Raw genomic sequence first — 55,788 nt, 5'->3', positions numbered from 1 at the left:
CCCGCTGCAGCTGAAGCTCCGGCAGCTGAGGCAGCACCCGCTGCTGCAGAAGGAGGACAGGCTTAAATGCTTATCCCACGTCGAGTCAAGCACCGCAAGCAGCACCACCCGGGTCGTTCGGGCGCTGCAACCGGCGGCACCAAGGTCACTTTCGGTGAGTTCGGTATCCAGGCCCTCAGCCCGGCATACGTGACGAACCGTCAGATCGAGTCTGCCCGTATCGCGATGACCCGCCACATCAAGCGTGGCGGCAAGGTCTGGATCAACATCTACCCGGACCGTCCGCTGACGAAGAAGCCTGCCGAAACCCGAATGGGTTCCGGTAAGGGTTCTCCGGAATGGTGGGTCGCAAACGTCAAGCCGGGCCGGGTTCTCTTCGAACTCTCCGGTGTCAATGAAGAGGTAGCTCGCGAGGCACTGCGCCTGGCAATCCACAAGCTCCCGTTGAAGGCACGCATTGTGCGTCGCGAAGGTGGTGAATAGAAATGGCAGTAGGGTCGAAGGATCTCGCACCCGCACAGCTGGACGGTTTCGACAACGAGCGTCTCGTTGAAGAACTCCGCAAGTCCAAGGAAGAGCTGTTCAACCTGCGTTTCCAGTCCGCCACCGGACAGCTGGAGAACCACGGTCGTCTGCGCGCGGTAAAGAAGGACATCGCACGCATCTACACCGTTCTCCGTGAGCGCGAACTGGGCATTCGTGCCGAGGTTGCCGCACCGGTTGTGGAAGCCAAGGAAGAAAAGAAGTCCAAGAAGGCAGAAGCCAAGGCTGAAGCTGGAGAGGACTCCAAGTGAGCGAGAAGGAAACTGTGACGGAAGCAGCAGCCAGCGCTGAACAGCGCGGTTACCGTAAGACGCGTCGCGGCTACGTTGTCTCTGACAAGATGGAAAAGACCATCGTTGTTCAGGTTGAAGACCGCGTGAAGCACGCTCTGTACGGCAAGGTTATTCGCCGCACCTCGAAGATCAAGGCTCACGACGAAGAGAACACCGCCGGCATCGGCGACCTCGTTCTCATCGCCGAGACCCGCCCGCTGTCCGCTACCAAGCGGTGGCGTCTGGTCGAGATCCTCGAAAAGGCCAAGTAAATCCCTGCCGGGCGTGCCCGGCCTGGATTGACTGGAAAGGCCCGCGTTCCGCATGGAACGCGGGCCTTTCCCCGTTTCGGCTCTTGGGCCGGAACGTGCTAGGATATTGAGTTTGTATGGCGCCAATAGTGCGTTGTCCATTACCTCGTAAACAATCGTGCCCTGGCATACTGCCCCGCGCAGAGTTTTCTGCAAGGGAAGCTGATGCTTTTGGCACGGGCGTTTAGGCTTGCTCTGGCAAAATCCAGGCAAGTCAAGAGACACCCCGATCAACCGTTCCGCAAGGCTCATTCCGTATGCACCATTTCGGTCTGAGAACCGGCGCGACGCAAGGAGTAAAAATTGATTCAGCAGGAGTCGCGACTGAAGGTCGCCGACAACACGGGTGCTAAGGAAATCCTTACCATCCGCGTTCTCGGTGGATCCGGCCGTCGCTACGCAGGCATCGGCGACGTCATCGTCGCTACCGTCAAGGACGCTATCCCTGGCGGCAACGTAAAGAAGGGCGACGTCGTTAAGGCGGTCATCGTCCGTACCAAGAAGGAACGCCGCCGTGCGGATGGTTCCTACATCAAGTTTGACGAAAACGCAGCTGTGATCCTGAAGAACGACGGTGACCCCCGCGGTACCCGTATCTTCGGCCCGGTTGGTCGTGAACTTCGCGACAAGAAGTTCATGAAGATCGTTTCGCTGGCCCCGGAGGTGCTTTAGTCCATGGCTAAGATCAAGAAGGGTGACCTCGTTCAGGTCATCACCGGTGCCAAGCAGGAACGCGGCGGAGACCGCGGCAAGCAGGGCAAGGTCTTGCGCGTATTCACCGACACCAACCGCGTGTTGGTTGAAGGCGTTAACCGCGTAACGAAGCACAACAAGGTCGGTCAGTCGCAGCGCGGCACCACCACCGGCGGCATCGAGGTCGTTGAGGCCCCGATCCACGTTTCGAACGTTGCTCTCGTTGACCCGTCCACCAAGAAGCCGACCCGCGTTGGTTTCCGTATTGAGACCGTTGAGAAGGATGGCGTCGCAAAGACCGTCCGTATCCGCGTGTCCAAGGCTTCCGGGAAGGACATCTAATGACTGAGACTCTCGAGACTCCGGTAAAGATCGTTCCGCGTCTGAAGACCAAGTACGCCGATTCCATCAAGAAGTCCCTTCTTGAGGAATTCAAGTACGAGAACGTCAACCAGGTTCCCCGCCTGGTGAAGGTTGTTGTGAACATGGGTGTTGGAGATGCCGCCAAGGACTCCAAGCTGATCGACGGCGCTGTCCGCGACCTCACCCTGATCACCGGCCAGAAGCCGCAGGTAACCAAGGCCCGCAAGTCGATCGCACAGTTCAAGCTGCGCGAAGGCATGCCGATCGGTGCACACGCAACTTTGCGTGGCGACCGCATGTGGGAATTCGTGGACCGTCTGGTCACGCTGGCACTGCCGCGTATCCGTGACTTCCGCGGCCTCAACGGCCGTCAGTTCGATGGCAACGGCAACTACACCTTCGGTCTGACCGAGCAGGTTATGTTCCACGAGATCGACCAGGACTCCATCGACCGCGTTCGCGGTATGGACATCACGGTTGTCACCACTGCCAAGACCGATGACGAAGGCCGTGCGCTGCTCAAGGCGCTTGGTTTCCCGTTCAAGGCCGAAGACTAATCTAACTACGTAACAGGTCCTTCGCTGAGGCTTCAGGCAGCAGCGAGGAAACCAGTACGAGGAAGGGCAAGAGCCCACAATGACTATGACAGATCCTGTCGCAGACATGCTTACGCGTCTGCGCAATGCAAACTCGGCATACCACGACACCGTGAGCATGCCGTACAGCAAGCTCAAGGCACGCGTTGCCGACATCCTGAAGGCAGAAGGCTACATCGCTGCTTGGAAGGAAGAAGAAGCCGAGGTTGGCAAGAAGCTGACCATCGACCTGAAGTTCGGTCCGAACCGCGAGCGTTCCATCGCTGGCGTTCGCCGTATTTCCAAGCCCGGCCTCCGCGTTTACGCGAAGTCCACCAACCTGCCGCACGTGCTGGGTGGCCTGGGTATCGCAATCCTGTCCACCTCTTCCGGCCTCCTGACTGACAAGCAGGCCGGCAAGAAGGGCGTGGGCGGCGAAGTCCTCGCGTACGTCTGGTAACGGGAAAGGAAGAGAATAATGTCACGTATTGGACGTCTCCCCATCACCGTTCCTGCCGGCGTTGAAGTCAAGGTTGATGGCTCTGTCATCAACGTCAAGGGCACCAAGGGCGAGCTGAGCCACACTGTAGCCAGCCCGATCGAGGTCACCCTGGACGAGAACACCCTGACTGTCACCCGCCCGAACGACGAGCGCGCTTCGCGTTCGCTGCATGGCCTGACCCGCACCCTGATCGCCAACATGATCGAGGGCGTCACCAAGGGCTACGAGAAGAAGCTTGAAATCGTCGGTACCGGTTACCGCGTTCAGGCCAAGGGCGCTGACCTGGAGTTCGCTCTGGGCTTCAGCCACCCGGTCAACATCTCGGCTCCCGAGGGCATCACCTTCACGGTAGAGGGTCCGACCAAGCTCTCCGTCGCTGGTATCTCCAAGCAGCAGGTCGGCGAGGTTGCTGCCAACATTCGCAAGCTGCGCAAGCCTGACCCCTACAAGGGCAAGGGTGTCCGTTACGCCGGCGAAGTCATCCGCCGCAAGGTCGGAAAGGCTGGTAAGTAAACCATGGCCATCGCAATTAACAAGAAGCGTACGAACAAGAGCAAGTCTGCTGCACGCAGCCGTCGCCAGCTTCGTATCCGCAAGCGCATCACCGGCACGGCTGCACGTCCTCGTCTGGTCGTCAACCGCTCCGCACGCCACATGTTCGTCCAGGTTGTCGATGACAGCAAGGGTGTAACCGTGGCTTACGCTTCCACCCTGGAAGCGGACCTGCGTGCATTCGACGGCGACAAGACTGCCAAGGCCAAGCGCGTCGGCGAGCTCGTTGCCGCACGTGCGAAGGCTGCAGGCGTCGAGGCTGTTGTCTTCGACCGCGGTGGTAACAAGTACCACGGCCGCATCGCCGCCGTCGCTGACGGTGCTCGCGAAGGTGGGCTGGCACTGTGACCGTTGAGAATAACGAAAAGGACATTCAGGTGACTGAAGCTGTAGCTGCTGAAGCAACTGAGACCGCTGCCGCTACCGACGACCGCCGTGGCGCCCGTCGTGGCGAGCGCGGCGAGCGTGGCCAGGGCCGCGGCGACCGTGGTGGCCGTGGTGGCCGCGACGGCGGCCGTGAAGCCGAGAAGAGCCAGTTCGTAGAGCGTGTTGTAACCATCAACCGCGTTGCCAAGGTCGTCAAGGGTGGTCGTCGCTTCAGCTTCACCGCTCTGGTCGTCGTCGGTGACGGCAACGGCATGGTCGGCGTCGGCTACGGCAAGGCTAAGGAAGTTCCTGCGGCTATCGCAAAGGGCGTTGAAGAGGCCAAGAAGTCCTTCTTCCGCGTTCCCCGCGTTGGCAACACCATCCCGCACCGCGTGCAGGGTGAGGCAGCAGCTGGCGTAGTCATGCTGCGCCCGGCTTCCGCCGGTACCGGTGTTATCGCCGGTGGTCCGGTCCGTGCAGTACTGGAGTGCGTGGGCATCCACGACATCCTCTCCAAGTCGCTCGGTTCTTCGAACGCCATCAACATCGTTCACGCGACCGTTGACGCCCTGAAGCGCCTCGAAGAGCCGGCAGCAGTGGCAGCACGCCGCGGCCTGCCGCTTGACGAAGTTGCTCCTCCGGCACTGGTGCGCGCACTCCTGAACCAGAAGGCAGGTGCCTAGTCATGGCTAAGAACCTGATCCCCTCCGACGCCAAGTTGGAGATCACCCAGATCAAGGGCGTCATTGGCGCCAAGCAGAACCAGCGCGAGACCCTGCGGTCCCTCGGCCTGAAGCGGATCGGACACACCGTTGTCCGCACCGCCGACGCCGTGACCGTGGGCATGCTCAACACGGTTCCGCACCTCGTGATTGTAGAGGAGGCGAAGTAATGGCAGAGAACAAGACCGCCGCAGAGGCTGCTGAGAAGCAGAACGCTCTGAAGGTCCACCACCTGCGTCCCGCCCCGGGTGCCAAGACCGCCAAGACCCGTGTTGGTCGTGGTGAAGGCTCCAAGGGTAAGACCGCTGGTCGCGGTACCAAGGGTACGAAGGCCCGCTACCAGGTAAAGGCTGGCTTTGCCGGCGGCCAGCTGCCGCTGCACATGCGCCTGCCGAAGCTGCGCGGCTTCAAGAACCCGTTCCGGGTTGAGTTCCAGGTTGTAAACCTGGACAAGCTCAACGAGCTGTTCCCGGAAGGTGGCGTTGTCACCGTTGAGACCCTGGTCGAGAAGGGCGCCGTTCGCAAGAACCAGCCCGTCAAGGTCCTGGGCACCGGCGACATCACCGTCAAGGTTGACGTCACCGCTCACGCATTCTCCACCAGCGCAGCTGAAAAGATTGCAGCAGCAGGCGGTTCCACCACCGCCCTCTAAGGGGCTGGTGGGGCATCTGCCCGTTGTAGAAAAGACTCCCGGCATGCGGGGCTTCGGCCCTGGATGCCGGGAGTTTTTTTGTCCGGAGGGGTCCGTCGATTGTTCGCATGGCGCATCGAGCCGTTAGACTCGGGTGTTGGGTTTCAACGACCCCTTCAACACCCTTGAACTTTCTACTCAGGAGGACGCTTGCTAAGCGCATTCGGCCGGGCGTTTCGGACGCCTGATCTGCGACGCAAGTTGTTGTTCACGCTGGGAATCATCACAATCTTCCGCTTGGGAGCTTTCATCCCCTCGCCTGGTGTGAACTACCAGAATGTCCAGCAATGTTTGCGGAACGGCGAAACCCAAGAGGGCCTTTACCAGCTCGTGAACCTGTTCAGTGGCGGCGCGCTGCTGCAGGTCTCGGTCTTCGCCCTGGGCATCATGCCGTACATCACGGCCAGCATCATCGTGCAGCTGCTCCGGGTGGTCATTCCCCGTTTCCAGCTGCTCTACGAAGAGGGCGCTTCAGGCCAGTCCAAACTGACGCAGTACACGCGGTACCTGACCATCGCGCTGGGTCTGCTCAACGCCACCACGCTGGTATCACTGGCCCGTTCCGGCCAGCTGCTGCCCGGCTGTGCGCTGCCGATCATTCCTGACACGAGCATCATCACCACGATCCTGCTCATCATCACGCTGACGGCCGGTACCGGCCTCATCATGTGGATGGGCGAGCTCGTCACCGAAAAGGGTGTGGGCAACGGCATGTCGCTGCTCATCTTCACCTCGATCGCAGCCGGCTTCCCCCTTTCCTTGGGCGCCATCTGGAACTCCAAGGGCCCGGGCACCTTCTTCACGGTCCTGCTGATCGGCCTCGTCACCGTGGCCCTCGTGGTGTTCGTGGAGCAGTCGCAGCGCCGCATCCCGGTCCAGTACGCCAAGCGCATGATCGGGCGTCGGACTGTGGGCGGCACCAGCACCTACATCCCCATCAAGGTGAACATGGCCGGCGTGGTGCCCGTCATCTTCGCTTCCTCCATGCTGTACCTGCCGGGGCTGATCTCACAGTTCAACCAGCCCAAGGCCGGTGAGCAGCTGGCACCGTGGGTTGAGTGGATCAACAACAACCTCACCCGCGGCGACCACCCCATCTACATGGCGCTCTACTTCGCCATGATCGTGTTCTTCACCTACTTCTACGTGGCCATCACCTTCAATCCTGAAGAAGTGTCGGACAACATGAAGAAGTACGGTGGATTCATTCCGGGCATCCGGGCGGGTAAACCGACCGCGGACTACCTGCAGTATGTGCTTTCCAGGATCACCCTGCCTGGAGCCCTTTACCTGGGCTTCGTGGCGTTGATCCCGCTGGTTGCGCTCGTCCTGATCAATGCCAACCAGAACTTCCCGTTCGGTGGCACCTCAATCCTGATCATGGTGGGTGTTGGCCTGGAGACCGTCAAGCAGATTGATGCGCAGCTACAACAACGTCACTACGAAGGGCTTTTGCGATGACGAGAATGCTGATCATTGGACCCCCCGGTTCGGGGAAGGGAACGCAGGCGGAACGGATTTCCGGGCGCCTGGGCGTAGTCGCCATCTCCACCGGCGACATCTTCCGTGCCAACGTCAAGGGCGAAACCCCACTGGGCATTGAAGCCAAGAAGTACATGGACGCCGGCGACTTCGTTCCGGACAGCGTCACCAACAACATGGTGCGCGACCGCCTCAGCCAGGACGACGTCGAGAACGGCTTCCTCCTGGACGGTTACCCGCGTACCACCGCGCAGGTTGACTACCTCGACGAGATTCTGGCCGAAGGCCAGCAGGAGCTCGACGTCGTGCTCCAGCTGACTGCCGACGACGAGGAACTGGTTGCACGCCTCCTGGGCCGTGCCAAGGAAACCGGCCGCTCTGACGACAACGAAGCTGTCATCCGCCACCGCCTGGACCTCTACCACGAGCAGACCGAGGTGGTTGTGGCCAAGTACGCCGAGCGAGGCATCCTGACCCAGGTTGACGGCATCGGCGGCATCGACGAGGTCACCAACCGCGTCCTCGCCGCGATCGAAGCAGCCAAGGCGGTCTAAGTACCGCCGCATGACACTGCTGAAAAGGGTGTGTCCCGTACCATGGTGCGGGACACACCCTTTTTCGTTTTCCGGGGTAGCCTGCCGGCACGTGATGGGGCGGCCTGGACGTCAAGGCATGGACTGGATATCGGGGGAAGAAGCATGCTTGGAGCTGTATCCGGGACGAGCCGGATTGCCGGGCTGGAGGTCTACCTGCCGCCCGCCCGGCTGGACACCGCCGCCGTCGAGCGCCGCATCGGCGAGAAAAGCCCCGGCTTCCGGGTGCCCAAGGGACTGATCGGCCGCCTGACCGGAATCCGGTCCCGGAGCGTCATGGCCGACACCGAACAGGCCTCCGACCTGGCTGCCAACGCCGCGGCGAAGCTGCTCGCCGAATGCGGGCTCCAGCCCGCGGACGTGGACCTGCTCCTCTTCGCCTCGGCCAGCCAGGACATGGTGGAGCCGGCCACCGGACACATGGTGGCCGCGAAGCTGGGGCTCGGCTGCCCGGTCATGGACGTCAAGAACGCCTGCAACAGTTTCCTCAACGGCCTCGAAGTGGCCGACGCCCTGATCGCCACAGGCCGCTACCGGCGGGTGGTGATCGCCAGCGGCGAGTCGCCGTCGCGCGCTGTGCGCTGGCAGGTGCCGGACTTCGACACGTTCGCCTCCGCGTTCCCCGGCTACACCATGAGCGACGGTGGCTGTGCCGTGCTGCTCGAAGCCGCCGATCCGGCCGGGAGCCCGACGGCGGACAGCCCGACGGCGGGCATCCTCGCCATGGGCTTCACCGCCAAGAGCAGCCACTGGGCCGTGGGGACGCTGGCCGCCGGCGGCTCCGCCTTTCCCCGCGACCTGGACGCCACGTACTTCACCATGGACGGCGAAAAGCTCAAGGACGCCTTCCTTGACCTGGGCAGCGGCATCCTGGACGAGACCCTGGCCGGGCTGGGGCTGCAGTGGAGCGACTTCGCCGTGGTCTGCGTCCACCAGGTCAGTGCGCCTTACCGGGACGTCTTCGCCCAAAGCACAGGCGTGCCGGCCGAACTGCTGGTCCCGGCCGTGGAGGAGTTCGGAAACCTGGCCTCCGTGAGCCTGCCCCTGCAGCTGAAACTGGCGATGGACAGCGGACGCTGCGGCCCCGGGGACCTGGTGGCCCTGGTGGGCCTGGCCGGCGGGGTGAGCATGGGCATGGCGGTGGTGCGGCTGTGAACGCCCTGCACAGCACCGCCCCCACGCACCCGTTGAGCATCGCGGTGCCGGTGCTCAACGAGGAGAAGCTGATCCGGCAGACCCTGGACTCGCTGACCGCGCAGCGGAACCCGGATTTCACAGTGGTGCTGGTGGACAACGGATCCACGGACCGGAGTTGCGCCATCGTGGCCGAATTCGCCGCCGCCCATCCCGGGATGGACCTCCGCCTGGTCCACGAGGCCCAGAAGGGGACTGGCGCGGCCGCCGACACGGGCATGCGTTTCGGCGTGGACCACGGCGCCACCTGGCTGGCCCGCACGGACTCGGACTGCCTGGCCGCCCCGGACTGGACCGAGAAGATCATGGCCGCCTTCGACGACGGCTTGGAACTGGTGGCCGGGCAGCTGGTGCCCCGGCTTGACGAGGGCGTCTCGGCGGGCGAGCGGCGCCTGATGTTGCTCGCCGTGGAGGTGGCCTCCTTCTTCGGACGCATCCGCCCCGGCAACAAGGGGGAGGGCTACCAGGGCCCGTACCAGATGCTGCCGGGCTGCAACATGGCCATCACGGCGGACCTGTACCGGCGCTCCGGGGGGTTCCCGCGGACCCGGATCGAGGACCTCCACGAGGACCGGGCGCTCTCCAACCAGGTGCGGAAGCTGACGCGCAACTACGGGCTGCGCCGGAACGTCGTGGTGTACGGTTCCTCGCGAAGGGTCAAGGCCTGGGGGCTGAAGAACACGCTGGCCTGGTACGCGGACCACCGGTACCGACCGGAGAACGTGGACATCCGGTGACCCCGGCCGCCCTGTGGGAACGCCGCCTCCACCTGGGCGCGCACCCGGTCCTGTATCCGCTGATCCGTGGCCTGGGGTCGCTCCGGCCGGTGCTCCGGCTCCCGGGCCTGGGTGTGCTGGTCAGCGAGGCCTCGCTGGTGCGGCAGGTGCTCATGGACCAGGAACGGTACGTCAAGAACGGTCCCTCGGCCTCCGGCGGGCTCTGGACCCCGGTGGTGGGCCCGAAGGCGCTGGTCAACATGGACGGCCACGAGCACCTGGAACTGCGCCGCAGGCTCAACGGGCTGTTCACGCCCCGCTCCGTGGCCGCCATCGTGGAACCGGCCGCCGCGGGACTGCACGAGCGGCTGCACGCCGAGCTGCGTTCCGGCGGCACCGTGGAGCTGGTGGGTGCCGTGAAGGAGCTCGCGGGCGGGGTGATCTCGCGGCTGCTTGGCGTCCCGGAGGACGCGCCCGGCCGGCTGCCCAACCGTGAACTGTTCGACCTCGGCTCCTCCATTTCCTCGATGGTCCGGCTGGGCCGCCCCGCGCTCACGGCGCCGCAGATCGCACGGGGGAGGGCCGCAGTCGGGATCCTGGCCGGCCCGGCACGGACCGCCTACCGCGGCAGCGATCCGGACACCTTCCCCGGCCGGCTCCGCGGACTCGGGATGAGCGAGGAGGAAGCCATGGGCATCGTCAGTGCGTTCGTGATGGTGGGGACCGAAACGCTGGTGTCCTTCGTGCCCCGGCTGGTGGCCCTGCTGGCGGACAGCGGCAGGCTGCCGGAGCTCGCCGCGGACCGTTCCTGCGTGCCGGCCGCGGTCAACGAGGCACTCCGCTTCACCGTCCCGTCCCCGATGATGCTCCGCAATGCGACGGCGCCCGGGGAACTGGGCGGGGTGCGGCTCAGGGCGGGGGACAGGCTGCTGCTCTCGACCATCCACGCCGCCAAGTGCCTGGGCGGCTTCGACCCGGACCGCGCCACGCCGCCGCAGGCCCGGCAGCTGTGGTTCGGCGCCGGGGCCCACTTCTGCATCGGCATGCCCCTGGCCATGGCCGAGATCAACTCGACGATCGAAACCCTGCTGGACCGGTACGGGGAACGCCCCTGGCGGATCCCGGCCCGGCAGGTCAGCCGGGGCGTGCTGATCCCAAGCTACAAGCGGCTGGAGCTGGCCAATGTTGGTTGAACAGAAATGCGGGCTGAGTCAATGACAGCTGGACAGGGCGGGAACGACGGCGGCACGGACCTCATTGCGGCCGTGTACGCCGCGGCGGCGAGGTATCCGGACAGCCCGGCCATCACGGCGCCCGGCAGGCCCGCACGCGGTCGACGGGCCTTTGGCGGGCAGGTGTTTGGCGGGCGGGCGCCGCGGCCCGGACGCACCATCAGCTACGCGGAGCTCGTGGCCGGCATCGAGGCCACAGCCCGCGGCCTGCAGGCGGACGGCTTCGGCCCCGGCGAGCGGATGCTCTTCTCCGTCCGGCCCAGCCCCGCGGCCTTCGTCCTGGCGCTCGGGGCCGTCCGCGCCGGCGGCTCGATCGTGTTCATCGACCCCGGCATCGGCCCGGCACTTTTCAAGGACCGGGCCGGGCTCGCCGCGCCGCGCTGGGCCGCCGCCGAGTCCTTGCTCTACGCCCTGAGCACCTGGAGCCCCCTGCGGCCGCTGGCCAGGCGACGTGGCCTGCTGCTGCCGGACTACGGGGCCATGGACGTGCGGCACTACTACGCGGGCCCCTGGCTGACAGGAGTGCCGAAGGGCGCGACGCCGGTCAGCCGGCTTATGGCGTCCGGTCGGGTTCCGGGGGCCGCCGAGGTGCCCGGGATGGGGGCACCCGGGGCGGCTCCTGAACAGGAAGCCGTCATCATCTTCACCTCGGGCACCACCGGACATCCCAAGGGCGTGGTCCACACCCGCGGCTCGCTGGCCGCCGGTTTCGGGCAGCTCTCCCAGCGCTGCACCTTCGCGGCAGGGGACCGGATCCACTCCGAGCAGCTCATGATGGGCCTGCCCGCGCTCATCGCCGGCGCGCACTGGACCATGCCGGCGTACGGCTTCGCCGCCCACATCGATCCGCTGCGGCTGGCCGGGGAGCTGGGCCCGGCGTCGTGGAAGGGGACAGCGTTCGACGGCGCCACGCACCTTTTCCTGGTGCCGTCCCAGCTGGCGCCGATCCTGGACGCCGTGGAGGCCGGCCGCGTCCGGCTCCCGGACACGCTCCGGACCATCATGCTGGGCGCCGCTCCGGTGCTGGCGCCGTTCCTGGAACGCGCCATGGGCCTGCTGCCGGGCGTTGGCTTCAAGCTCATCTACGGCATGACCGAACTCCTGCCCATCGCCATCGCGGACGGCGCGGAGAAGCTGGCCTTCGCCTCGGGCGCCGAGGCCGAGTTCACGTCCCCGGACGGGCGCGGCGAGGGCGATTTCCTGGGCGCGCCGCTGCCCGCCGTCGGGATCCGGGTGGCAGGGGACTATGAGCTCGTGGCCCGCGGCCCCAACATGTGCAAGGGCTACCTGGGCCAGGGCGACATGCTGGAGCACGCCACGGGAGACCTGGTGAGGCTGGACCACGGCGGCCCGGACGGCACGGCACGGCTGGTGATGATCGGCCGGAAGAAGGACATGATCATCCGGGGCAAGACCAACATCTACCCGGCCCTGTACGAGCCCGTGATCGCGGGCGTGCCGGGGGTGTCCCAGGCTGTGATGGTGGGGGTGCCGGACGGCATCGGCGACGAGGCGGTCTGGCTTGCCGTGGTTGCCGCCGCCGGGACGGACGCCGCGGCGCTGAAGGTCCGCCTGGGCAGGGAACTGCCGAAGCTGATCGGCGAGTCCGCGCTCCCGGACGCCATCCGGGTGCTGGACGCGATCCCCGTGGGCGGCCGGCACCGGAAACCGGACCGGCAGGCCTTGCGGGAGCTGTTCGCCACGGCTGCAGCACCGGTACCTGTTCTGAAGGGCGCGGCCGCCCCCGGCGGAGCGCCGCACACATGAGGGTCGCCGTCACGGGAGCCACCGGCTTCGTGGGCGCGGCGGTGGCGCTCGCGGCCGAGACCCGCGGCTGGGAGGTGGTCCGCTTCGCCCGGAACCGCGGCCCGGGCCTGAGCTACTGGGACCTGGCGGGACTGCCGCCCGCCCGCCTTCCCGCGGCAGACGCCGTCGTGCATGCGGCAGCCCACGTGTCCGATTGGGGTGACCCGCGCACCTTCCACCGCGTCAATGTCCTGGGCACGCGCGCCGTGGCGGAAGCGTATCCGCGGACCCGGCTGGTGCATATCTCCAGTTCGAGCGTCTACCCGTGGTGGGAACCCTGCCTGGACCGCGCGGAGGAGGAGCCGGCGTCACGGCACCTGGGCGCCTATGGCCGGAGCAAGGCGCTCGCGGACGTGGAGGCACGCCGGCACGCCAACGCCGTGGCGTTGCGTCCGCATGCCGTCTACGGGCCGGGGGACCGGACGCTGCTACCCCGGCTGCTGGCCACCATCCTCAACGGCCGGCTCACCAGCGTGGGCCACTCCGGGATCCTGCACCAGCTGACGCACATCGACAACCTCACTGCGGCGGCGCTCGCGGCCTGCGAATCCGGGCTGAACAGCGCGGTCAACGTGGCCGACGCCGGTCCGGTGCCGCTCGGCGCGGTGCTCCGGCAGGTGCTGGACGCGAGCGGACATCCCGACGTCGGGATCCGGTACCTGCCCGGACCGGCGGCCATGGCGCTGGCCGGGGCGGCCGAGGCCGTCGCACGCGGAACCGGCAAGGCGCCGCGCCTCACCCGGTACGCCGTGAGCCAGCTCGGCAAGCAGCGGACCTACCGCCTGGACCGCCTCCGCGAGGGCCTGGGAATCGAGCCAATTTCGACCTCGCTCTCGGATGCGGGAAAATGGTTGGAGCACGGAGCCTGATCGGCTCCCACAGCACACACCCTGAGGAGAACATGGCGTTCGGTCAGCCCCGCATTGAATACAAGACCAACGAGCAGATGCGCAAGATGCATGAGGCCGGACTGGTCCTCAGCCGCGCCCTCGACGCTGCCGTCGCCGCAGCGAAGCCGGGCGTCACCACCCGGGACATCGACGCCGTGTTCGCCGCGGTCCTCAACGACGCCGGCGCCAAGTCCAACTTCCTCGGCTACCACGGCTTCCCGGCCACCATCTGCGCCTCGGTCAACGAAGAAGTGGTCCACGGCATCCCCGGCGACCGCGTGCTGCAGGACGGCGACATCATCTCGATCGACGGCGGCTGCATCGTGGACGGCTGGCACTCGGACTCCGCCCGCACCGTGATCGTGGGCACCGCGGACCCCGAGGACCAGCGACTCTCCGACGTCACCGAGGCCGCCATGTGGCACGGCATTGCCGGCCTGGCCAAAGGCAAGTTCGTGGGCGACATCGGCAACGCCGTGGACGACTACGTCTCCTCCGTCCCGGGCAAGCCGCTGGGCATCCTGGAGGACTACGTGGGCCACGGCATCGGCTCCGAGATGCACATGGCGCCCGACGTCCTGAACTACCGCACCAGCCACCGCGGCCCCAAGATCCGCCCGGGCCTGTGCCTGGCGATCGAGCCCATGCTGGTCCGCGGCGGCATCGAGACCGCTACCCTCGACGACGACTGGACCGTGGTCACCACCGACGGGAAGCGTTCCTGCCAGTGGGAGCACTCCGTTGCGGTCCACGAAAAGGGCATCTGGGTGCTTTCCGCGCCCGACGGCGGTACGGCGCAACTGGCGCCGCTCGGCGTCGTGCCCGTCCCGATTCCGTAGCGCTTCCGCTTCCGTACGACGCGCAAACCGCTGCCGACGCAGAAAATCCCTGTCGCTACCTGAATACCGGTAGCGACAGGGATTTTGCGTTTCTCAGGGCAATTGGCGCAGCGAAAAGCTAGGCCTTGAGCTTGGGCTTCACGTCCTTGGTGTAGATGCCCTCAAGCGTCTTCTTGAGCTCGGTCATGGTTGCCTGGACGTCGCCTTGCTGGGTCAGGATCTTGGCAGCTGCCTTGGCCATTTCCTGGTCGGCGCCGGGAAGGAAGACCCGGGCGTTGTCCTGGACCTTGGTGGCGGCCAGCTGGTCCATGGCCGTCTTGATCTGCGGGGTCTTGGCGAGGACCGCCGTCATGTCGGCAGAGACACGGGTGGGCATGTAGCCGGTGGCAGCGGAGAACGCAGCCGTGTTCTCTGCCTCGGTCATGAACTTCAGGAAGGTGGCCGCCGCGAGCTGTTCTTCCTTGCTGATCCCGCTCGGGATGCCGAGCCCTGCGCCGCCGGTGGGGCAGACCCCTGAGGCCACCTTGGGGCCGCCGGGAAGGAACCCGACGCCGACGTTGAACTTCGCCGACTTGAGGACGCCCAGCAGGGACCCCGTGGAAGAGATCGTGGAAGACGTGAGGCCGGCGGCAAAGTCGTCGGCCGCCTCCTTGGAGGAAACACCTGCCCATCCGTCCTTGTAGATGGAGTCCTGGGCCCACTGCAGCGCGGCCACGGACTCGGATGAATCGCAGGTGATGTCCCAGTCCTTGGACCAGCCTCCGCCCCAGCCCCACAGGTTGTTCTGCAGGGTCCAGCCCGCGTAGCCGGCGAGCGCCGGGTAGATGTAGGCGTACTGGGCGCCCGAGGCGGCCTTCAGCTGCGGCGCCCAGCTGGCGAATTCCTGCCAGGTGGCCGGGGCCCGGTCCGGCAGGCCAGCGGCCTTGAAGTGGTCCTTGTTGTAGTAGAACAGGGGCGTGGAACGGCCATAGGGGAGCGCCCACTGCTTGCCGTCGTACTGATAGTCACTGACCAGGGACTTCTGGAAGTCGTCCACCTTGATGTCCAGCTGCTTCACCAGGCCATCGAGGGGGATGATGTTGCCGTTGGAGAAGTAGCGGAACCACCAGACGTCGGAGAGGACAACCAGCCCGGGGAGACCGGACTTTGCGGCCTGCGAGGTCTGGAACTTCTGGGCGATTTCCTCGTAGTTTGCCCCGGCCGTCACCAGGTTGACCTTGATGTCCGGGAATTTGGCGTGGAACTTCTCGATGATGGACTTTTCAACGTCCTGGGACTTGCCGGGGTGGTTGGTCCAGAAGTCGATCTTTGCGGCCGGCTTGACGCCGGCGAAGTCCAGCTCAGCCGAAGTGCCGGCTGCAACCGTGCCCCCGGTGGACGGGCCGCCGCATGCGGCCAGCGCAAGGGCGCCGGCGCCAAGACCGGCGAGCCCCAGGAAGTTCCTGCGATCAAAATTCATTGCCATGGTGGATCCTCTCAGAGTTACAAAAATGTGGTTGCGATGGTGTGGAAGGTTTGGACTGCTCAGCCGGTGACGCTGCCCTGGGTGAGGCCCGCGACGATGTAGCGCTGCAGTGCTGCGAAGACCAGCAGGATCGGGATGATGACCAGGACGGCGCCGGCCATGAGGATTCCCCAGCCTGCACCGTTGCTCTCCGAGTTCTGGAGCAGGGTCAGGCCAACGGGGAGGGTCATGGTTTCGGGACGGTCCGTGATGATGAGCGGCCAGATGTAGTCGTTCCACTCACTGACCACGGTCACCAGTGCCACGGTGGCGATGGACGGGACGGAGACGGGGACGATGATCTGCCAGAGTCGGCGCCAGTGGCCGGCGCCGTCGATCTCGGCAGCTTCGAGAATGGAGCCCGGGAGGGTCAGGAAATGCTGCCGCAGGAGGAAGGTGCCGAAGGCGGTTCCGAGGCCCGGGAGGATGATGCCCCAGAGCGTGTTCTTGCCGCCCATGCCCGCGATCAGGATGTAGTTGGGCAGGATGGACACCTGGGCCGGGACCATGAGGGCCACAAGAATGAGCACGAAAATCACATTCTTGAAGGGGAAGCGGACAAAGACGAGCGCATAGGCGGTCAGGACGGCCAGCACCACTTTGATGGTGGACCCCACCACCGTGACCACCAGGCTGTTGAGGAAGAACTGGGCGAACGGAACCGTGGTCATGGCAGTCCGGTACGCGTCCAGGTTCAGGCTCTCGGGCAGGATCCGCAGATCCGTGGTCACGATTTCGCCGGGCTGCTTGAAGGAGCTGAGGACCATCCAGAGCAGCGGCAGGACGACCACCAGGGTGGCCAGGACCAGCGGAACGTAACCGCCTGCCACGGTCTGGAGGAGGTTGCTCCGGGAGAAGGGGTGCCCGCGGGTAACGGTGTTGCTCATGAGTAGTGGACCTTCCGCTCGACGAAGCGCAATTGGACCACCGTGATGACCAGGAGGATGGCGAACAGGACCACCGAGATGGCCGCCGAGTAGCCTGCGCGGTTGTAGGCGCCGAAGGCCTGGAGGTAGGCCTCGTAGATCAGCGTGCTGGTGCCGTTGCCCAGCGGGGTCATGATGCGGATCAGGTCGAAGGCCTGCAGGGAGCTGATCATGGTGGTGATCAGCAGGAAGAACGTGGTGGGGGACAGGAGGGGCAGCGAGATGTTCAGGAAACGGCGGAAGCCGTTGGCGCCGTCGAGCGCTGCAGCTTCCATGACGTCCTGCGGCAGCGACTGCAGGCCCGCCAGATAGACCACGGCGCAATAGCCGAGGTTCTTCCACACGTAGACGATGATCACCATCACCAGGGAAAGCTGGGGATCGTTGATCCATTGCGGGCTGTGCTGCCCGATCCCGCGCAGCAGCCAGGCGAGCACGCCGTAGCCCGGGTCGAAGATGAACAACCAGACCAGTCCCACGCCGACGCCGGACAGGACGTAGGGGGCGAAGACGGCGGAGCGCGCAAAAGTGGTGCCGCGGACCTTGGTGTTCAGGGCCAGGGACACCAACAGGCCCAGCACCATGGATCCGCCCACCGTGACCAGCGTAAAGACGGCGGTGGTGCCCAGCACCTTGCCGGCATCGGCGCTGGTGAAGAAGGTGACGTAGTTGTCCAGGCCCACCACTGTGGCGGAGGCCGATCCCAGGGTCCAGTCCAGGGTGGAGTAGTAGACGTTGTTGATGAGCGGCCAGTACGTGAACACCGCGATCAGGGCGAGGTTCGGCAGGGCCAAGGCAAGGAAAACCAGGAAGTCCCGCCGGGCCCGGCGGGTCCAGCGCGATCGCCGCGGGGGCCCGGGCACCTTGCTGCCCTGGACAGGCCTGCTTTGCGTGAGTTGTGAGGTCATGGGGTCTCTAACGGTTTGCAGATGGACGTCCGGCCGGACCCGGGGGTCGACGGCCGCTGCTCCCAGACCACCACAGCTTTGGGGGCGTGAACCCGGAAAACGGGCCCCTGGCAGGATTGTTGGCGAAGCTTTCGGCAGCCGTTTGCACGCCATTCCGTGGGGCATCGGCTCGTGTTCATTTCCGAGGCCCGACTCTCGTTTTCCGCACCCCAGCTAGGTAGCGCTATCTGGCGTTTTGAGCCGTCAGAATGCCAGATAGCGCTACTCAGTTGGGCGCTCCGCCCCGGAAACAAGATTCACAAAATTCACAGACATTCACAGGACGCCGTGGCGCAGAATGGTGCCATGGGAGCGATCACTGATGTGCCTGGAGTCCGGGTAGGACATGCCCAGAATTACGACGACGGTTGGCTGAGCGGGGTGACCGTGGTCCTGCCGCCGCCGGGAACCGTGGGATCCGTCGACGTCCGCGGTGGCGGCCCCGGCACCCACGAGACCGACGCCCTCGACCCCACCACGCTGGTGCCGACGGTGGATGCCGTTATCCTCACGGGCGGCAGCGCCTTCGGCCTGGTCAGTGCGCACGGCGCCCAGCGCTGGTGCGAGGAGCAGGGCCGCGGATTCCCGGTGCCCGGCGGCGTGGTGCCGATTGTCCCCGCAGCCGCCATCTTCGACCTCGGACGCGGCGGCGACTTTGCCGCCCGCCCGGACGAAGCCATGGGCTACGCGGCCGCCGCCGCTGCCCATGCCTCGGGCGACCACGCCGACGTCGGACGCGGCAATGTGGGCGCCGGCACCGGCGCGCTGCTGGGCCGCGGCCAGTTCAAAGGCGGATTGGGCACCTCCTCCATCACTCTCGACAACATCTCGCAGCAGGGCTCCGTGATCGTCGGAGCGATCGCTGTGGTGAATGCTCTGGGAATGCCGATGGGTCTGGGATCCGGCGCGTCCCCGACGGATGCGGCCCCTCCGGCACTCAACACAACATTGGTAGTCGTCGTCACCAACGCCGTCCTGGACCCCGCCGAGTGCAGGCGCACCGCCGGCGCCGCCCACGCCGGACTCGCCAGAGCCTTGAACCCGAGCCACACACTCGCCGACGGTGACACCGTTTTCGCGCTGGCGACAGGCGCCGTCGTGCTTGACCGGACCAGCGAGCAGGCCCGCCAGGTCTCGCTTATCACGCTGCAGAGCGCCGCGGCGGAGGCCGTGCGCCTGGCGATCCTGGACGGCGTCGCGCAGGCCCAAAGCATCACGACGCCGGCAGGCGAGTTCCCCGCGTACAGGCCCGCGGGGGAGTGACTGCGGGCCGCCCTTGGGCTACGATGAACGGATTTAACTTTCCCGCCGCTTTGGCGTAGAGTTGTCTGTTGGTTGTCTGTACAGCCACGCCCTTTTTGGTGTGGTGGCTGGTACGCGGCCAAACCAACAAAAAACGTCCGCAGGATTTTCGGTGACTACCGGAGGGCTGCGGCAAACAACAGTTAGCGGAGGATATGGCCAAGAAGGACGGGGTCATTGAGATCGAGGGCGTTGTGACTGAGGCGCTGCCCAATGCGATGTTTCGTGTTGAGCTCACCAACAAGCACGTCGTTCTCGCACACATCTCTGGGAAGATGCGTCAGCACTACATCCGAATCCTCCCTGAGGACCGAGTAGTGGTGGAGCTCAGCCCATACGACCTCACACGTGGTCGTATCGTCTACCGCTACAAGTAAATTGCTGGGCGGCCAGGGCTAAATGCCGGAGCCGCTCCAGCTGACCAACTGCAACACGCAAAGGAACGCCATGAAGGTCAAGCCGAGCGTCAAGCAGATCTGCGACAAGTGCAAAGTGATCCGCCGTAATGGCCGGGTCATGGTGATCTGCGAGAACCCGCGCCACAAGCAGCGCCAGGGCTAATTCCCGCCAGGGAAAAAGCGCCCGCAAGGGCAAACCTGGGCTGTGCCCACGCAAGTAAATAAGGCAGCACAAGCTGAATTGGGACGTATTGAGCCCGGACAGCTAACCCCCGGTCGGAGGCTGGGGCCGCACTGAACGTGCGGGTGTACTGCCTACGACCTCCGGTTTATACAAGGAGTACTGCCACTATGGCTCGTCTCGCTGGCGTAGACATTCCCCGCGAAAAGCGGTTGGAAATTGCGCTTACTTACATCTACGGCGTGGGCAAGACCCGTGCACACGAAACCCTGGCTGCTACCGGCATCAGCGCTGACGTTCGCGTCAAGGACCTGACTGACGCCGAGCTGGTTCAGCTGCGTGACTACATTGAAGGCAACTACAAGGTTGAGGGTGACCTTCGCCGCGAGGTAGCCGCTGACATCCGCCGCAAGGTTGAGATCGGCAGCTACGAAGGCCTGCGTCACCGCAAGGGCCTGCCCGTACGCGGACAGCGTACGAAGACCAACGCTCGTACCCGCAAGGGTCCGAAGCGCACCGTCGCTGGCAAGAAGAAAGCCGGCCGCTAGAAATAGCGCCCGCTTTCCCCCATAACTTTCTGTAGGAGAAATAATGCCCCCGAAGACTCGTGGCGCGGTTCGCAAGCCGCGTAAGAAGGACAAGAAGAATATCGCGCTTGGCCAGGCGCACATCAAGAGCACCTTTAACAACACCATCGTGTCCATCACGGACCCGAACGGTGCTGTAATCTCCTGGGCTTCCGCCGGTGAGGTTGGCTTCAAGGGCTCCCGCAAGTCCACCCCGTTCGCCGCCCAGATGGCTGCCGAAGCCGCTGCAAAGCGCGCCCAGGAGCACGGCCTGAAGAAGGTCGACGTGTTCGTCAAGGGACCGGGTTCCGGACGCGAAACCGCTATCCGCTCGCTGCAGGCCGCTGGCCTCGAGGTTGGCTCCATCCAGGACGTCACCCCCGCAGCGCACAACGGTTGCCGCCCGCCGAAGCGTCGCCGCGTCTAATTAGGTTTTGCCTGCCTGCCGGCCGGGCCTGCTGCGGGACAGTCTGACTGTCCCGCAGCATGGTCCGGCTGGCCAGGCTGGAAACCGAAGCCGATTTCCACCACCTGTGTTGCGTCATATAGCGGATGCTCGCCGAAAGGAAACCTAAGTGCTCATTGCACAGCGCCCCACCCTGTCTGAAGAAGTTGTATCCGAGAACCGCTCCCGCTTCGTTATCGAACCGCTGGAACCGGGTTTCGGCTACACCCTCGGAAACTCCCTCCGCCGTACCCTGCTCTCCTCCATCCCCGGTGCCGCTGTAACCAGCATCCGGATCGATGGCGTGCTGCACGAGTTCACCACGGTTCCGGGTGTCAAGGAAGATGTCACCGAGATCATCCTTAACATCAAGAACCTCTCCGTGTCCTCCGAGCACGACGAGCCGGTTGTTGCGTACCTGCGCAAGCAGGGCCCCGGAATCGTCACCGCTGCGGACATCGCTCCGCCGGCCGGCGTCGAATTCCACAACCCGGATCTGCACATTGCCACGCTGAACTCGAAGGGCAAGTTCGAACTCGAACTGACCATCGAGCGCGGCCGTGGCTACGTTTCGGCAGCTCAGAACAAGTCCGGCGACTCCGAGATCGGCCGTATCCCGGTCGACTCGATCTACTCGCCGGTCATGAAGGTAACCTTCCGCGTGGAAGCTACCCGTGTTGAGCAGCGCACCGACTTCGACAAGCTGATTGTCGACGTCGAGACCAAGCAGGCAATCGCTCCGCGCGACGCCGTTGCTTCCGCAGGCACCACCTTGGTGGAACTGTTCGGTCTGGCTCGTGAGCTGAACACCGCAGCTGAAGGTATCGAGATTGGCCCGTCGCCGACGGACGCTGCCCTGGCAGCGGACATGGCACTGCCGATCGAGGATCTGGACCTCACCGTCCGTTCCTACAACTGCCTCAAGCGTGAGGGCATCCACACCGTGGGTGAACTCGTTGCCCGCTCCGAGGCTGACCTGATGGACATCCGTAACTTCGGTGCGAAGTCCATCGATGAGGTCAAGGCAAAGCTGGTTGAACTGGGTCTGTCCCTCAAGGACTCCCCTCCCGGTTTCGACCTGGCAGCCCGCGCCGCAGCCATCGAAGAGGACGACGCCGCGTTCAGCGACGACGAGCTCTAACAAGCAGATCTTGGCCGCCGGTTCCACGTTTGGACCGGCACGGCCTACACAACAGGAGAAACAATTATGCCTACCCCCACTAAGGGTCCGCGCCTCGGAGGCGGTCCGGCTCACGAGCGTCTGATGCTCGCGAACCTGGCAGCTGCTCTGTTTGAGCACAAGCGCATCACCACCACGGTCACCAAGGCCAAGCGCCTGAAGCCGTACGCAGAGCGCCTGGTCACCTTCGCCAAGCGTGGGGACCTGTCCTCCCGCCGCCGCGTTCTCGGCCTGATCAGCGACAAGGGCATCGTCCACGAGCTGTTCACCGACATCGCAGGCGCAGTTGCCAACCGCGACGGTGGCTACACCCGCATCACCAAGATCGGCAACCGCAAGGGCGACAACGCTCCCATGGCTGTCATCGAACTGGTTCTCGAGCCGGTTTCCGCCAAGCAGGCCGTGGTAGCTGAAGCTACCCAGGCTGCTGCGAAGGCTGCTCCGGCTGCCGAGGTTGTCGAGGAAGAGGTCGTTGAGACCGAAGCTGTCGAGACCGAGGCTGTTGAAGCTGAGGCTGAGACCGAAGTTGCCGAGACTGAAGAAGCACCGTCTGAAGAGGCTCCGGCCGCTGAGGACAAGAAGTAATTCACTGAATTCTTCGCAGTAGACTTAAGTCTATGAACGAACAAAAACCCGCTGCCCCCGTTTTGGGGGGCGGCGGGTTTTTGCGTGTCCGGCTTGATCTTTCCTACGACGGCGGCCCGTTCAACGGCTGGGCCGTGCAGCCCGGGCTGCGGACCGTCCAGGGCTCCTTGGAGGAAGCCCTCGCCTTGATCCTGCAGCGTCCCGTCCGCGTTACCGTGGCCGGCCGCACCGACGCCGGCGTCCACGCCCGCGGCCAGGTGGTCCATCTGGACCTGACAGAGGCTGAGTGGCTGGGACTGCCGCGCGGGCACGAACTCGATCCCGCCGTCGCGCTCCTGCGCCGCCTCCGCGGGGCGCTGAGCCGCGGGCTGGGCGACCTGACGGGGGCCGTGGAAGTGCACGACGCCGGCCTGGCGCCGGAGGGTTTCGACGCGCGGTTCTCTGCCTTGTGGCGCCGCTACAGTTACCGCATCGCGGACGGTCCCGCCGGCTGGGACCCGCTCATGCGCGGGCTCACGCTCTGGCACAAGGCGTCTTTGGATGTTGCCCTGCTGAACGAGGGCGCCGCGCAGCTGCTGGGGCTGCAGGACTTCCGTTCCTACTGCAAGCCGCGTGAAGGTGCCACCACCATCCGTGAGTTGCAGCGTTTTGAGTTCGCCCGGGGGAGCGACGGCGTCATCACTGCCACGGTGCAGGCCGACGCCTTCTGCCACAACATGGTGCGCTCCCTGGTGGGTTCTGCGCTGCGCGTCGGGGAAGGGCTTGAGGCTCCGCAATGGCTCCACGAGCGCCTGCTGGCCAGGACGCGCGACGCCAAGTCCGTACTGGCCGCCCCGCACCCGCTGGTGCTTGAGGAGGTGGCCTACCCCTCGGATGCAGAGCTGCTGGCGCGGGCCGAACTCACCAGGGCCCGCCGGGAATAGCCGGACGTTTGGATGGCCCCCTCCCGGCTCTGGGTACCGAGAGAGGGCCTGTGTGGCCAGCGGCGGTTCTGGGTGCCGCGGCTGGCCGGTCTGTTGGTGGGTGAGGTGCCCCTAGCTGAAGGCCTCAATGATCTTCAGGACGGCCGGCCCAAGAAGGACTATGAACAGCACCGGGAAGATGCAGAACAGCAAGGGGAAGAGCACCTTGACAGGCAGCTTCATGGCCTTCTCTTCCGCATTCTGACGCCTTTTGACGCGTGCCTGCTTCGCCTGCACCCGTAGCACCTTGGCGATGCCGATTCCATACTTGTCGGCTTGGATCACGGCTCTGACGAAACTCCGCAAATCCGGCAATGATGATCGCGCCGCCAGGGCCTCGTAGGCTTCCTGGCGTGGGCGCCCAACTTGGATGTCCTGAAGCGTTCGGCGGAGTTCCAACGCGAGGGGTCCACCGCCGTACGAGGCGGCCCTGTCCATGGCGGATTCGAAGCCGAGACCTGCTTCCACTGAGATGAGCATCTGGTCCAAGGTATTGGGGAATTCCAACTGCATGGCTTCCTGGCGCTTGATGCCAGTGTTGTAAACCAGCAGGTCCGGAAGAAAATAGCAGAAGATCGTGATGAACAATCCGATTCCGACGCTGGCCGGAGTCGGATTGGAACTAATCAGCAAGAGGCCAAGCAGTGCCCCTGTCAGTCCCAGGACCGGTTTGACGGCGATCAGCCTTTCCAAGGGAAAGGATGCCGGCCGTCCCGCCAAGGCCAGCCACTCATCCAGTTTGGCCGCGTAGCCACCCGGCATCAACTTCTTGGAGAGCCCTACAAACGGAGCTGGCCGCTGAGTTGAATTGATGCCCCCCTGGGCAAATCCAGATCCCAGATTGGCTTGGATTGCCACGAGGGATTTCCGGTCCGTCGTCAGGAGCGACCACGTGAAGTACGCCAGTGGCAGTATGACAATGGCAATTATCAGCCATGCTATGGGAGTCATTGTTGGCCTCCTTAGAATTTGATCTTCACGATGCGGCTTAGCCAGAAGCCGCCGACCACGAAGAGGACGACTATTGCCACCAGCATCGCGATTCCGATGGGTGTCTCGATGAAGAGAGACATATAGCCAGGATTAATCATGGAGAGGATCAGACCGACAAGAACGGGCATGGCCATCAGGATGTAGGCCGACATCTTGCCTTCCGCGCTCAGCGCGCGCACATGGCCCTTGATTTCACTCCGTTCCCGGATGGTTCCGGCTACTTGTTCGAGTACTTCGGCCAAGTCGCCGCCCACTTCACGGTTAATTTGGATAGCTTGGCCGATCCAGCGGAAGTCCTCGCTGTCCATGCGTTCAGCAGAATCATCAATTGCCTGGCGTGAATCCTTGCCAACCCGTGTCTCGTTCACGATGCGCGAGAATTCCTCCGATGTGGGAGCGTCAGACTCGTTTGCGGCGGCCTCAATGGAGCGCATGACGCTGTGGCCAACGCGCAGGCCGCCGATCAGCATCTGAATGGTGTCACTGAGCTGAGCTTCGAATTTGGCCCGGCGTTTGTCTGTCAGGATCGCCAGGAACAACCTTGCAAGGAATGGCGTGGCCGCTGCCAGCAGGATGCCGATCACGACATTGACCAGAAGCATTCCTAGAATGCCCATGACCAACGAAGCGACAGCGACCGACACCGTGAAGTCCGCCGGTGCCTGTTTGATTCCGGCGTTGAAAAGCACACCGCGGTTGAACGGGCCGCCGGACTCACCGATTACACCATCGACCAGAGTCACCGCGGACTGAGACACCCGGCCGATCCCTGACTGGTCCGGTTGTGAACCAATGCGCCTACGCTCTGCCGGGATGGCGCCGTAACGAGGCTTGAGGACGACGAAGATGAGCAGCAGCAGTGCGCCCAGACAAAGGGTGACCGCCGAGGCGAAGAACAGAGGGGAGTCCATGGCTAGCGCCTGACTGACTGTGCCGGTGCGGCGCCGAAGACTCCCGGTGACAGTGAAATTCCGAGATCGGCAAAGCGGTCCAGGAACCGAGGGCGTATCCCGGTTGAGATGGGCTTCCCCAAGAACCTGCCTTGGCTGTCGAATCCTGCGGCATAGTCGAAGACGAACGCGTCCTGGAGGGTGACAATGTCCCCCTCCATGCCTTGGACCTCTGTGACGTGAGTGATGCGGCGGCTACCGTCGCGCAGGCGGGCAATCTGAACTATGAGATCCACGGCTGAGGAAACCTGCTCGCGGATGGCCCGCAGAGGGAGGTCCATCCCCGCCATCAGCACGAGAGTTTCCAAGCGCGAAATAGCATCACGCGGGGAATTGGCGTGAACGGTTGAAAGGGAGCCGTCGTGGCCGGTGTTCATAGCCTGAAGCATGTCCAGCGACTCTCCGCCACGTACCTCGCCAACGATGATGCGGTCAGGCCTCATCCGGAGCGAGTTGCGAACCAAATCACGGATGGTCACCGCGCCCTTCCCCTCAATGTTGGGCGGCCTGCTCTCCAGACGGACCACGTGCTGCTGCTGCAGCTGAAGCTCAACGGCGTCCTCGATGGTGACAATGCGGTCTTCTTCCGGGAGAAAGGAAGAGAGCACATTGAGCAGGGTCGTCTTGCCGGTTCCAGTGCCACCCGAGACGATGATGTTGAGACGGGCCAGCACACAAGCATGGAGCAGTTCGGCGATTTCCGGGGTGATGGATCCCCACTCAATGAGGTTGCGGACGGTGAGTGGAACGTGACTGAACTTTCTGATTGTCAGCGATGGCCCGTTCACGGCGAGAGGCGGAATGATGGCGTTTACGCGGGAGCCGTCCTCGAGCCGAGCATCCACCAACGGGGAAGACTCATCGATGCGGCGACCCACGCGGGACACGATTCGCTCGATGACCTTTCGCAAGTGGTCATCGGAGCTGAACTGTGCACCTGTCAGGGAAATGTGTCCATGCCGTTCGATGTAGATCTGGTCAAAGCGATTGACCATGATTTCCGTTACGGACGGATCTTCCAGTAGCCGCTGAAGTGGCCCGTATCCCATCACCTCGTCAGCGATTTCACGGATCAGGCGCCGCCGTTCCTCAGGGGAGAGCGGCACCTGCTCCTGGTCGATGATGGCGGAGAGCTCATCGACAACCAGGGCCCGCAGCTCGTCCTCGGACGAGGAAGCATCGCCGCTGCGAGTTCCCATCCGTTCGAACAGAGCCGAAGCCGCACGTTGCTTCAGGCTCGCCAAGGCGTCGACAACTGGGACGGCAGGAGCTCCACCAAAGGGTGACGGCGTCGCTGGCATCGCAGTCGACTGGAACGGTGCTGGCAATTCGGGACGCGGCGGAGCTGCCTGATCCGCAGACAAAGACTCAGTTGCGGAGCTACCCGAGACGCTGGTGCTTGCACCGGGCTGTGACTTGGAGAGACGGTCTGAGAGCTTCATGACACTACCACCCTTCGGTGCAATTTGTGGTGGGCTGATGATTCCCAAAGCGGATCAAAACGGTCCACGAGTTTCTTCAGGCCCTTTGCAGCCGAATCGCGTGGATTGCCCTGCAAGACGGGAACCCCTCGATTGGTGCTGAAGGGCAATGTCCGGGAACGGGGAATCACAGCGTCGATCGGAACACCTATGGTGGCTTCGACATCCTGGACGGAGATCCCACTCTTCCGGTCTGCAAAATTGAGAACTGTGTGCCGTCCTTGGGGCATGAGCTGCAGCTCCCTGAGCACGCTGAGGCACTTGCGGAGGCCTCGAATGCTGGGCACGTCCATCCCACAAACCCAGACACCATCGGTGGCCAGCTCAAGGGTTGCCAAACAGTGTTCTCCCAGTCCGGGCGCCGTGTCCACCACCACATACTTGAATTCACTGGCCAGCTGGTTCAGCAACCGGCTGACGTGGTCCGGGGTGATGTAATCCGAATCTGCTGGCCTCTCGGGGGCGCATAGGGCGTAGATGCCGGCCGGGTGCACCGACAGGAAGGCTTTGAGCACCATGGAATCGTCAGCAGCCGGCCCGTGGACGGCCTCTGTAATCGTGTGTTCCGGCTCCAGCAGCAACCCCGAGGCGACATCGCCGAATTGCAGATCCAAATCCACGATCACGACGCCCATTGGGGTCACTTGTCCCAAACCAACGGCGAGGTTTGTCGCCACCGTTGTCTTACCGACGCCGCCTTTGGGCGACATCACAGCGATGACCCGTCCACGTCCTTGTACGGACTCGGCTGCAGGAGCCATGCCTCGGCGCCGGCTGGCGTTGGCCAAGGCTGCTCTCTCCAGGAGCACGCGGAGCTCGCTGACCTCGATACCCGGAGCCATGATGTCCCGGACACCGGCATGCATGGCACGTAGCACCAGATCCGGGCTGGTTTCTGACACCAGCAGCACGCTCACCTCCGGGTACTGAAGGTCAAAGACGGTTGCCAGCTTCAGCGCATCCTCTGGATTCACGCCGGGACCCAGAATCAGGACTTCGAGGGGCTCGCCCGCGAGCTGCTGGAAGACACCGTCGGTGCCGCTGGCCAGGGCATCGGGACTTAGCGTTTGGAGCTCCCCATGAAGTGCCCCAGTGATAGCCTGGCGGACCCGCGCCTCAAAATCGCGGACGGCGGTGATGGCTACGAAGCGGCTCATTGGAACAGCCCTCCAAAGGTGGTGACCGGCGGATCGCCCTTGACTGTCGTATCAGTCTGCTTCGCGAGCCAGAGAGTACCGAACTCGGCGCCGAAGATCATCCTTGACGCGTTGGCGTCGCTCAAGGCGACGGTGACATAGGCGGAGCCGTTCGGCAGGGCGACGCCCTTGTCCGTTCCGCCGGATTGCTTCGTATCAGGAGCCGCCTGCTGGACGGCGGTCACCAAGATGTCGTGGTAGAGGAGTCCGGTGAACTCTTTCCAGCCCTTGACCTCCGCCGGTACATTGGCGTCGGCGGGCATGGCGTCGTCTGCTTTGAAGGACGCGAATACGGTCACCTTGTCTCCAGCAACCAGCCGGCCCCCCAAGATACGTTCGGGAGTAAGGACAAAGGTTGCTTCCTCCAAGCCTTCCGGCACCGGCACGGTACCGGGGCGGAATTCGCGGGGATCGACAAGCCTGGCGGCGAGGAGCTGCTCGCCGGGCTGCAGATCGACCGTAGTCACTTTGCCCTTTTGATCACCGAGTGCCTGCAGCGTCCCGGTGGGAACCGCTGACTTCGGCAGACTTTCGACCTGGACTTTGGATTGGAGATCTTCCGCCTTAGTGCCGGCCGGAACACGCTCCTTCATGACCAAAACATTTACAGGCTCCAGACCCTGTTGCGCACGCTTGTCGGCGCCCTGCACGTACACGACGAGCAGCACGACTCCAACGATTGCCAACAACAGCGCTGCAATGCCTCCCAGTAGGCGTGTTTTCACTTTCCCATCTCCTTAGTCTTGCTCCCAGATTGACCTGCTATTTGGTGAGGCGGATATCAAGCGTTCCAAGGTCTGCCCCGCCGCCCACGCCACCGACGGAATCGATGGACTGGAATTTGATGAATTGGCCGATGATGCACCGGTCGTTTCCACCAGAACAGGCGAGATGGGAATTCCCCAACGCCGCCGTTGTGTTGTGATACTCGTAAACACCGTTTTGGCCGAATTTCCAACCAACAATACTGAAAGTGGCAAAGCCAATAATGTGGAACGAACCGGTGTTCCCAGACCCTGTTGCGGTGTCAAAAACGGGGAATAGAACATTGACTTCGTCCCCGCTGTTGAGAACGTTGATCCATCCCTGCAGGATGGTGGCGCATTGTGTGGGCTTGTTGTTACCTGGATCGCTTCCAATCGCGTTGCCGAGACCTGTCACGGCATAGCAGTCGCTATCTGGGTCGTCCAACCATCCCCAGCCGCCCGGAATCGTATGACCGGAAGGATTGGTGCAGGTGACGCCAGGTTTCCACGAGATCTTTTGCAGCTGGCCCGTATCGACAGCTCCGCTCAAATCCCAGCATTTGTCGGAGAACGCCAAGGGGAAGGCACCGCCGCTTCCGGGCGGTCCCCAGGAGGCTTCTGCGATGGCGCCAACTTCGGTGGTCTCAAAACCCAGAATCCTGGCAAAGAACAATGAAAAGCTGTCTGCGTCCGTGTTGGCGTCACGCGCATTGGTCGCCACGCGAACGGTAGTTGCGTTGGGGAACGTAACTATGGCGCCACTTGAACCATCATTGGCGTTTGTATTGGCGAACTCGTCGCCCGTTGCCGCAAAGTCCCCGCAGGAACCTCCGGCGCAGTCGTCGGCTATGGCCAGGGCAGCTGAATCTGCCCCATTCTGGAGCTGGGCCTTTTCAGCGTAAAGGGCGCCAACATCCACTGCGATGGCTGCAGCCCCCATCAAGACCACCAGGAGCATCGCCACGATGATGGCGACAGCCCCTCGTTCATTGTCGGGGGCCCCGCTACCCCTTGGATGCATGATTGTCTGCCTGAGTTTCAGCCGCCGCATCTCATCACTCCAACTCCGTTTAGATTCATCGGGAATAGGCCAGGTGTGCCGAAGAAGCCGGCGTCAAGGAAACCGCTCATGGACGGCAACGAGACGCTCGTGGTGACCTCGACATCTTGGCCTGAGGCACAGTTGCTGGCATTGTCAGTTACGGTGACGCCCAGACCGTCCAGCGACGGCGCTGCAGCCAAGGCGGCAGCTGTAACATCCATGGTGCCGTCGTCATAGTGGATGGCAGCATGCCTGGCACCCTCCCGGGCCGCCTGGGTCAGGGACACTTGGACGTTGAGAACCCGCCCAAATTCAATAATTCCGATGAGAATAAGTAGCAGCAGAGGCAAAAGGATGGCCATTTCGACGGCCACAGCCCCGCGCTCTTTTGTATTTGATTTCAAGACCGACTCCCAGACCCAGATGCCCCGGTGGATGGTTCTCTCGAACTTGTGTTAACGAAGCGGTCGGCTGCATTGACGGCAAACTGCCACCAGCACAGCCGACCAGCCCGTCAGGGACTAAAGTTGTCCGGTGATGCCCTGGAACATGGCTTGGATCGCGAGGCCGAGCGGCCCAACAGCCACCATGACGATGACCGCGATCAGGGCGACCATGATGCCGTATTCCACCATCGTTGCGCCTTTCTCGGAGGTGAGCCGCTCCTTGACGCCGGCGATGAACGAAACAAGTGAAACCATAAGAGATGACATTGGAAAATCCTTCCCAGATTCTTGGAATGTGAATACGAATTCCAAGCCGCCCCCATTTCCTTCCCAGGCCGGTTCGGATTTCGATAGGACAAGAATTGCCTGTGAGGCCATGAATAGACAATGCGTAGCGGTACTCGTCTTTTTCCAGGCATCCAACCGGGGAATACTCAAGCCGAATGAATATGTACTCAGTTTTGTACTCAGGGGGTAGGGGCAGCTACTCGGAAAGCACAGCATGCTGATCATTCTCGGGCCCTCCAGGAGCCGGGAGGTGGCTCTCGAATGGCCTAGGAAAGGAGCAACACCACGCCCAGCGCGGCGGCGAACATGGCTGGCCCGTGGGCCGTTTCAGCAGGCTTTTCCGCGGATCGCAGGCGCAACATCAGTACCGTGAGCGCTCCGCCCATCACGAACCCCAGCATCATCCCGTAGAACACTTGCCCCCAGCCCAAGTAGCCCAAGTAGACCCCCAGTGGAGCGGCGAGCTTAACGTCGCCCATTCCGATGCCTCGGGGGGAGATCAGTCCCAAAATCAGGTAGACCGCGAAGGAAGCTGCCCCGCCGGCGGCCGCGCGCAGCAGCCCGGGCCAGTCCGGGGCCGTGGCCGCAGCTCCCACGAGCATCGCGAAGCCGGCCGAAAGCAACGCCAAAACCAGGGGATTGGGCAGGAGGTGGTGGGTAAAATCAATTCGGGAAAGCTGGACCGCAAGTAATGCAAGGAATAGAAATGCCGGCAATTCAGGGCCCGGCCCAAACCGCAGCGTAAGTAGGGCAAATAGCAAACCGGTGATTGCCGCCGTCGTCATCCTGATGCCCGTGGAAGGGAGCCCGCCCAGGCGTGGAAGGAATCTGGCGACGAGGATCTCGGTGACGGGGCTCAGCAGCAACCCAAGCAGGGCTATGGCAGCAAGCAGGTATGGCGGTGCGAAGTCAAGGGTCACGGAGTCTCCTCAGGTGCGGCTTCCTTGCGGCCCGACTGGCAGCCGATAACCCCATTTTGACCCCGGCACCCCGTTGGCGGTATTGTTTAGAGTCGTTGTGCGTGTCCTATCTCGATGACACATGCCCGCTCGGGGATCCAGTTGCAGGATCACTAACTCAGGTGGCATTTCGAGATTCTGGGATGACTGGTACATGGAGTCCTCACCTCTGCTCCGGTAGCGCATACATAGTAGGTGCACGTCTTATTGCGTGCCTCCTAAAACATGAACGCCAGAACAAGAACGAGGCAAAACCGTGCGTACGTACACCCCGAAGCCCGGCGATATCAACCGCCAGTGGCACGTCATTGACGCCACCGACGTTGTCCTTGGTCGTCTTGCCAGCCAGACCGCAACACTGCTGCGCGGAAAGCACAAGCCGACCTTTGCGTCCCACATGGACATGGGCGACTTCGTCATCATCATCAACGCTGAGAAGGTTGCCCTTACCGGCGCCAAGCTGGAGCAGAAGCGCGCATACCGCCACTCCGGTTACCCGGGCGGCCTGACCTCCGTCAACTACGCTGAGCTGCTGGAATCCAACCCGGTTCGCGCTGTTGAGAAGGCCATCAAGGGCATGCTCCCCAAGAACTCCCTGGCTGCACAGCAGCTCGGCAAGCTCAAGGTCTACCGCGGCGCTGAGCACCCCCACGCTGCACAGCAGCCCAAGACGTTCGAAATTACCCAGGTCGCCCAGTAGTCCTGGCCACCAAACAACTTTTCATTACAAGGAGAACCGTGGCTCAGAACGAAGAACTGACCGCCGAGGCCGTTGAGGCCGAGGAAACCCTCACCAGCTACACCTCGGAAAGCACGTCTGTTGAAGACGCGCCGAAGAAGGAGCGCCCGGCACTGACCGTTGCCGGCGCAGCTGTTGGCCGCCGCAAGGAAGCCGTTGCACGCGTTCGCGTTGTGCCGGGCTCCGGCAAGTGGACCATCAACGGCCGCGAGCTGTCGAACTACTTCCCGAACAAGCTGCACCAGCAGGACGTCAACGAGCCCTTCAAGATCCTTGATCTCGAAGGTGCCTACGACGTCATCGCACGCATCCACGGTGGTGGCCCCTCCGGCCAGGCCGGTGCACTGCGCCTCGGCGTTGCTCGCTCGCTGAACGAGATCGACGTCGACAACAACCGCGCCACCCTGAAGAAGGCCGGCTACCTCACCCGTGACGCACGCGTCATCGAGCGTAAGAAGGCTGGTCTCAAGAAGGCACGCAAGGCTCAGCAGTACTCCAAGCGCTAAAACCGCTTGCGGTCGCTTCGGCGGCCACTCGGAAGCCCGCTCCGCCGTTTCGGCGGGGCGGGCTTTCGCCGTTTTCGGGGAGTCCTATGGCGACTTTGGGCCGCCCACGGGCGCATCTGAACCGGAACCGCAGCGGCCGTCGTCTAGACTTGACCCGATGTCTAGATTATTTGGAACAGATGGCGTGCGCGGTCTCGCGAACGGATTGCTCACCGCTGAGTTGGCTTTGCAGCTCGCCCAGGCCGCCGCCGTCGTACTCGGCCATGACCGCACGCCCGACGGAAAGCGGCCCCGCGCCGTGGTCGCCCGGGACCCCCGCGCCAGCGGCGAGTTCCTGGCCGCGGCCGTGGAAGCCGGCCTTTCAAGCTCCGGGATCGACGTCTACGATGCCGGCGTCCTGCCCACCCCGGCCGCGGCCTACCTGGTGGCTGACCTCGACGCCGACTTCGGCGTCATGCTCTCCGCCTCCCACAACCCTGCGCCGGACAACGGCATCAAGTTCTTCGCCCGCGGTGGCCAGAAGCTGCCCGACCACGTCGAGGACGCCATCGAGGCACAGCTCGGCAAGGAGCCGGAGCGCCCGCTCGGCGGCGACGTCGGCCGCATCCAGCGCTTCTCCGATGCAGAGGACCGCTACATCGTCCACCTGCTCGGCACCCTTCCGCACCGCCTGGAAGGCATCAAGGTGGTCCTGGACTGCGCCCACGGTGCCGCCAGCGGCTGCTCCCCGCAGGTCTTCAAGGACGCCGGCGCGGACGTCGTGGTGATCGGAGCCGAACCGGACGGCCTGAACATCAACGACGGTGTAGGCTCCACGCACCTGGGCCCGCTCAGGGAAGCGGTTGTGGCCCATGGCGCCGACCTTGGCATCGCCCACGATGGCGACGCCGACCGCTGTCTGGCAGTGGACCACGAGGGCAACGAGGTGGACGGTGACCAGATCATGGCGATCCTGGCCCTGGCCCTCAAGGACGCCGGCAAGCTCAAGGACAACGTCCTGGTGGCCACGGTCATGAGCAACCTCGGCCTCAAAATCGCCCTGCGGAACGCGGGCATCAGCATCCGCGAAACGGCAGTGGGGGACCGCTACGTGCTCGAGGAAATGCGCGACGGCGGCTTCAACCTGGGCGGCGAGCAGTCCGGCCACGTCATCTTCTCCGACTACGCCACCACCGGCGACGGCGTCCTGACCGGGCTCCAGATCGCCGCGCAGATGGCCAAGACCGGCCGCACCCTGCAGGACCTCGCCACCGCAATGACCAAGCTCCCGCAGCTCATGATCAACGTCAAGGACGTGGACAAGGCCCGCGCCGCCACGGACGAGGGCGTGGCCGCAGCCGTGGCTGCCGCCGAGGCCGAGCTGGGCGACACTGGCCGTGTGCTGCTCCGTCCTTCCGGCACGGAGGCCCTGGTGCGCGTGATGGTGGAAGCCGGTGACATGGCGACGGCGGAGCGGATCTGCACCAGCCTGGCCGCCGTGGTGAAGACGCGTCTCGGCGCAGGCAGCGAAGTTGCTGCCTAGCCCAAGCAAGCAAGCTTAGATGGCTGTGGCCCGTTTCCCCTTGGGAAGGCGGCCACAACTGCCTTGCGTTGTTGGCTGGATTACTCGGTGCGGGCCTAGAGGTAGTCCGGCGCCGCTTCCAGCCCGAAGTACTCCTCCAGCGTAGAAATTCCGCGCTGCACCATGTCCGTGGCGGCCTCCACGCCGATGTAGCGCAGGTGCCAAGACTCGTAGTAGTAACCGGTGATTTCGTGGAATTGGAGCGGATAGCGCACCACGAATCCGTACTTGTGGGCATTGCCCGCCGCCCAGGTGGCAGCCGGCTGCCCGGCAAAGCATGGCTGGAAACTGCAGGCCCCGCCGCCGTCGGAAATGTCGAAGGACCAACCGGTCTGGTGCTCGGAATGGCCGGGGCGGGCGGAAGCGTGGTCAGCGCCCGCCTGTCCCATGCTGCCGACGTAGCCGTTGTAGGTGGCCGCCTGGGTTGAGTAGGAACGGTAGCCGGAGGCCAATGCCATGATGACGCCCTCCGCTGCTGCCGCGGCGAACAGTTTCTCCGCGGCAGCCGCCGTCGTGCTGTTGAGCAGTGCCGCCTCGCCGCCGACGGCCAGCCGGATGCCCGGCTGCACCAGGTCCGCCGGGGCAAACTGCGGCGGCTCCAGCGGGCGGTGCTTGTTGACCAGCACCCACGGGCTGGTGGGATCGCTCAGGGAGTGCTGTGCAGACATAGCGCTCGACGGCGGTGCCGCCACACTGCTTTCGGGGCTGGCAGGGGAGGGGGACACAGACGCGGGGTCCGTCGTCGGGAGCGTGGTGCCCGTCGTCGGCGAGGGTGTGTGACCGGCGGAGACGCTGCCAGACGGTTCGGAAGGCGCGCAGGCGGCCAGGACAGCCATGCCCGCGCCGGCTGCCAGCAGCGTGGCGAATGCCCTCCTGCCGGGCCTGCAGTCAATGCACACGCGCGGCTAGACCTTCCTCAGCAGCATGCGGCGGATCGAGTGGTCCGCATCCTTGGTCAGCACCAGCTGGGCGCGGCCGCGCGTCGGGAGGACGTTGTCCTCGAGGTTCGGCTCGTTGATGCGCTTCCAGATGCCGCGGGCCGTCTGCTCGGCCTCCTCGTCGGAGAGCGTGGCGAAGCGGTGGAAGTAGGACTCGGGCTGCGCAAACGCCGTGCTCTGGAGCTTCCGGAACCGTTCCACGTACCACTCCTCGATGTAGGAGGTCTTGGCGTCCACATAGATGGAGAAGTCGAAGAAGTCGCTGACGGCGAGCCCCTGCCGGCCGTCGTGCCGGGGCGTGGCCGGGGCGAGGACGTTCAGGCCCTCCACGATCAGCACGTCGGGCCGGCGGACCACCACTTCCTTGTCCGGCACGATGTCATACGTGACATGCGAGTACCAGGGGGCGCGCACTTCCTCGGCGCCGCCCTTGACGGCGGAGACGAAGCGCAGGAGGGCGCGGCGGTCGTAGGACTCCGGGAAGCCCTTGCGCTCCAGGAGGTGGCGGCGCTTGAGCTCGGCCAGGGGGTAAAGGAAGCCGTCCGTGGTGATGAGCTCAACATTCGGCGTGCCGGGCCAGCGCCGCAGCATTTCGCGAAGCACGCGGGCGATGGTGGACTTGCCTACCGCCACGGAACCGGCGACGCCGATGACGAACGGCGTGCGCTGTGTCTGCTCGCCTAGGAAGGTAGTGGTGGCAGCGTGGAGCTGGTGCGAGGCCTCCACGTACAGGTGCAGAAGGCGGGACAGCGGGAGGTAGACCTCCCGGATTTCCTTCAGGTTCAGGGGGTCGCCGAGGCCACGCAGGCGGAAGACGTCCTCTTCATTGAGGGGCTGCTCCATCTGCGCTGCGAGACGGGACCAGGTCTGCCGGTCCAGTTCGACAAAGGGGGAAGTACTGTCGCCAGTAGCTTCATTGCGTTGCAAAGTCACTCTCAAGATTCTGCCCCTCGTCGGCTCGATCCGGAAATATGCGACGGCGGCGGGCAGATTATGCGTGGTCTTCCTCACCGACGCAAGGGCCGGGAAGGGCCTGTTCTGGCGGAATAGGGCCTTCCATGATAGGGGATGTCCCATGTCCACTGTATTGGGTAGCCGCTAGGCTAGTACCCATGTGTGGAATCGTAGGTTATGTAGGTAGTTCGTCCCGCGCGGCTGGCGCCGGGCACACCGCCCTCGACGTGGTCCTTGAAGGACTGCGCCGGCTCGAATACCGCGGATATGACTCCGCCGGTGTCGCCGTTCTGGCAGAAGGCTCCATCGCGTCCCGGAAGAAGTCCGGCAAGCTGAGCAACCTCCTGGCCGAGCTCGAAGCGGCCCCGCTGCCCGAATCCCTGACCGGCATCGGCCACACGCGCTGGGCAACCCACGGCGGGCCCACCGACCGCAACGCCCACCCGCACCTCGCCGACGGCGGGCGCCTGGCCATGATCCACAACGGCATCATCGAGAACTTCGCCGAACTCAAGCAGGAACTCCTGGGCAAGGGCGTGTCCTTCGAGTCGGAAACCGACACCGAAGTGGCCGCGGCCCTGCTGGGCGACATCTTCCGCAACCAGCTCAACGGCGACTCGGGCAAGCTCCAGAAGGCCATGCAGCTCGCCTGCCAGCGCCTTGAGGGCGCCTTCACGCTGCTCGCAGTGCACGCCGACCAGCCCGGCGTGGTAGTAGCTGCCCGCCGCAACTCCCCGCTGGTGGTGGGCCTGGGCGACGGCGAAAACTTCCTCGGCTCCGACGTCTCCGGCTTTATCGACTACACGCGCCGCGCCGTGGAACTGGGCCAGGACCAGATCGTCACCATCACCGCCGAGTCCGTGGAGATCACGGACTTCTTCGGCGCCCCCGCCGAGGGCAAGGAATACCACGTCGACTGGGATCCGGCCTCCGCGGAAAAGGGCGGCTTCCCCTCCTTCATGGAGAAGGAAATCCACGACCAGCCCGACGCCGTGGCGCAGACCCTGCTGGGCCGCTCGGACGTCAACGGCAAGCTCACCCTGGACGAACTGCGCATCGACCCTGAACTGCTCAAGCAGGTCGACAAGATCATCGTCCTGGCCTGCGGCACGGCCGCCTACGCCGGTCTCGTGGCCAAATACGCGATCGAAAACTGGTGCCGCATCCCCACCGAGGTGGAACTTGCCCACGAGTTCCGCTACCGCGACCCGATCGTTGACGCCAACACCCTGGTAGTCTCCATCAGCCAGTCCGGCGAAACCATGGACACGCTGATGGCCGTCCGCTACGCCCGCGAGCAGGGCGCCAAGACGATCTCCATCTGCAACACCAACGGCTCCACCATCCCGCGCGAGTCCGACGCCGTGCTGTACACCCACGCCGGCCCTGAAATCGCCGTCGCCTCCACCAAGGCCTTCCTGGCACAGATCACGGCCGCCTACCTGCTCGGCCTGTACCTGGCCCAGCTGCGCGGCAACATCTTCACCGGCCAGATCAAGGACGTCCTGGCGGACCTGTCCAAGATCCCGGCCAAGATCCAGAAGATCCTGGACAACGCAGGCCCTCTGCGCGAGCTCGCACGCAGCATGAAGGACGAGAAGTCCGTGCTGTTCCTGGGCCGCCACGTCGGTTTCCCGGTGGCCCTCGAAGGCGCACTGAAGCTCAAGGAAATCGCCTACATCCACGCCGAAGGCTTCGCCGCCGGCGAGCTCAAGCACGGCCCCATCGCACTCATCGACGACGGCCAGCCGGTCTTCGTGGTGGTCCCCTCCCCGCGTGGCCGCGACTCCCTGCACTCCAAGGTTGTCAGCAACATCCAGGAAGTCCGCGCCCGCGGCGCCCGGACGCTGGTCATTGCCGAGGAAGGCGACGAGTCCGTCAAGGACTACGCCGAGCACGTGTTCTACGTGCCGGAGACCCCCACGCTGCTGATGCCGCTGCTCACCACCGTTCCGCTGCAGATCTTCGCAGCCGAGCTGGCCGGGGCCAAGGGGTACGACGTGGACCAGCCGCGCAACCTCGCCAAGAGCGTGACCGTAGAATAGCCGCATGATTGTTGGCATTGGCGTAGACGTAGTAGACATCGAACGGTTCGGGCGGCAGCTGGAGCGCACCCCGGGCCTCCGGGACCGTTTGTTCGTGCCCGCCGAGCGCGAGCTGAACACTCGTTCGCTCGCGGCGCGCTTCGCCGCGAAGGAAGCCGTGGCCAAGGTCCTCGGAGCCCCCGCAGGCATGAACTGGCAGGACTGTTGGATCGGGCTGGACCAGCACGGTCCCACCATCCAGGTCAAGGGCACGGTGTTGGCTGTGGCCGATGCCAAGGGCGTCAAGCGCTGGCACGTCTCCATGAGCCACGACGGCGGCATCGCCACGGCCACGGTCATCGCCGAAGGCTGACAGCCGAACGCCATGATCAGCGCCTTCACCGGAACAGACATCAGGGCAGCGGAACAACCGCTCCTTGACTCCGGTGGGGGCGCTGTTCTCATGCAACGGGCCGCACACGGACTGGCCGCCGCCATCGTCAGCGAACTGCGCGCCCGCCGGCATCGCTTCGCCGGATCCTCCATCACGGTGCTCGCCGGCAAGGGCAACAACGGCGGGGACGGCCTGTTCGCCGCCTCCTTCCTGGCCCGCCGCGGAATGCGCACGACGGCGGTGCTCACCGCCGCATCCGCACACCCTGAGGCCCTGGCCGCCTTTGCTGCTGCCGGGGGCCGGGTGCTTGTCCTGGACTCCGGCAACGCCGAGGAACTTGCTGTGCTGTGCGCGGGGGACGATGTGGTGATTGACGCCGTGCTGGGGACCGGGGCGCGCGGCGGACTGCGCGGTGCCGCGGCCGAGCTGGTGGCGGCCCTGCAGGAGCTGCGGCCGCGGTTCGTGGTGGCCTGCGACGTCCCCAGCGGCGTGGATGCCGATACCGGCGAGGTCCACTGGCCCGTGCTGCATGCCCACCTCACCGTCACGTTCGGCGGCATCAAGGCAGGGCTGCTGGCGGACCCCGGCGAAGGCTGCGCCGGGCGCGTGCAGCTGGTGCAGATCGGGATCGAGTCCCTGTTGCCGGCCCCCGTGTTGCGGCGCTTCTCGACGGCGGACCTTGCCGCGCTGCTGCCCTCGCCCGGTCGGCGCGCCCACAAGTATGCGCGCGGCGTCCTGGGCGTGGTGGCGGGCTCCGAAAGATACGCCGGGGCCGCGGTCCTCAGTGTCCACGCCGCGGCAGTGTCCGGGGCCGGGATGGTCCGGTACCTGGGGCCCGAGTCCGTAGCCCGGCAGGTCCTGGCGCGGACCCCGGAGGCGCTGTGGGAAGCCGGCCAGGCGGGCCGCGTGCAGGCCTGGCTGCTGGGCCCCGGCCTGGACGGTGCTGGTCCCGGCAACACCGGTCCCGATGCGGGAGCGCAGCTCCAGCGTGCCCGTGACGGGCTCGCCGCCGCGCTGGACGGCGGCCTGCCCGCCGTCGTCGACGCCGGCGCCTTGGACCTGCTCCCGGACCGCTGTCCGCCCCACTGGATCCTGACCCCGCACGCCGGCGAGTTGTCTGCGCTTCTTGGCCGCAGCGAAATGCTGGTCACCCGGGAGGACGTCGAGTCCCGCCCCCTGCATTTCGTGCGGCTGGCCGCCGAACACACCGGCGCCACCGTTCTGCTGAAGGGCGCCACCACACTGGTGGCGTCGCCGTCGGGCGCTGTGTTCAGCCAGTCCGAAGGCTGCCCGTGGATGGCGACCGCCGGCAGCGGCGATGTGCTGGCCGGGATCCTCGGCGCGCTTTTGGCGCAGCGCACCGGGCCGGGGATGGACGACGACGGCGCGTTCGCGGCGCTGGGCATCGCTCCGGAGGACCGCTGGGCTGCCTTGGGCGCCGTGGCGGCGAGCCTGCACGGACTGGCGGGATCGGCGGCGTCGGGCGCTACTGGCCCGCGTTTCGGGGGAGCGCCGGTGACGGCGCTGGGGATTGCCGGGGCAGTGTCAGGGGTGTGGGCTAGTGTGATGCGCGAGGGCGGCTGACAGCCGGGTGACCCTTACTGGCGCACTGTCGAGGAGGACGCGTGGAGACCACAGCAACGGAGGTCTGGCCGGGACGGGCCTACCCGCTCGGGGCAACGCACGACGCCGGGGGCACCAACTTCGCCGTGTTCAGTTCCGTGGCGTCCGCCGTGGAGCTTTGCCTGTTCGATGACCACGGCGCGGAGACGCGCATCCCGCTCACGGAGTGCGACGCCTCCGTGTGGCACGGCTACGTCCCCGGCATCACTGCGGGGCAGAAGTACGGATACCGGGTCCACGGGCCCTACGACCCCCACCAGGGCGCCCGGTGCAACCCCGCCAAGCTGCTGCTGGACCCCTACGCGAAGGCCGTCTGCGGGAAGGTGAGCTGGAACAGCTCGCTGCGCGGCGACAGTCCGGCGGACTCGGCGGACAGCACCATGGTGGGCATCGTGGTGGACCCCGCCTTCGACTGGGGAGACGACGCCCGGCCGGGAACCCCGTACCACCAGTCGCTCATCTACGAGGCCCACGTCAAGGGGCTCACGGCGCTCCATCCCGCGGTTCCCGAGCGCATGCGGGGGAGCTACGGCGGCCTGGCCCAGCCCGCCGTCGTCGAACATCTCCGAAGGCTCGGCGTGACAGCGCTGGAACTCATGCCCGTCCACCAGTTCGTCAACGACGGCAGGCTGGAAGAGCAGGGACTCGCCAACTACTGGGGCTACAACACCATCGGATTCTTCGCCCCTCACAATGCCTACAGTTCCTCCGGCGACTGCGGCGAACAGGTCACCGAATTCAAACAGATGGTCAAAGCGATGCATGCCGCCGGCATCGAGGTGATCCTGGACGTGGTCTACAACCACACCGCGGAAGGCAACGAACTCGGCCCCACCCTGGGCTTCCGCGGCCTCGACAACCAGGCCTACTACCGGCTGGTGGACGACGACAAACAGCACTACATGGACTACACCGGCACCGGAAACTCGCTCAACGTGCGGGATCCGCGCTCGCTGCAGCTGGTCATGGACTCGCTGCGCTACTGGGTCACTGAAATGCACGTGGACGGCTTCCGCTTCGACCTTGCCTCCACCCTGGCCCGGGACCTGTACGAGGTGGACCGGCTGTCCAGCTTCTTCGACCTGGTGCTGCAGGACCCCGTGGTCTCCCAGGTCAAGCTCATCGCCGAGCCCTGGGACATCGGGCCCGGCGGGTACCAGGTGGGCAACTTCCCGGCGCAGTGGTCCGAATGGAACGGCAAGTACCGCGACACTGTGCGCGACTTCTGGCGCGGCGAACAGTCAGCCTACGGTGAGTTCGCGGCCCGGCTGACAGGCTCTGCAGATCTCTACGAGCACTCGGGCCGGCGACCCGTGGCATCCATCAACTTCGTCACGGCCCATGACGGCTTCACCCTGCGAGACCTGGTGTCCTACAACGAGAAACACAACGCCGCCAACGGCGAAGACAACCGCGACGGCGAATCCCACAACCGCTCCTGGAACTGCGGCGTGGAGGGGCCCACCGACGATCCTGAGGTGCTGGCATTACGGGCCAGGCAGCAGCGCAACTTCATCGCCACCATGCTGCTGAGCCAGGGCGTGCCCATGCTCCTGCACGGAGACGAAGCCGGCCGCAGTCAGGGCGGCAACAACAACGCCTACTGTCAAGACTCGGAGCTCAGCTGGGTGCACTGGGACAACCCGGACCAGGAGCTGCTCGACTTCACGGCGGCCGCCTCCCGGCTGCGGCGCGAGCACCCGGTGTTCCGCCGCCGCCGCTTCTTCGACGGTCACCCCGCCCCGCGGCCCGAAGGCGAAGGCCTGCCCGACGTCGTGTGGCTGGACACCGATGGCACGCCCATGACCGAGCAGGACTGGAACAACGGCTTCGCGCGGTCCCTCGCCATGTTCCTCAACGGCGGCGCTATTCCCACTCCCGACGAGCACGGCCAGCCGATCATCGACGACCACTTCCTGCTCTGCTTCAACGCCCACGACGCCGCCGTTCAATACACCCTGCCCCCGGCCGCGTACGCGGAAAAATGGGACATGGTTCTGGACACGTGCTTCGGAAACGCGGACGGGCGGGCCTTCGGCGCCGGATCGGAGCTGCTGATCCCGGCGAAATCGCTGGTGGTACTCAAAGCCGCGTAAGACTCCCTGAAGCGGAACCTCACGTGAGCCTGACCACATGGCGGACACCGCCGTCGTCGTTCAGCCGCCGGTGGCAGGATGGAACGTATGACTTATTCGGCTGCGGAAAACCGCTACGAAACCATGCCCTACCGCCGCGTCGGACGCAGCGGACTCAAACTGCCGGCCATCTCACTGGGCCTGTGGCACAACTTCGGCGACGACAAGCCCTTCGAGGTGCAGCGTGCCATCCTGCGCCGCGCCTTCGACCTGGGCGTCACGCACTTCGACCTCGCCAACAACTACGGCCCGCCCTACGGCAGCGCCGAGACCAACTTCGGCCGTCACTTCAAGGACGACTTCAAGCCGTACCGCGACGAACTGGTCATCTCCAGCAAGGCCGGCTACGACATGTGGCCCGGCCCGTACGGCAACTTCGGCTCCCGCAAGTACCTGCTGGCCAGCCTGGACCAGTCCCTTGAGCGCATGGGCCTTGACTACGTGGACATCTTCTACAGCCACCGCCCGGACCCGGAAACCCCCATGGAAGAGACCATGGGCGCACTGGACCACGCCGTGCGCTCGGGCAAGGCGCTGTACGCGGGCATTTCCTCGTACACCCCGGAACAGACGCTTGAGGCAGCCCGGATCCTGGCGGAAATGGGCACGCCGCTGCTCATCCACCAGCCCAGCTACTCCATGCTGAACCGCTGGACCGAGAACGGCACGCCCAATCTGTACGAGGCACTGGACCAAGCGGGTGCCGGCTCCATCGCGTTCTCGCCGCTCGCCCAGGGCATGCTCACCAACCGGTACCTCAAGGGCATCCCGGCGGACTCCCGCGCCGCGCAGCACAAGTCCCTCGGCGAGTCCTCACTGACCGAGGACAAACTTGCACGCGTCCGGGGCCTGAACGCCATCGCTGAAGGCCGCGGCCAGAGCCTGGCGCAGATGGCCATCGCCTGGATCCTGCGCGAGCAGCCCAAGGGATCGCCGGTCACCTCCGCCTTGGTGGGTGCCTCGAGCGTGGCCCAGTTGGAGGACACGCTGTCCGCCATCAACAACCTCGCGTTCGCCACGGAGGAACTGACGGCGATCGACGAGTTCGCCGTGGAGTCAGACATCAACTTGTGGGCGCAGAAGTAGGCTCCCCCACACGTCATACGCGGCGGGGACCGGCGGGAACAAAACCGGCCCCCGCCGTGTTGGTTAGAATGCAAGTGGGCGCCGAGTGGCGCCGTGCCCTTAAGACGCCGCAGTCCATCAAGGTACCGACGCGCTGGGCATCTGAAGTTAGTACCCAAGGAGTTCCGTGTCTTCACATCCGATTCGTGTCGCCATTGTCGGCGTAGGAAACTGCGCCGCATCGCTGGTCCAAGGTGTCCACTATTACCGCGACGCTGACCCCCAGGCCACGATTCCGGGTCTGATGCACGTTGAGTTCGGCAAGTACCACGTCAACGACGTCCAGTTCGTTGCTGCTTTCGATGTCGATAGCAAGAAGGTGGGCCTGGACCTCGCCGACGCCATCGGCGCCAGCGAAAACAACACCATCAAGATCGCCGATGTCCCCTCCACTGGTGTGACCGTGCAGCGCGGCCACACCCTGGACGGCCTGGGCAAGTACTACCGCGAAACCATCGTCGAAGCTCCGGAACAGCCCGTGGACATCGTCGCGGCTCTCCGCGAAGCCAAGGCCGACGTCATGGTCTGCTACCTGCCGGTCGGCTCCGAGGACGCCGCCCACTTCTACGCCCAGGCTGCGATTGACGCAGGCGTGGCCTTCGTCAACGCCCTGCCGGTCTTCATCGCAGGCACCAAGGAATGGGCCGACAAGTTCACCGCCGCCGGCGTGCCGATTGTTGGCGACGACATCAAGAGCCAGATCGGCGCCACCATCACGCACCGCGTCATGGCCAAGCTCTTCGAAGACCGCGGCGTCACCCTGGACCGCACGTACCAGCTGAACGTCGGCGGCAACATGGACTTCAAGAACATGCTCGAGCGCGACCGCCTCGAGTCCAAGAAGATCTCCAAGACCCAGGCCGTCACCTCCAACGTCGAAGCCGAACTGCACGCCGACGACGTCCACATCGGCCCGTCCGACTACGTCGCCTGGCTCGATGACCGCAAGTGGGCCTTCGTCCGCCTCGAAGGCCGCAACTTCGGCGACGCCCCGGTGTCGCTCGAATACAAGCTTGAGGTCTGGGACTCCCCGAACTCCGCCGGCGTGATCATCGACGCCATCCGTGCCGCCAAGATCGGCCTGGACCGCGGCATCGGCGGACCGCTGCTCTCCGCGTCCAGCTACTTCATGAAGTCCCCGCCGGAGCAGTTCAACGACGACCTCGCCCGCGAAAAGGTCGAGGCCTTCATCCGCGGCGAGCTGGAGCGCTAGTTCCTTTTTTGCAACGCGGGGTCACTTACGGCCCGTTCACGTCACCGTGACCGGCCGCAAGTGACCCCGCGTTGCTGTTTTCCAGGGCGAGGATGGCGTGGCTTGCCTGGGCCAGTGCCAGCAGCTTGAGCAGGAGCTGGGAATGCATATGCATCCCCACGGCGGCAGTCAGGATCAGCTGGTCGGTGTCCTCAGGGGCGACGGTCTCGCGGATATCCAGCGCCGCCACCGAGTCCATCGCCCGGCTGTAGACGTCCAGCGACTGCATCGAGACCGGGATGGAGAGCTTCTGCATCAGTTCCAGCTGGGCGTTGAGGGCGTTGCGGGCATCGCTGGCGGCATCGGGCCATTGGCGGAGGCGGACGACGGCGTCACCCAGCTCGGAGCCGACATCGCCGCTGCCCACGCCGTATGCGTCCAGTCCCAGCACCACCCGCTGGACCGTCGCCAGCAATTCGAGCCGGGAAGCGCCGCCGTCGGCCAGCTGAAGCAGCGTGCGGATCTGCTCGATGCTCAGGTGCACAATCTGCCTCAGCGCCTGGATGAGTTCCAGACGGCGCAGGTGCTGTTCGCCGTACCGGGCCCGGGTGGGAGTGACCGCCTCGCCCGGCAGCAGGAGCCCTTCGCGGAGGTAGTACTTGATGCTGGCCGTGCTGACGCTGCTGCGGCTGCTGAGTTCCTTGAGCTGCAAGGAGTCCTCCGCGGGGTTTGGGTTCCTGCCATTGGATAGTGGAACCAGGACTGGCTATCTTGATGTACAAGACTAGGATAGTGCTTCTATCCTAGAGGCATGGAGCACTGGAATGTCCTGCTTGTCAGCCACGTTGTCGCCGCGCTGTTCGTGTTGGCGGTCGGCCCGGTCCAGATCCTCCGGCGCCGGCGGGATCGGGTCCACCGGACCGTTGGTTACCTTTGGATGGCGGCGATGTACTACGTCTGCCTGAGCAGCTTCTGGATCGTTTCCGACGGCCATTTCTCCTGGCTGCACGGACTGTCCGCCTTCACCCTGATGACCGTGACCCTGGGAGTGGTCAGTGCGATCCGCAGGAACATCCCGGCGCACCGGGGCAACATGGTGGGCAGCTACATCGGCACGGCCATCGCTTTCGGATTCGCAGTCGCCGTACCCGGCCGCGCCATACCCCGTCTGCTGGCATCCGACCCCGGCAGTGCAGTCTTCGTTGCGGTGCTGGTGGTGGGTGCCGTCGCCGCGGTTTACCTGTCCCTGCTGCGCGGGCAGAAAACTCTCGGGCAGAAATACGGAAACGGTCGACGGCGGCCGCTTGCCGCCGTCGACCGTTCACCTGCCGGACGCGCCTAGCTGGTTGGCGGTTTAGCGGCGTCCGGACTGGAGCCCTGCGCGGGCCATGGCGTCCGCGTAGGAACGGCCCATGTCAATCAACAATTCGGTCTGGCGTTCCTTGGAACCGGCGAAGGTGCGGCCGTGCAGGGAGCGGGCCTTGTAGACCTTCAGGCCGCGGCGCCAGATCATCGGGTTGTCCGTCTTGAGGAGCATCTGCGCCAGGCGGTTGGCTTCCGCGCCGTGGGCGACGATGGCCGAGACGCGGGGAACGAGCCTGAGGAATGCGAGCAGCGGCTTGAGGCCGGCGTTGACTTGTTCGGGCGTCAGCTTACCGTTGGCCTCGCCCGGGGTGAACCAGGGGTGGGTGTTCCACGGCATCATCCACTCGGGGCGCAGGCCGAGCTGGAACTGCAGGCCCAGCAGCCGTGTGGCGGCCGCGTCGTCGCCGGCCCAGACAACACCGTTCGGGGAGGCTTCGCTGGTATTGGAGAACAGGGTCACAATCCGGCATTCCTCAACGGAGTGCATCGGATCCACGTAGGGAACCTCGAAGCCCGGGCGGAGCTTGCGGAGGAACTCCACGTGCTCGTTCACCGGGGCGATGTGCGGGGCGAAGAAGGGGCTGTCCGGGACGGCGGGAGCCTCTTCGGCAGGAGCGATGGCTTCTACGACGGGAGCGGGAGCTTCTGCGGCAGAAGCGATGGTTTCCTCGGCAGGGGCTGCCGGTTCCGCGATGGCTTCAGCAATCGGGGCGGCAATCGGGGCGACCTTTCGCGTGATGACAGGACCGGCCTTGGGCGCGGCTGCCATCTTCGGTGCGGAAGCCTTCGCGGCAGCGGCTGCAGGAGCTGCCTTCCTGGCCGGTGCCTTCTTCTCCGCCTTTGCCCTCTCGGCCTTGACCGGGGCGTCGAAGTCTTCGTCGTCGTCGTCGAACAACCCGTCGAGAAGCTTGTCGAGCTCGTCGTCTCGGGAGTTGTCATCGTCGTCGAATTCGGGACTCTGCCCGAAGCCTTCTTCGTACCGCGAGTCAAGGTCGCTGCGGTAGTCCTCGAAATAGTCCGGTTCAGCCAAGGCGGTCATGAAGGCAGGGGTCTCCTCGTGTCGGGCAGGGGCCGGTTCCGGGCGTGTTGGGGCACGTCCGTGGCGGGCAAGATTGTCTGGGGAGGCTCCCCGGGGTGCCGGTGGAGCTTCTAAATCTTAGCAACCCCCAGGCGGTCCGGTGTTCCTCCGTTGTTCATTTGACGCCGCAGATGGCGGGGTTCCGCGGCTTGGTGCCAGGGATGCGTCGAAGATCACCACACGGCGGCCACCTTCCTCCGGACACAGCAAAGGCGGGTGGAATGAACGAAGGTCCATTCCACCCGCCTGGCTACGCGTCTGGTGTCAGCGCGTCTGCTGTCAGTGCTGGGATGTCACCTCTCAGACATGGATGACGAACTGGGCAAGCACTGCTGCACCCACGAAGCTTGCGGAGAACGTCAGCATCGCCACGATCACCGTGCGCCAGTTCAGCGTCTTCAGGGCGTTCACGTCGCGGCCAAGGTTCATGCCGAGGAGGGCGATCGAGCCAAGCCCCACGTACAGTGCGTCAAGGTTGTGTGTGAACGAGATGATCGTCTGGCTGAAGGGCATGAACGGAGCCGTTGCCAGGGTTGCGAGCGCAAGCACCCACACACTCGACGGAACCGCCGGGACGTACTTGGCGAGGAGGAAGGCCAGTGCGGTCAGGAGGCCGAGGACCACAACACCCACCACATCGTTGATGCTGATGGACTTGGTGCCCAAGGCATTGAGGACCACGCCCATGGCGATGCTGGCCCCGAAGGCGATGATCCACGTGGAGGGCTTGGTGCGCACCTCCGGGTCCTGGATCACGGCGGAGACGTCCAGCTTGACCCGTTCCTGCGGGCGGCGCTGCTTCGCGGGCACGACGCCACCATTGCGGTCCAGGCGCTGGCCTTCGTCATCGCGGCGGAAGAGGCGGGACCAGAACTTGTAGAGCCGCAGGGACAGCGGCAAGGACAGGAAGGCGCCGGCGTAGAAGCCCACCAGGTTCGTGACCAGGTTGGACAGGGCTGCCAGGGCCATGATTTCCGGGGCCTGCCCCGGGTAGATGATGGACAGCGCGGCCACACCGCCAAGCATCATGGACCCGGATCCGAGTCCCAGGCCCAGCGCGAGGGCGCGCGGGTCGAAGATGCCCATGCCGCCGAGCAGCCCGGCCAGCAGGGAAATGAAGACTGCGCCGAAGACGCTGCCCAGCAGCCAGACGGAGAACACGCCGCGGTAGATGGGGGACTTCACACCGAAACGCTGCAGGGCATACGCCAGGTACGATTCACGGTCGATGGCCCAGGTGGCACCGATGGCCGAACGCCCCATGCCCAAGGCCACACCGACGGGCAGCGCAAGGATGACGGTTCCGAAGATGTGGCCGACTTCCTGAAGCAGGATGGCTGGGCCAATGGTGGTGAATTTGGCCAGGGACGGGCCCACATGCGTGCCGAGGGCCGCCAGGAACATCACGATGCTGACGTTCAGCAGCACCGAGGCGACGGCACGGCTTTGGCCGGACATGGGACGGACCTTCTGCACGCCGATGACCGCTCCGATCAACACGGCCCACAAGACCGGCATGAGCACGATCGCAGCATTGCCGAGGGGGATCTTGTGCGTTCCGGCCAGGATGGCGACGCCGCAGACGACTGTGGACAGCAGGATCATCGATCCCCATTGCCGCACTGTGGGGGTGAAGAAGGTGGTTGCGCCTTGGTCGGCTTTGACTGCGGGCGCATCCACCTCCGGTGCGGTTGTGGATTCGGGATTCATGATTGGGGCACCCTTCGTGTGCTGTAGTGACGCGGGGTTGGGATTTGCGTCATTTGGTATACCAAAGATGGTAAGCTGGATCACAGCGCGACGCAAGGCGTGTCACAATTTCTATAAGAACTCCAGAATTGACCGTGATCTGCGAGCCTGGGCAAATTGGCGTTCGCTCAGCAGCGGATCAGTCTGGGATACCAAACGATGGATTTTCTAACCTGGGAGGGTTCATGATCACTCAACTTTCTGCCCGGTATGTCCTTGGCCATGATGGGAACCGGCACATGATGTTCACGGACGGGCACGTGGTGATGCAGGACGACGAGGTCATCTACGTCGGCACCGGCTACGACGGTCCGATTGATGAGCACCGCGACTTCGGGCAAAGCCTGATCGCCCCGGGCCTGATCGATCTGGACGCGCTGACGGACATTGACCATGCGATCTTCGATTCCTGGCCCACGGAGGAGACCGCTCCTGGCCTGCAATGGTCCGAGGACTACTTCAACAACCGCCGCCGCGACGTCTTCACCGCGGAGCAGCGCCAGAATGTACGCAAGTTCGCCCTGGCACAGCTGGCCCTCCATGGCGTGACCAGCTACATGCCGATTGCCTCGGAGATCCACAGTTCCTGGGCCGAAACCTTCGAAGAACTCCAAGGCATGGCACAGAGCAGCATCGAGCTCGGACTGCGCGGCTTCCTTGGCCCGGCGTACCGTTCGGGAATCAACGTCACCGACAACGACGGCCAGCGGGTGATCCTCTTCGACGAAGAAGAGGGGCGGAAGGGCCTGGCGGACGCCGCGCGGTTCCTCGACTACGCGGACGGCCTGGGGCATCCCCTGATCACCGGCGTGCTGCTGCCGTGCCGTATCGAGACGCTGTCGGATGAACTGATGCGCCGGACGGCCGAGTTGGCCACCGAACGCAACGCCCTGGTCCGCCTGCACTGCCTCCAGCAGCCCACCGAGGACGATTTCCTCACCAAGCTCACAGGCCGCACCGTCCTGGAGCAGCTTGCGGATACCGGCCTGCTGAACACCCGCCTTCTGATTCCGCACGGCGTGGTCATCGACGGCACCGATCCGGCTGCCAGCGCCGAGGGCGGGCCATTGGAGCTGCTGGCCCGGCACGGCGTCAGCATCATCCACTGCCCCCTGACGTCCTTCCACTATTCGGGCATGCTCAAGTCCTTTGACGCCTTCGCAGCCGCCGGGGTCAACATGTGCCTGGGAACCGATTCCTTCCCGCCGGACCTGATCAAGGGCATCGACGTCGGGACGCACCTGGCCAGGATTGCCGAAGGCCGACGGGACGCCGGCAAGGTGTCGGCGTTCTTTGACGCAGCCACGCTGGGCGGCGCCAAGGCCCTGGGCCGCGAAGACCTGGGGCGCCTGTGCCCCGGTGCCCAGGCGGACATCATGGTGGCGTCCTTGGGCGACTTCCGCGACGGCGCGGTTGAGGATCCGCTGCGCACGCTCATCCTCAACGGCTCGGCGCGCAACGTCACCGATACGTATGTGGCGGGCCGCCCCGTGGTGGTGGATGGTTCACTTCCGGGCATTGACCTGGACGGACTCCGAGCCGAAGGCCAGCGCCTTTTCGAACAGATGGTCGCTGCATATGGTGAACGCGACTACCTGCGGCGCGAGGCCTCTGAGCTGTTCCCGGCCGTCTATGCCCCCGCGGACGTCACCGCGGCGGTTGTGGCTCCGGCGGGGTAGCGGGACGTCAGAAGAGTCCCACCGGCTTGCCGGCCGCGTCGACGTCCATGCGCATCGCGGCCGGCTCCTTCGGCAGGCCGGGCATGGTCATCACGGCCCCGGTCAGGGCCACGATGAAGCCGGCCCCGGTCTTGGGGATCAACTCGCGCACATGCACGGTGAAGCCCTTGGGCGCGCCCAGCTGTGAGGCGTCGTCGGTGAACGAATACTGCGTCTTGGCCATGCACACGGGCATCCCGCCCCAGCCGTTCTTCTGGATGTCCGCCAGCCGTCGCAGCGCCGGGACGGAGAATTCCACGCCGTCGGCGCCGTAAATCTCCTGCGCGATCGTCCGGATCTTGTCCTCCACCGACAGGGTCAGCGGGTACAGGTGCCGGAAGTCCGACGGCGCGGCCGCCGCGGCGGCGACCTTCGCCGCGAGCTCATCGCCGCCGTCGCCCCCTCCGCCCCGGCCCCAGACGTCGGCCACCGCGGCCTGGACACCTTCCCGGGAGCACCAGGCAAGCAGCCACTCCAGCTCTTCGGGCGTGTCCGTGGCGAACTTGTTGATGGCCACCACGGGCGCGATGCCGAACTTCTCCACGTTGTGCACGTGCCGCTTCAGGTTCCCGACGCCGGCGGCCAGCGCCTCGACGTTCGGCTCCTTGAGCTGGTCCTTCGGGACGCCGCCGTGCATCTTGAGCGCCCGGATGGTCGCCACCACCACGACGGCGGACGGCGCCACGTCCGCGTTGCGCGCCTTGATGTCCATGTACTTTTCGGCGCCGAGGTCCGCGCCGAATCCGGCTTCCGTGACCACGATGTCGGCCAGCTGCTGCGCTGTCCGGGTGGCGATGAGGGAGTTGCAGCCGTGCGCGATGTTCGCAAACGGGCCTCCGTGGACCAGTGCGGGCGTCCCCGCGATCGTCTGGACGAGGTTCGGCTTGAGGGCGTCCTTGAGCAGCATCGTCAGCGCGCCCTGGACACCAAGGTCCGCCACCGTGATGGGCCGGCGCTCGTAGCTGTAGCCCACAGTGATGCGGCCGAGGCGCCCGCGCAGATCGTCCAGGTCCGTGGCCAGGCAGAAGACGGCCATGATCTCGGAGGCCGCCGTGATGTCGAAACTGTCCTGGCGCGGCACCCCCTGTGCCGGTCCGCCGAGGCCGATGACCACTTCCCGGAGCGCACGGTCGTTTACGTCCAGGACCCGCGTGAATGTCATGCGGCGGGGATCGATGTTGAGTTCGTTGCCCTGGAAAATGTGGTTGTCCACGAGGGCCATGAGCGCGTTGTTGGCCGAGGTGATCGCATGGAAGTCGCCGGTGAAGTGCAGGTTGATCTCGTCCATGGGCAGCACCTGCGAGTAGCCGCCGCCCGCCGCTCCGCCCTTCATGCCAAGGATGGGGCCCAGGGACGGCTCGCGCAGCGCAATCATGACCTTGTGGCCCGCGCGTGCCAGCGAATCAGCCAGGCCCACCGTGGTGGTGGACTTCCCCTCCCCGGCCGGGGTGGGGGACATGGCCGAGACGAGGACCACTTTGCCGGCGGGCTTTCCTGCCGGGAGCCGCAGCCGGGCGGGATCGATTTTCGCCTTGTACCGCCCGTACAGCTCCACGGCATCGGCATTGATCCCGGCACGCTCTGCGACCTCCCCGATGGGGAGGATGACGGCCTTTTGCGCGATCTCAAGATCGCTGGGGACCCTGTTTTCAGACATCGATGTCCTTCGGCTGTGCGGATCATGGCGGAACACTGTGCGCGACAATCTATCAGCCGTGGAATCCTTCGTGAGGGTTTTACCCGGGAGGGACCAACAGGCCGCCGATGGCCGCGTGGTAGCTGTCCAGGGTGATGGCCGCGGTCCGGGACCAGCCGAAGGCCTCGGCGTGCACGGCGGCGGCGCGGCCCATGTCTTCCCGGGTCTGGGGATCGTCGTAGAGGGCCTCGAAGGCGTCCGCCCAGTCGGCGGGATGGTGCCCCTCCACCAGCATGCCCGTGCGGCCGTTGGCGATGGCCCGGGACAGTCCGCCCACGTTCGTGGCCACCACGGGCGTCCCGCAGGCCTGGGCCTCCAGCGCCACCAGCCCGAAGGATTCGCTGTAGGAGGGCATCACCACCACGTCGGACGAACGGAACCAGCCCGCCAGCTCCGGCGCGTTCACCGGCGGGCGGTGCGTCACGACGTCGTCCAGCCCGGCACCGGAAATGAACGATTGCAGGTTGAAGTCCTTGGCCCCGCTCAGGGCGCCGAGGATGGTCAGCTCCAGGTCGATGTCCGGCCGGCGGCGGCGCAGGATCCCTGCAGCCTCCACGAAGATCTGCGGGCCCTTGAGCCGTTGGATGCGGCCGGCAAACAGCAGATGGAAGCTGCCCGGACGAACGCCGAGCGCGGCACGGGACCTGGCCCGGAAGGCCGGCGCAAACACGGCAAGGTCCACGCCCGGAGGAGCGACGTCGATGCGGTCGAAATCGGCGTTGTAGTGCGCGACCAGTTCCTGGGCTTCGGCCGGGGTGTTGGCCACGAGGCGCGCGGCACCGTCCACGATCCGCTGCTCGCCGTCCTCGCGCCGCCGGGGTTCGGGGCGCTCGCCGGAATGCAGCACCAGGTTCTTGACCTTGGCCATGGTGTGCATGGTGTGGATGAGGGGCACGTTCCACAGTTCGGAAAGCTCCAGCCCGGCGAGGCCGGAAACCCAGTAGTGCGAGTGGATGGCGTCGTAGCGGCCGTGCGGCTGGTGCTGCCGGATTCTCTCGATCTCGGCGACCATGCTGTGCAGGAGCTCCGGCAGTTCCTCCTTGGGCAGCTTCCGCGGTGGGCCGGCCAGGACGTTGTGGACGCAGACCCCGGGGCCGGGATGCTCCACCGCGGCTTGCCCGGCGGATGTGGAACGCGTGAAGATCTCCACTTCCACGCCGGCGTCGGCCAGTGCCATTGCCAAGGCGCGGACGTACACGTTCATGCCGCCGGCATCGCCGGAGCCGGGCTGTTCCATCGGTGAAGTGTGGAGGGACAGGAACGCCACACGGCGGATCAGTGACACCGCACCCTCCTGACTTTCCGCCGGTCCACGGCACTGCTGCTACGCAGAAAACACTACTCCTGCCTGCCTGCCGCCACCCCCCGAACGGGCGGGGATGTGAGCAACGCTGCTACCGTGGCCGCTGTGAGCGCAACAGAAAACACCACCGCAGCCAAGACCACCGCCACCTTCGACGTCCGGGAAGCGACCGCAGCGGACTGGCCCGGGATCTGGGCCGTCCTGGAACCGGTGCTGCGTACCGGCGAGACCTTCACCTGGGACCGCGACACCACGGAGGAGCAGGCCCGGGCCAAATGGATTAAGGAAGCACCCGGCCAGACCTTCGTGGCGGTCCGCGACGGTGTGGTGCTGGGCACCGGCGAACTGCACGCCAACCAGGGCGGCGGCGGCAGCCACGTGGCCAACGCCGGGTACATGGTCCACGCCGCTTACACCGGGCAAGGCATCGCCAGGGCACTGTGCGCCTACTCCCTGGACGCCGCCCGTGCGGCTGGCTTCCGCGCCATGCAGTTCAACGCCGTGGTGGAAAGCAACACCACGGCCGTGTGGCTCTGGCAGTCCATGGGCTTCCGCATCCTCGCAACCGTTCCGGAGGCCTTCAACCACCCCGAGATCGGCTACGTGGGGCTGCACGTCATGTACCAGAAGCTCTAAGCCGTGTCCCGCCACAGCCCGGGCAGCGCCGGGAACGCGGCCTCGTAGCCGGTCAGCAGCCTGCCGGCCAGCTTCTGCGAACCAATAAGGGGATGCCCGGCGAACGCCTGCAGGGCCGCCTCGCGGTCGCCGCTGCCCGCGGCCCGAATGGTCAGCCGCTCCACGTCCTTGACCCGCCGCATCAGGGTCAGGAACTGCCCGGCCGGCCGTGACTGCGGAAGCGGCAGCGCGCCGTCGGGCGTCACCACGCAGGGGACCTCGACGACGGCGTCCCCCGGCAGCCCCGGAACGGCCACCTCGGCTTCGCCCGCTTTGTCCCCTTCGCGCCGGACAGCCACGGGGGAGTTGGGCGTGTTGAGGATCAGTTGGGCGGTGCCGCGCCCGGCCAGGGCGCGCATGACGGCGAGCGCCACGCGCTCGTAGCCGCCGCCGGCCAGGTCTTCCTCGTCGCGCTCCTCGCCCAGGCCCCGGGCCTCGGCCAGGTACCCCTCCTCGCGGGACCGCCGGGCCGCGTCCCACAGGCGGTACGCCGGCCCGCCGCCCTGAGTGCCGCCGTCGGGCACGCCCCCAGAGCCGGGCACCCCCTCCTCGCCGGACGCCCCCGCCAGGCGCGGGTACAGCGCCGCCTGCTGTGCGTGGATCGAGGCGCCCCGGGTTTCGCCCATGGCGCGGATGGCTGCCGTGGCCCGGGCGGTCTCGTAGTAGTAATACAGGTATTCATTCGGCAGGCAGCCCAGGCGCTCCAGCAGCGCTCCGCCGAACAGCCGGCCCTCCTCGAAGGTGGCCAGTCGGGCGTCGTCGGCCAGCAACCCGGGCAGCACATCCTTGCCGGCCACCTGCAGGCGGTAGAGCCAGCCGAGGTGGTTCAGCCCGACGTAGCCCACGCCGTCGAGCACGCCCTCCGCGAGTGGCACCCCGGCCGCCTTCGCCGCCCGCTGCACCAGCCCGCTCGCCGAATCGCAGATGCCGATCACCCTGCGCCCCAGCACCGGGACCAGGGCCTCGGTGACCATGCCCGCGGGGTTGGTGAAATTGATGAGCCAGGCATCCGGGCAGTGTTCGCGCATGGCCCGGGCCAACTCCAGCATGGGTGGGATGGAGCGCAGCGCATAGGAGATGCCGCCCGCGCCGGTGGTTTCCTGCCCCAGCAGGCCCAGGTCCAGGGCGACGCGCTCGTCCGCCACCCGCCCGGCCGTGCCGCCCGGCCTGATGGCCGCGAACACCATGTCCGTGCCGGCCAGCGCCTCCGGGAGTTCGGAGGACACCACGACGGCGGGGCGCCCGGCCGCGGGGCCCGGCATGTCCCGCAGCACGGCCTCGATGGCGCCCAGGCGGCCGCGGTCGACGTCGTAGAGCACCAGTTCGCGGACCAGCCCGGCGAAGGGGCCGGCGCACAGCGCGCGGTAGACAAGGGGAACCCGGAATCCGCCGCCGCCGGCGATCATGAGCCGCATGCCCCGAGTCTATGCACCTGCGCCGCCGCAGCGTAGTGTGCCGTGCATGGACGCGATGCCCCAGGGACGTTTCGATCCTCTCTCCGCCGTGCGCACGGCCGGTGCGGGGGGCTGCGACCTGCTCCTGGCCGGGACCGTGTTCCAGGACATCATCTTCAC

62 protein-coding genes (2 of these 62 only partly in view) are annotated in these 55,788 nt (G+C 65.2%); 42 read left to right on the top strand and 20 right to left on the bottom strand.

Annotated elements, in window-relative coordinates:
• The 21 genes from rpsC to map form a co-directional block, all read left to right on the top strand.
• A protein-coding gene (gene rpsC / locus NVV90_RS15175) for a 30S ribosomal protein S3 (protein WP_258438089.1) crosses the window boundary here: on the top strand, nt 1-66 show its 3' portion. It extends 771 nt beyond the left edge of the window; the window shows 66 of its 837 coding nt (coding positions 772-837); its start codon lies beyond the left edge, outside the window; its stop codon occupies nt 64-66.
• Nucleotides 67-483, top strand: coding sequence for a 50S ribosomal protein L16 (gene rplP / locus NVV90_RS15170; protein WP_077490645.1), 417 nt, complete (start codon nt 67-69; stop codon nt 481-483). It abuts the gene before it with no gap.
• Nucleotides 484-485: 2 nt separating this feature from the next.
• Entirely contained in the window at nt 486-794 is a 309-nt protein-coding gene (gene rpmC, locus NVV90_RS20975; RefSeq protein WP_207615003.1) for a 50S ribosomal protein L29, read from the top strand.
• The gene (gene rpsQ / locus NVV90_RS15160) at nt 791-1,087 is read left to right on the top strand and encodes a 30S ribosomal protein S17 (RefSeq protein WP_070350367.1); all 297 of its coding nucleotides are present in this window, start codon (nt 791-793) and stop codon (nt 1,085-1,087) included. Before rpmC ends, rpsQ begins: the two co-directional genes overlap by 4 nt.
• A 342-nt stretch (nt 1,088-1,429) precedes the next feature.
• Nucleotides 1,430-1,798: a 50S ribosomal protein L14 gene (rplN, locus tag NVV90_RS15155; protein WP_003803789.1), complete on the top strand. Its 369-nt coding sequence runs from the start codon at nt 1,430-1,432 to the stop codon at nt 1,796-1,798.
• A gap of 3 nt (nt 1,799-1,801) precedes the next feature.
• Nucleotides 1,802-2,161, top strand: a complete 360-nt coding sequence (gene rplX, locus NVV90_RS15150) for a 50S ribosomal protein L24 (protein ID WP_258438087.1) — start codon at nt 1,802-1,804, stop codon at nt 2,159-2,161.
• Nucleotides 2,161-2,739, top strand: coding sequence for a 50S ribosomal protein L5 (gene rplE / locus NVV90_RS15145; protein WP_207615005.1), 579 nt, complete (start codon nt 2,161-2,163; stop codon nt 2,737-2,739). The genes rplX and rplE overlap by 1 nt, the downstream gene beginning before the upstream one ends.
• A 79-nt stretch (nt 2,740-2,818) precedes the next feature.
• Entirely contained in the window at nt 2,819-3,217 is a 399-nt protein-coding gene (rpsH, locus tag NVV90_RS15140; RefSeq protein WP_028265096.1) for a 30S ribosomal protein S8, read from the top strand.
• A gap of 18 nt (nt 3,218-3,235) precedes the next feature.
• A complete protein-coding gene (rplF, locus tag NVV90_RS15135; RefSeq protein ID WP_258438086.1) occupies nt 3,236-3,772 on the top strand; it encodes a 50S ribosomal protein L6 in 537 nt (178 codons plus the stop codon).
• A gap of 3 nt (nt 3,773-3,775) precedes the next feature.
• Entirely contained in the window at nt 3,776-4,159 is a 384-nt protein-coding gene (rplR, locus tag NVV90_RS15130) for a 50S ribosomal protein L18 (RefSeq protein WP_258438085.1), read from the top strand.
• A 29-nt stretch (nt 4,160-4,188) separates the two neighbouring features.
• Nucleotides 4,189-4,860: a 30S ribosomal protein S5 gene (gene rpsE / locus NVV90_RS15125; RefSeq protein ID WP_258438084.1), complete on the top strand. Its 672-nt coding sequence runs from the start codon at nt 4,189-4,191 to the stop codon at nt 4,858-4,860.
• 2 nt (nt 4,861-4,862) lie between these two features.
• Nucleotides 4,863-5,069, top strand: a complete 207-nt coding sequence (rpmD, locus tag NVV90_RS15120; protein WP_258438083.1) for a 50S ribosomal protein L30 — start codon at nt 4,863-4,865, stop codon at nt 5,067-5,069.
• Nucleotides 5,069-5,551: a 50S ribosomal protein L15 gene (rplO, locus tag NVV90_RS15115; protein ID WP_258438082.1), complete on the top strand. Its 483-nt coding sequence runs from the start codon at nt 5,069-5,071 to the stop codon at nt 5,549-5,551. Before rpmD ends, rplO begins: the two co-directional genes overlap by 1 nt.
• 189 nt (nt 5,552-5,740) lie before the next feature.
• On the top strand, nt 5,741-7,051 hold the full coding sequence (gene secY, locus NVV90_RS15110; protein WP_258438081.1) for a preprotein translocase subunit SecY: 1,311 nt from the start codon (nt 5,741-5,743) through the stop codon (nt 7,049-7,051).
• Between the two features lie 5 nt (nt 7,052-7,056).
• Complete coding sequence (locus tag NVV90_RS15105; protein WP_258441202.1) at nt 7,057-7,626, top strand: adenylate kinase; 570 nt, start codon at nt 7,057-7,059, stop codon at nt 7,624-7,626.
• 144 nt (nt 7,627-7,770) lie between these two features.
• Nucleotides 7,771-8,820, top strand: a complete 1,050-nt coding sequence (locus NVV90_RS15100; RefSeq protein WP_258438080.1) for a 3-oxoacyl-ACP synthase III family protein — start codon at nt 7,771-7,773, stop codon at nt 8,818-8,820.
• Nucleotides 8,817-9,596, top strand: a complete 780-nt coding sequence (locus NVV90_RS15095) for a glycosyltransferase family 2 protein (RefSeq protein ID WP_258438079.1) — start codon at nt 8,817-8,819, stop codon at nt 9,594-9,596. The genes NVV90_RS15100 and NVV90_RS15095 overlap by 4 nt, the downstream gene beginning before the upstream one ends.
• The gene (locus NVV90_RS15090) at nt 9,593-10,768 is read left to right on the top strand and encodes a cytochrome P450 (RefSeq protein WP_258438077.1); all 1,176 of its coding nucleotides are present in this window, start codon (nt 9,593-9,595) and stop codon (nt 10,766-10,768) included. Before NVV90_RS15095 ends, NVV90_RS15090 begins: the two co-directional genes overlap by 4 nt.
• Nucleotides 10,769-10,789: 21 nt before the next feature.
• Complete coding sequence (locus NVV90_RS15085; RefSeq protein ID WP_258438075.1) at nt 10,790-12,574, top strand: class I adenylate-forming enzyme family protein; 1,785 nt, start codon at nt 10,790-10,792, stop codon at nt 12,572-12,574.
• Nucleotides 12,571-13,482: an NAD(P)-dependent oxidoreductase gene (locus NVV90_RS15080; RefSeq protein WP_258438074.1), complete on the top strand. Its 912-nt coding sequence runs from the start codon at nt 12,571-12,573 to the stop codon at nt 13,480-13,482. The genes NVV90_RS15085 and NVV90_RS15080 overlap by 4 nt, the downstream gene beginning before the upstream one ends.
• A 32-nt stretch (nt 13,483-13,514) precedes the next feature.
• Entirely contained in the window at nt 13,515-14,342 is an 828-nt protein-coding gene (gene map / locus NVV90_RS15075; protein WP_258441201.1) for a type I methionyl aminopeptidase, read from the top strand.
• 118 nt (nt 14,343-14,460) lie between these two features.
• Here map and NVV90_RS15070 read toward each other — a convergent pair whose 3' ends face one another.
• Genes NVV90_RS15070 through NVV90_RS15060 form a run of 3 tightly spaced genes read right to left on the bottom strand, consistent with a single transcriptional unit; the run spans nt 14,461 to nt 17,680 of the window.
• Complete coding sequence (locus tag NVV90_RS15070) at nt 14,461-15,807, bottom strand: ABC transporter substrate-binding protein (protein WP_258438073.1); 1,347 nt, start codon at nt 15,805-15,807, stop codon at nt 14,461-14,463.
• 59 nt (nt 15,808-15,866) lie between these two features.
• Nucleotides 15,867-16,733, bottom strand: a complete 867-nt coding sequence (locus NVV90_RS15065) for a carbohydrate ABC transporter permease (protein WP_258438072.1) — start codon at nt 16,731-16,733, stop codon at nt 15,867-15,869.
• Entirely contained in the window at nt 16,730-17,680 is a 951-nt protein-coding gene (locus NVV90_RS15060) for a carbohydrate ABC transporter permease (protein WP_258438071.1), read from the bottom strand. Before NVV90_RS15060 ends, NVV90_RS15065 begins: the two co-directional genes overlap by 4 nt.
• 345 nt (nt 17,681-18,025) lie before the next feature.
• Here NVV90_RS15060 and NVV90_RS15055 point away from each other — a divergent pair, with 345 nt between their 5' ends.
• From NVV90_RS15055 to NVV90_RS15020, 8 genes are all read left to right on the top strand, one after another.
• Nucleotides 18,026-18,982 carry a P1 family peptidase gene (locus NVV90_RS15055; RefSeq protein WP_258438070.1) on the top strand — a complete coding sequence of 319 codons (957 nt, stop codon included), beginning with the start codon at nt 18,026-18,028 and terminating at the stop codon, nt 18,980-18,982.
• Between the two features lie 194 nt (nt 18,983-19,176).
• Complete coding sequence (gene infA, locus NVV90_RS15050; protein WP_011775571.1) at nt 19,177-19,398, top strand: translation initiation factor IF-1; 222 nt, start codon at nt 19,177-19,179, stop codon at nt 19,396-19,398.
• A 70-nt stretch (nt 19,399-19,468) separates the two neighbouring features.
• Nucleotides 19,469-19,582, top strand: a complete 114-nt coding sequence (gene rpmJ / locus NVV90_RS15045; protein ID WP_011775570.1) for a 50S ribosomal protein L36 — start codon at nt 19,469-19,471, stop codon at nt 19,580-19,582.
• 188 nt (nt 19,583-19,770) lie between these two features.
• The gene (gene rpsM, locus NVV90_RS15040) at nt 19,771-20,148 is read left to right on the top strand and encodes a 30S ribosomal protein S13 (protein WP_011775569.1); all 378 of its coding nucleotides are present in this window, start codon (nt 19,771-19,773) and stop codon (nt 20,146-20,148) included.
• Nucleotides 20,149-20,191: 43 nt separating this feature from the next.
• Nucleotides 20,192-20,593: a 30S ribosomal protein S11 gene (gene rpsK / locus NVV90_RS15035; protein WP_011692779.1), complete on the top strand. Its 402-nt coding sequence runs from the start codon at nt 20,192-20,194 to the stop codon at nt 20,591-20,593.
• A gap of 148 nt (nt 20,594-20,741) precedes the next feature.
• Nucleotides 20,742-21,752 (top strand): DNA-directed RNA polymerase subunit alpha, encoded by a 1,011-nt coding sequence (locus NVV90_RS15030; RefSeq protein ID WP_207615016.1) that lies wholly within the window; start codon nt 20,742-20,744, stop codon nt 21,750-21,752.
• Nucleotides 21,753-21,818: 66 nt separating this feature from the next.
• The gene (gene rplQ, locus NVV90_RS15025; RefSeq protein ID WP_258438069.1) at nt 21,819-22,376 is read left to right on the top strand and encodes a 50S ribosomal protein L17; all 558 of its coding nucleotides are present in this window, start codon (nt 21,819-21,821) and stop codon (nt 22,374-22,376) included.
• 32 nt (nt 22,377-22,408) lie between these two features.
• Nucleotides 22,409-23,299 (top strand): tRNA pseudouridine(38-40) synthase TruA, encoded by an 891-nt coding sequence (locus tag NVV90_RS15020; RefSeq protein WP_258438068.1) that lies wholly within the window; start codon nt 22,409-22,411, stop codon nt 23,297-23,299.
• 111 nt (nt 23,300-23,410) lie between these two features.
• On the opposite strand, the gene NVV90_RS15015 is transcribed toward NVV90_RS15020, so the two are convergent.
• The 9 genes from NVV90_RS15015 to NVV90_RS14975 all read right to left on the bottom strand — a co-directional run bounded on the left by NVV90_RS15015 (nt 23,411) and on the right by NVV90_RS14975 (nt 31,400).
• Nucleotides 23,411-24,289: a type II secretion system F family protein gene (locus NVV90_RS15015; protein WP_258438067.1), complete on the bottom strand. Its 879-nt coding sequence runs from the start codon at nt 24,287-24,289 to the stop codon at nt 23,411-23,413.
• 11 nt (nt 24,290-24,300) lie between these two features.
• Nucleotides 24,301-25,242, bottom strand: coding sequence for a type II secretion system F family protein (locus tag NVV90_RS15010; RefSeq protein ID WP_258438066.1), 942 nt, complete (start codon nt 25,240-25,242; stop codon nt 24,301-24,303).
• Nucleotides 25,243-25,244: 2 nt separating this feature from the next.
• Nucleotides 25,245-26,723 carry a CpaF family protein gene (locus tag NVV90_RS15005; RefSeq protein WP_258438065.1) on the bottom strand — a complete coding sequence of 493 codons (1,479 nt, stop codon included), beginning with the start codon at nt 26,721-26,723 and terminating at the stop codon, nt 25,245-25,247.
• The gene (locus NVV90_RS15000; protein WP_258438064.1) at nt 26,720-27,919 is read right to left on the bottom strand and encodes an AAA family ATPase; all 1,200 of its coding nucleotides are present in this window, start codon (nt 27,917-27,919) and stop codon (nt 26,720-26,722) included. Before NVV90_RS15000 ends, NVV90_RS15005 begins: the two co-directional genes overlap by 4 nt.
• A complete protein-coding gene (locus NVV90_RS14995; RefSeq protein ID WP_258438063.1) occupies nt 27,916-28,683 on the bottom strand; it encodes a Flp pilus assembly protein CpaB in 768 nt (255 codons plus the stop codon). Before NVV90_RS14995 ends, NVV90_RS15000 begins: the two co-directional genes overlap by 4 nt.
• 37 nt (nt 28,684-28,720) lie before the next feature.
• A complete protein-coding gene (locus NVV90_RS14990) occupies nt 28,721-29,662 on the bottom strand; it encodes a TadE/TadG family type IV pilus assembly protein (RefSeq protein WP_258441200.1) in 942 nt (313 codons plus the stop codon).
• An 80-nt stretch (nt 29,663-29,742) separates the two neighbouring features.
• A complete protein-coding gene (locus NVV90_RS14985; protein ID WP_258438062.1) occupies nt 29,743-30,150 on the bottom strand; it encodes a TadE/TadG family type IV pilus assembly protein in 408 nt (135 codons plus the stop codon).
• Between the two features lie 117 nt (nt 30,151-30,267).
• On the bottom strand, nt 30,268-30,459 hold the full coding sequence (locus NVV90_RS14980) for a Flp family type IVb pilin (protein ID WP_258438061.1): 192 nt from the start codon (nt 30,457-30,459) through the stop codon (nt 30,268-30,270).
• A gap of 287 nt (nt 30,460-30,746) precedes the next feature.
• Nucleotides 30,747-31,400, bottom strand: coding sequence for a prepilin peptidase (locus NVV90_RS14975; protein ID WP_258438060.1), 654 nt, complete (start codon nt 31,398-31,400; stop codon nt 30,747-30,749).
• Nucleotides 31,401-31,695: 295 nt separating this feature from the next.
• On the opposite strand from NVV90_RS14975, the gene rplM reads away from it, so the two are divergent.
• The 3 genes from rplM to glmM all read left to right on the top strand — a co-directional run bounded on the left by rplM (nt 31,696) and on the right by glmM (nt 34,206).
• Nucleotides 31,696-32,139: a 50S ribosomal protein L13 gene (rplM, locus tag NVV90_RS14970; RefSeq protein WP_024817563.1), complete on the top strand. Its 444-nt coding sequence runs from the start codon at nt 31,696-31,698 to the stop codon at nt 32,137-32,139.
• Nucleotides 32,140-32,177: 38 nt separating this feature from the next.
• The gene (gene rpsI, locus NVV90_RS14965; protein ID WP_258438059.1) at nt 32,178-32,684 is read left to right on the top strand and encodes a 30S ribosomal protein S9; all 507 of its coding nucleotides are present in this window, start codon (nt 32,178-32,180) and stop codon (nt 32,682-32,684) included.
• A 157-nt stretch (nt 32,685-32,841) separates the two neighbouring features.
• Nucleotides 32,842-34,206, top strand: a complete 1,365-nt coding sequence (gene glmM, locus NVV90_RS14960; RefSeq protein WP_258438058.1) for a phosphoglucosamine mutase — start codon at nt 32,842-32,844, stop codon at nt 34,204-34,206.
• 95 nt (nt 34,207-34,301) lie between these two features.
• On the opposite strand, the gene NVV90_RS14955 is transcribed toward glmM, so the two are convergent.
• Both NVV90_RS14955 and coaA read right to left on the bottom strand, forming a co-directional pair.
• Complete coding sequence (locus NVV90_RS14955; protein ID WP_396125317.1) at nt 34,302-35,144, bottom strand: D-alanyl-D-alanine carboxypeptidase family protein; 843 nt, start codon at nt 35,142-35,144, stop codon at nt 34,302-34,304.
• A 6-nt stretch (nt 35,145-35,150) separates the two neighbouring features.
• On the bottom strand, nt 35,151-36,122 hold the full coding sequence (gene coaA / locus NVV90_RS14950; protein WP_258438057.1) for a type I pantothenate kinase: 972 nt from the start codon (nt 36,120-36,122) through the stop codon (nt 35,151-35,153).
• Nucleotides 36,123-36,295: 173 nt separating this feature from the next.
• Here coaA and glmS point away from each other — a divergent pair, with 173 nt between their 5' ends.
• The 6 genes from glmS (at nt 36,296) to NVV90_RS14920 (ending at nt 44,651) form a co-directional block, all read left to right on the top strand.
• Complete coding sequence (gene glmS, locus NVV90_RS14945) at nt 36,296-38,182, top strand: glutamine--fructose-6-phosphate transaminase (isomerizing) (RefSeq protein WP_258438056.1); 1,887 nt, start codon at nt 36,296-36,298, stop codon at nt 38,180-38,182.
• Between the two features lie 4 nt (nt 38,183-38,186).
• A complete protein-coding gene (locus tag NVV90_RS14940) occupies nt 38,187-38,534 on the top strand; it encodes a holo-ACP synthase (RefSeq protein WP_258438055.1) in 348 nt (115 codons plus the stop codon).
• Nucleotides 38,535-38,546: 12 nt separating this feature from the next.
• On the top strand, nt 38,547-40,139 hold the full coding sequence (locus NVV90_RS14935) for an NAD(P)H-hydrate epimerase (protein ID WP_258438054.1): 1,593 nt from the start codon (nt 38,547-38,549) through the stop codon (nt 40,137-40,139).
• Between the two features lie 41 nt (nt 40,140-40,180).
• The gene (glgX, locus tag NVV90_RS14930) at nt 40,181-42,274 is read left to right on the top strand and encodes a glycogen debranching protein GlgX (RefSeq protein ID WP_258438053.1); all 2,094 of its coding nucleotides are present in this window, start codon (nt 40,181-40,183) and stop codon (nt 42,272-42,274) included.
• Between the two features lie 87 nt (nt 42,275-42,361).
• The gene (mgrA, locus tag NVV90_RS14925; protein ID WP_258438052.1) at nt 42,362-43,399 is read left to right on the top strand and encodes an L-glyceraldehyde 3-phosphate reductase; all 1,038 of its coding nucleotides are present in this window, start codon (nt 42,362-42,364) and stop codon (nt 43,397-43,399) included.
• 166 nt (nt 43,400-43,565) lie between these two features.
• On the top strand, nt 43,566-44,651 hold the full coding sequence (locus NVV90_RS14920; RefSeq protein WP_258438051.1) for an inositol-3-phosphate synthase: 1,086 nt from the start codon (nt 43,566-43,568) through the stop codon (nt 44,649-44,651).
• 25 nt (nt 44,652-44,676) lie between these two features.
• On the opposite strand, the gene NVV90_RS14915 is transcribed toward NVV90_RS14920, so the two are convergent.
• Nucleotides 44,677-45,342 (bottom strand): MerR family transcriptional regulator, encoded by a 666-nt coding sequence (locus NVV90_RS14915; protein WP_258438050.1) that lies wholly within the window; start codon nt 45,340-45,342, stop codon nt 44,677-44,679.
• 99 nt (nt 45,343-45,441) lie between these two features.
• On the opposite strand from NVV90_RS14915, the gene NVV90_RS14910 reads away from it, so the two are divergent.
• Complete coding sequence (locus NVV90_RS14910; protein ID WP_258438049.1) at nt 45,442-45,972, top strand: DUF2306 domain-containing protein; 531 nt, start codon at nt 45,442-45,444, stop codon at nt 45,970-45,972.
• A gap of 12 nt (nt 45,973-45,984) precedes the next feature.
• Here the strand turns inward: NVV90_RS14910 and NVV90_RS14905 are convergent, their stop codons facing one another.
• Both NVV90_RS14905 and NVV90_RS14900 read right to left on the bottom strand, forming a co-directional pair.
• On the bottom strand, nt 45,985-46,482 hold the full coding sequence (locus NVV90_RS14905) for a uracil-DNA glycosylase (RefSeq protein ID WP_258441198.1): 498 nt from the start codon (nt 46,480-46,482) through the stop codon (nt 45,985-45,987).
• Between the two features lie 891 nt (nt 46,483-47,373).
• Complete coding sequence (locus NVV90_RS14900) at nt 47,374-48,783, bottom strand: DUF3100 domain-containing protein (protein WP_258438048.1); 1,410 nt, start codon at nt 48,781-48,783, stop codon at nt 47,374-47,376.
• A gap of 224 nt (nt 48,784-49,007) precedes the next feature.
• Here NVV90_RS14900 and NVV90_RS14895 point away from each other — a divergent pair, with 224 nt between their 5' ends.
• Nucleotides 49,008-50,501: a chlorohydrolase family protein gene (locus NVV90_RS14895; RefSeq protein ID WP_258438047.1), complete on the top strand. Its 1,494-nt coding sequence runs from the start codon at nt 49,008-49,010 to the stop codon at nt 50,499-50,501.
• Nucleotides 50,502-50,508: 7 nt separating this feature from the next.
• Here NVV90_RS14895 and NVV90_RS14890 read toward each other — a convergent pair whose 3' ends face one another.
• Together NVV90_RS14890 and mshA are read right to left on the bottom strand one after the other, a co-directional pair.
• Nucleotides 50,509-52,197: a formate--tetrahydrofolate ligase gene (locus NVV90_RS14890; RefSeq protein WP_258438046.1), complete on the bottom strand. Its 1,689-nt coding sequence runs from the start codon at nt 52,195-52,197 to the stop codon at nt 50,509-50,511.
• A gap of 79 nt (nt 52,198-52,276) precedes the next feature.
• Nucleotides 52,277-53,521: a D-inositol-3-phosphate glycosyltransferase gene (gene mshA / locus NVV90_RS14885; protein WP_258438045.1), complete on the bottom strand. Its 1,245-nt coding sequence runs from the start codon at nt 53,519-53,521 to the stop codon at nt 52,277-52,279.
• A gap of 114 nt (nt 53,522-53,635) precedes the next feature.
• Here mshA and NVV90_RS14880 point away from each other — a divergent pair, with 114 nt between their 5' ends.
• A complete protein-coding gene (locus tag NVV90_RS14880; RefSeq protein ID WP_396125406.1) occupies nt 53,636-54,175 on the top strand; it encodes a GNAT family N-acetyltransferase in 540 nt (179 codons plus the stop codon).
• Here the strand turns inward: NVV90_RS14880 and NVV90_RS14875 are convergent.
• The gene (locus NVV90_RS14875) at nt 54,172-55,629 is read right to left on the bottom strand and encodes a 6-phospho-beta-glucosidase (protein ID WP_258438043.1); all 1,458 of its coding nucleotides are present in this window, start codon (nt 55,627-55,629) and stop codon (nt 54,172-54,174) included. The two genes, NVV90_RS14880 and NVV90_RS14875, sit on opposite strands and share 4 nt — an antisense overlap.
• 46 nt (nt 55,630-55,675) lie before the next feature.
• On the opposite strand from NVV90_RS14875, the gene NVV90_RS14870 reads away from it, so the two are divergent.
• A protein-coding gene (locus NVV90_RS14870) for a carbohydrate kinase family protein (protein ID WP_258438042.1) crosses the window boundary here: on the top strand, nt 55,676-55,788 show its beginning. 979 nt of this gene lie beyond the right edge of the window; only the first 113 of its 1,092 coding nucleotides appear in the window; the start codon lies at nt 55,676-55,678; the stop codon falls past the right edge of the window.

This window comes from Arthrobacter sp. CJ23 (assembly GCF_024741795.1).
GTDB lineage: Bacteria > Actinomycetota > Actinomycetes > Actinomycetales > Micrococcaceae > Arthrobacter.
This window is presented reverse-complemented; position numbering and strand designations above follow the sequence as displayed.

Bases quoted from the DNA above. Each gene is read 5' to 3' on its own strand.
- rplP (WP_077490645.1), top strand. From the start codon at position 67: ATGCTTATCCCACGTCGAGTCAAGCACCGCAAGCAGCACCACCCGGGT.
- rpmC (WP_207615003.1), top strand. From the start codon at position 486: ATGGCAGTAGGGTCGAAGGATCTCGCACCCGCACAGCTGGACGGTTTC.
- rplX (WP_258438087.1), top strand. From the start codon at position 1,802: ATGGCTAAGATCAAGAAGGGTGACCTCGTTCAGGTCATCACCGGTGCC.
- rplE (WP_207615005.1), top strand. From the start codon at position 2,161: ATGACTGAGACTCTCGAGACTCCGGTAAAGATCGTTCCGCGTCTGAAG.
- rpsH (WP_028265096.1), top strand. From the start codon at position 2,819: ATGACTATGACAGATCCTGTCGCAGACATGCTTACGCGTCTGCGCAAT.
- rplF (WP_258438086.1), top strand. From the start codon at position 3,236: ATGTCACGTATTGGACGTCTCCCCATCACCGTTCCTGCCGGCGTTGAA.
- rplR (WP_258438085.1), top strand. From the start codon at position 3,776: ATGGCCATCGCAATTAACAAGAAGCGTACGAACAAGAGCAAGTCTGCT.
- rpmD (WP_258438083.1), top strand. From the start codon at position 4,863: ATGGCTAAGAACCTGATCCCCTCCGACGCCAAGTTGGAGATCACCCAG.
- rplO (WP_258438082.1), top strand. From the start codon at position 5,069: ATGGCAGAGAACAAGACCGCCGCAGAGGCTGCTGAGAAGCAGAACGCT.
- NVV90_RS15105 (WP_258441202.1), top strand. From the start codon at position 7,057: ATGCTGATCATTGGACCCCCCGGTTCGGGGAAGGGAACGCAGGCGGAA.
- NVV90_RS15100 (WP_258438080.1), top strand. From the start codon at position 7,771: ATGCTTGGAGCTGTATCCGGGACGAGCCGGATTGCCGGGCTGGAGGTC.
- NVV90_RS15085 (WP_258438075.1), top strand. From the start codon at position 10,790: ATGACAGCTGGACAGGGCGGGAACGACGGCGGCACGGACCTCATTGCG.
- NVV90_RS15080 (WP_258438074.1), top strand. From the start codon at position 12,571: ATGAGGGTCGCCGTCACGGGAGCCACCGGCTTCGTGGGCGCGGCGGTG.
- map (WP_258441201.1), top strand. From the start codon at position 13,515: ATGGCGTTCGGTCAGCCCCGCATTGAATACAAGACCAACGAGCAGATG.
- NVV90_RS15070 (WP_258438073.1), bottom strand. From the start codon at position 15,807: ATGGCAATGAATTTTGATCGCAGGAACTTCCTGGGGCTCGCCGGTCTT.
- NVV90_RS15065 (WP_258438072.1), bottom strand. From the start codon at position 16,733: ATGAGCAACACCGTTACCCGCGGGCACCCCTTCTCCCGGAGCAACCTC.
- NVV90_RS15060 (WP_258438071.1), bottom strand. From the start codon at position 17,680: ATGACCTCACAACTCACGCAAAGCAGGCCTGTCCAGGGCAGCAAGGTG.
- NVV90_RS15055 (WP_258438070.1), top strand. From the start codon at position 18,026: ATGGGAGCGATCACTGATGTGCCTGGAGTCCGGGTAGGACATGCCCAG.
- infA (WP_011775571.1), top strand. From the start codon at position 19,177: ATGGCCAAGAAGGACGGGGTCATTGAGATCGAGGGCGTTGTGACTGAG.
- rpmJ (WP_011775570.1), top strand. From the start codon at position 19,469: ATGAAGGTCAAGCCGAGCGTCAAGCAGATCTGCGACAAGTGCAAAGTG.
- rpsM (WP_011775569.1), top strand. From the start codon at position 19,771: ATGGCTCGTCTCGCTGGCGTAGACATTCCCCGCGAAAAGCGGTTGGAA.
- rpsK (WP_011692779.1), top strand. From the start codon at position 20,192: ATGCCCCCGAAGACTCGTGGCGCGGTTCGCAAGCCGCGTAAGAAGGAC.
- rplQ (WP_258438069.1), top strand. From the start codon at position 21,819: ATGCCTACCCCCACTAAGGGTCCGCGCCTCGGAGGCGGTCCGGCTCAC.
- NVV90_RS15020 (WP_258438068.1), top strand. From the start codon at position 22,409: ATGAACGAACAAAAACCCGCTGCCCCCGTTTTGGGGGGCGGCGGGTTT.
- NVV90_RS15015 (WP_258438067.1), bottom strand. From the start codon at position 24,289: ATGACTCCCATAGCATGGCTGATAATTGCCATTGTCATACTGCCACTG.
- NVV90_RS15010 (WP_258438066.1), bottom strand. From the start codon at position 25,242: ATGGACTCCCCTCTGTTCTTCGCCTCGGCGGTCACCCTTTGTCTGGGC.
- NVV90_RS15005 (WP_258438065.1), bottom strand. From the start codon at position 26,723: ATGAAGCTCTCAGACCGTCTCTCCAAGTCACAGCCCGGTGCAAGCACC.
- NVV90_RS15000 (WP_258438064.1), bottom strand. From the start codon at position 27,919: ATGAGCCGCTTCGTAGCCATCACCGCCGTCCGCGATTTTGAGGCGCGG.
- NVV90_RS14990 (WP_258441200.1), bottom strand. From the start codon at position 29,662: ATGCTCCTGGTGGTCTTGATGGGGGCTGCAGCCATCGCAGTGGATGTT.
- NVV90_RS14980 (WP_258438061.1), bottom strand. From the start codon at position 30,459: ATGTCATCTCTTATGGTTTCACTTGTTTCGTTCATCGCCGGCGTCAAG.
- glmM (WP_258438058.1), top strand. From the start codon at position 32,842: ATGTCTAGATTATTTGGAACAGATGGCGTGCGCGGTCTCGCGAACGGA.
- glmS (WP_258438056.1), top strand. From the start codon at position 36,296: ATGTGTGGAATCGTAGGTTATGTAGGTAGTTCGTCCCGCGCGGCTGGC.
- NVV90_RS14940 (WP_258438055.1), top strand. From the start codon at position 38,187: ATGATTGTTGGCATTGGCGTAGACGTAGTAGACATCGAACGGTTCGGG.
- NVV90_RS14935 (WP_258438054.1), top strand. From the start codon at position 38,547: ATGATCAGCGCCTTCACCGGAACAGACATCAGGGCAGCGGAACAACCG.
- mgrA (WP_258438052.1), top strand. From the start codon at position 42,362: ATGACTTATTCGGCTGCGGAAAACCGCTACGAAACCATGCCCTACCGC.
- NVV90_RS14910 (WP_258438049.1), top strand. From the start codon at position 45,442: ATGGAGCACTGGAATGTCCTGCTTGTCAGCCACGTTGTCGCCGCGCTG.
- NVV90_RS14905 (WP_258441198.1), bottom strand. From the start codon at position 46,482: ATGCACTCCGTTGAGGAATGCCGGATTGTGACCCTGTTCTCCAATACC.
- NVV90_RS14900 (WP_258438048.1), bottom strand. From the start codon at position 48,783: ATGAATCCCGAATCCACAACCGCACCGGAGGTGGATGCGCCCGCAGTC.
- NVV90_RS14895 (WP_258438047.1), top strand. From the start codon at position 49,008: ATGATCACTCAACTTTCTGCCCGGTATGTCCTTGGCCATGATGGGAAC.
- NVV90_RS14890 (WP_258438046.1), bottom strand. From the start codon at position 52,197: ATGTCTGAAAACAGGGTCCCCAGCGATCTTGAGATCGCGCAAAAGGCC.
- NVV90_RS14875 (WP_258438043.1), bottom strand. From the start codon at position 55,629: ATGCGGCTCATGATCGCCGGCGGCGGCGGATTCCGGGTTCCCCTTGTC.